At 56.4% G+C, this 53,182-nt stretch carries 52 protein-coding genes and 2 pseudogenes; 33 read left to right on the top strand and 21 right to left on the bottom strand.

Going from position 1 to position 53,182, the window contains the following annotated elements; all coding sequences use genetic code 11:
* Positions 1 to 558 precede the first annotated feature (558 nt).
* A complete protein-coding gene (locus tag ACFOFO_RS01915; protein ID WP_390330687.1) occupies positions 559 to 1,446 on the bottom strand; it encodes a Tim44 domain-containing protein in 888 nt (295 codons plus the stop codon).
* Positions 1,447 to 1,657: 211 nt separating this feature from the next.
* Between ACFOFO_RS01915 and ACFOFO_RS01910 the strand changes: the two genes are divergently transcribed.
* From ACFOFO_RS01910 to ACFOFO_RS01830, 17 genes are all read left to right on the top strand, one after another.
* Positions 1,658 to 2,002 (top strand): hypothetical protein, encoded by a 345-nt coding sequence (locus ACFOFO_RS01910; RefSeq protein WP_390329123.1) that lies wholly within the window; start codon positions 1,658 to 1,660, stop codon positions 2,000 to 2,002.
* An 82-nt stretch (positions 2,003 to 2,084) separates the two neighbouring features.
* Positions 2,085 to 2,423 carry a hypothetical protein gene (locus tag ACFOFO_RS01905; protein ID WP_390329121.1) on the top strand — a complete coding sequence of 113 codons (339 nt, stop codon included), beginning with the start codon at positions 2,085 to 2,087 and terminating at the stop codon, positions 2,421 to 2,423.
* A gap of 108 nt (positions 2,424 to 2,531) precedes the next feature.
* Positions 2,532 to 2,912, top strand: a complete 381-nt coding sequence (locus ACFOFO_RS01900) for a hypothetical protein (RefSeq protein ID WP_390330685.1) — start codon at positions 2,532 to 2,534, stop codon at positions 2,910 to 2,912.
* A gap of 1,065 nt (positions 2,913 to 3,977) precedes the next feature.
* Complete coding sequence (locus ACFOFO_RS01895; RefSeq protein WP_390330683.1) at positions 3,978 to 4,376, top strand: signal protein; 399 nt, start codon at positions 3,978 to 3,980, stop codon at positions 4,374 to 4,376.
* Between the two features lie 288 nt (positions 4,377 to 4,664).
* On the top strand, positions 4,665 to 5,324 hold the full coding sequence (locus ACFOFO_RS01890; protein ID WP_390330689.1) for a DUF2076 domain-containing protein: 660 nt from the start codon (positions 4,665 to 4,667) through the stop codon (positions 5,322 to 5,324).
* A gap of 296 nt (positions 5,325 to 5,620) precedes the next feature.
* A complete protein-coding gene (locus tag ACFOFO_RS01885) occupies positions 5,621 to 5,941 on the top strand; it encodes a high-potential iron-sulfur protein (protein WP_390329115.1) in 321 nt (106 codons plus the stop codon).
* A gap of 351 nt (positions 5,942 to 6,292) precedes the next feature.
* Entirely contained in the window at positions 6,293 to 7,285 is a 993-nt protein-coding gene (locus ACFOFO_RS01880; RefSeq protein ID WP_390330681.1) for a YihY/virulence factor BrkB family protein, read from the top strand.
* Positions 7,286 to 7,962: 677 nt separating this feature from the next.
* Positions 7,963 to 8,250 (top strand): hypothetical protein, encoded by a 288-nt coding sequence (locus tag ACFOFO_RS01875; RefSeq protein ID WP_390329114.1) that lies wholly within the window; start codon positions 7,963 to 7,965, stop codon positions 8,248 to 8,250.
* Between the two features lie 96 nt (positions 8,251 to 8,346).
* Positions 8,347 to 8,748 carry a hypothetical protein gene (locus ACFOFO_RS01870; RefSeq protein ID WP_390329113.1) on the top strand — a complete coding sequence of 134 codons (402 nt, stop codon included), beginning with the start codon at positions 8,347 to 8,349 and terminating at the stop codon, positions 8,746 to 8,748.
* Positions 8,749 to 9,114: 366 nt separating this feature from the next.
* On the top strand, positions 9,115 to 9,957 hold the full coding sequence (locus ACFOFO_RS01865; RefSeq protein ID WP_390330679.1) for a LysR substrate-binding domain-containing protein: 843 nt from the start codon (positions 9,115 to 9,117) through the stop codon (positions 9,955 to 9,957).
* Between the two features lie 459 nt (positions 9,958 to 10,416).
* Positions 10,417 to 10,917, top strand: a complete 501-nt coding sequence (locus ACFOFO_RS01860) for a Spy/CpxP family protein refolding chaperone (protein WP_390329107.1) — start codon at positions 10,417 to 10,419, stop codon at positions 10,915 to 10,917.
* A 32-nt stretch (positions 10,918 to 10,949) separates the two neighbouring features.
* Positions 10,950 to 11,309: a hypothetical protein gene (locus ACFOFO_RS01855; protein WP_390329105.1), complete on the top strand. Its 360-nt coding sequence runs from the start codon at positions 10,950 to 10,952 to the stop codon at positions 11,307 to 11,309.
* A gap of 145 nt (positions 11,310 to 11,454) precedes the next feature.
* Positions 11,455 to 11,853, top strand: coding sequence for a signal protein (locus tag ACFOFO_RS01850; protein WP_390329103.1), 399 nt, complete (start codon positions 11,455 to 11,457; stop codon positions 11,851 to 11,853).
* 237 nt (positions 11,854 to 12,090) lie between these two features.
* Positions 12,091 to 12,474 (top strand): hypothetical protein, encoded by a 384-nt coding sequence (locus tag ACFOFO_RS01845; RefSeq protein ID WP_390330678.1) that lies wholly within the window; start codon positions 12,091 to 12,093, stop codon positions 12,472 to 12,474.
* A gap of 138 nt (positions 12,475 to 12,612) precedes the next feature.
* Positions 12,613 to 13,182 carry a cation diffusion facilitator family transporter gene (locus tag ACFOFO_RS01840; RefSeq protein ID WP_390330676.1) on the top strand — a complete coding sequence of 190 codons (570 nt, stop codon included), beginning with the start codon at positions 12,613 to 12,615 and terminating at the stop codon, positions 13,180 to 13,182.
* 162 nt (positions 13,183 to 13,344) lie between these two features.
* Entirely contained in the window at positions 13,345 to 14,004 is a 660-nt protein-coding gene (locus ACFOFO_RS01835; protein ID WP_390330675.1) for a DUF2076 domain-containing protein, read from the top strand.
* Positions 14,005 to 14,363: 359 nt separating this feature from the next.
* A complete protein-coding gene (locus ACFOFO_RS01830) occupies positions 14,364 to 15,401 on the top strand; it encodes an IS630 family transposase (RefSeq protein WP_390330674.1) in 1,038 nt (345 codons plus the stop codon).
* Between the two features lie 8 nt (positions 15,402 to 15,409).
* Here ACFOFO_RS01830 and ACFOFO_RS01825 read toward each other — a convergent pair.
* From ACFOFO_RS01825 to ACFOFO_RS01800, 6 genes and pseudogenes are all read right to left on the bottom strand, one after another.
* Positions 15,410 to 15,538: pseudogene (locus tag ACFOFO_RS01825) on the bottom strand (helix-turn-helix domain-containing protein); the annotation flags it as partial.
* Positions 15,539 to 15,649: 111 nt separating this feature from the next.
* On the bottom strand, positions 15,650 to 16,204 hold the full coding sequence (locus tag ACFOFO_RS01820; protein WP_390329099.1) for a phasin family protein: 555 nt from the start codon (positions 16,202 to 16,204) through the stop codon (positions 15,650 to 15,652).
* A gap of 453 nt (positions 16,205 to 16,657) precedes the next feature.
* Positions 16,658 to 16,921 carry a hypothetical protein gene (locus ACFOFO_RS01815; RefSeq protein ID WP_390329097.1) on the bottom strand — a complete coding sequence of 88 codons (264 nt, stop codon included), beginning with the start codon at positions 16,919 to 16,921 and terminating at the stop codon, positions 16,658 to 16,660.
* A gap of 176 nt (positions 16,922 to 17,097) precedes the next feature.
* Positions 17,098 to 17,970: a YihY/virulence factor BrkB family protein gene (locus tag ACFOFO_RS01810; protein ID WP_390330672.1), complete on the bottom strand. Its 873-nt coding sequence runs from the start codon at positions 17,968 to 17,970 to the stop codon at positions 17,098 to 17,100.
* Positions 17,971 to 18,287: 317 nt separating this feature from the next.
* Entirely contained in the window at positions 18,288 to 18,536 is a 249-nt protein-coding gene (locus ACFOFO_RS01805) for a glycine zipper 2TM domain-containing protein (RefSeq protein ID WP_390329093.1), read from the bottom strand.
* A gap of 196 nt (positions 18,537 to 18,732) precedes the next feature.
* Positions 18,733 to 19,104: a hypothetical protein gene (locus ACFOFO_RS01800; protein ID WP_390329091.1), complete on the bottom strand. Its 372-nt coding sequence runs from the start codon at positions 19,102 to 19,104 to the stop codon at positions 18,733 to 18,735.
* 336 nt (positions 19,105 to 19,440) lie between these two features.
* On the opposite strand from ACFOFO_RS01800, the gene ACFOFO_RS01795 reads away from it, so the two are divergent.
* Both ACFOFO_RS01795 and ACFOFO_RS01790 read left to right on the top strand, forming a co-directional pair.
* Positions 19,441 to 19,866 carry a PRC-barrel domain-containing protein gene (locus ACFOFO_RS01795; protein WP_390329088.1) on the top strand — a complete coding sequence of 142 codons (426 nt, stop codon included), beginning with the start codon at positions 19,441 to 19,443 and terminating at the stop codon, positions 19,864 to 19,866.
* A 682-nt stretch (positions 19,867 to 20,548) separates the two neighbouring features.
* The gene (locus ACFOFO_RS01790; protein ID WP_390329086.1) at positions 20,549 to 20,710 is read left to right on the top strand and encodes a hypothetical protein; all 162 of its coding nucleotides are present in this window, start codon (positions 20,549 to 20,551) and stop codon (positions 20,708 to 20,710) included.
* 8 nt (positions 20,711 to 20,718) lie between these two features.
* On the opposite strand, the gene ACFOFO_RS01785 is transcribed toward ACFOFO_RS01790, so the two are convergent.
* Positions 20,719 to 21,609 (bottom strand): hypothetical protein, encoded by an 891-nt coding sequence (locus ACFOFO_RS01785; protein WP_390329083.1) that lies wholly within the window; start codon positions 21,607 to 21,609, stop codon positions 20,719 to 20,721.
* Positions 21,610 to 21,834: 225 nt separating this feature from the next.
* Here ACFOFO_RS01785 and ACFOFO_RS01780 point away from each other — a divergent pair, with 225 nt between their 5' ends.
* Both ACFOFO_RS01780 and ACFOFO_RS01775 read left to right on the top strand, forming a co-directional pair.
* Complete coding sequence (locus ACFOFO_RS01780; RefSeq protein WP_390330671.1) at positions 21,835 to 24,771, top strand: Tn3 family transposase; 2,937 nt, start codon at positions 21,835 to 21,837, stop codon at positions 24,769 to 24,771.
* A 283-nt stretch (positions 24,772 to 25,054) separates the two neighbouring features.
* Positions 25,055 to 25,282 (top strand): hypothetical protein, encoded by a 228-nt coding sequence (locus tag ACFOFO_RS01775; RefSeq protein WP_390329081.1) that lies wholly within the window; start codon positions 25,055 to 25,057, stop codon positions 25,280 to 25,282.
* A gap of 562 nt (positions 25,283 to 25,844) precedes the next feature.
* Here the strand turns inward: ACFOFO_RS01775 and ACFOFO_RS01770 are convergent.
* Together ACFOFO_RS01770 and ACFOFO_RS01765 are read right to left on the bottom strand one after the other, a co-directional pair.
* Positions 25,845 to 26,102, bottom strand: coding sequence for an ATP-binding protein (locus ACFOFO_RS01770; RefSeq protein ID WP_390329442.1), 258 nt, complete (start codon positions 26,100 to 26,102; stop codon positions 25,845 to 25,847).
* A 113-nt stretch (positions 26,103 to 26,215) separates the two neighbouring features.
* Positions 26,216 to 29,629, bottom strand: coding sequence for an adenylate/guanylate cyclase domain-containing protein (locus ACFOFO_RS01765; protein WP_390330670.1), 3,414 nt, complete (start codon positions 29,627 to 29,629; stop codon positions 26,216 to 26,218).
* Positions 29,630 to 30,001: 372 nt separating this feature from the next.
* On the opposite strand from ACFOFO_RS01765, the gene ACFOFO_RS01760 reads away from it, so the two are divergent.
* Positions 30,002 to 30,574, top strand: coding sequence for a transposase (locus ACFOFO_RS01760; RefSeq protein ID WP_390330669.1), 573 nt, complete (start codon positions 30,002 to 30,004; stop codon positions 30,572 to 30,574).
* On the opposite strand, the gene ACFOFO_RS01755 is transcribed toward ACFOFO_RS01760, so the two are convergent.
* Positions 30,487 to 31,533 carry an EAL domain-containing protein gene (locus ACFOFO_RS01755; protein ID WP_390330667.1) on the bottom strand — a complete coding sequence of 349 codons (1,047 nt, stop codon included), beginning with the start codon at positions 31,531 to 31,533 and terminating at the stop codon, positions 30,487 to 30,489. The genes ACFOFO_RS01760 and ACFOFO_RS01755 overlap by 88 nt on opposite strands.
* Between ACFOFO_RS01755 and ACFOFO_RS01750 the strand changes: the two genes are divergently transcribed.
* Positions 31,522 to 32,277 carry a transposase gene (locus tag ACFOFO_RS01750; protein ID WP_390330666.1) on the top strand — a complete coding sequence of 252 codons (756 nt, stop codon included), beginning with the start codon at positions 31,522 to 31,524 and terminating at the stop codon, positions 32,275 to 32,277. The two genes, ACFOFO_RS01755 and ACFOFO_RS01750, sit on opposite strands and share 12 nt — an antisense overlap.
* 283 nt (positions 32,278 to 32,560) lie before the next feature.
* Here the strand turns inward: ACFOFO_RS01750 and ACFOFO_RS01745 are convergent, their stop codons facing one another.
* Entirely contained in the window at positions 32,561 to 33,298 is a 738-nt protein-coding gene (locus ACFOFO_RS01745; RefSeq protein WP_390329072.1) for a tyrosine-type recombinase/integrase, read from the bottom strand.
* A gap of 142 nt (positions 33,299 to 33,440) precedes the next feature.
* Here ACFOFO_RS01745 and ACFOFO_RS01740 point away from each other — a divergent pair, with 142 nt between their 5' ends.
* Positions 33,441 to 34,493 carry a DNA-binding protein gene (locus ACFOFO_RS01740; protein ID WP_390330664.1) on the top strand — a complete coding sequence of 351 codons (1,053 nt, stop codon included), beginning with the start codon at positions 33,441 to 33,443 and terminating at the stop codon, positions 34,491 to 34,493.
* A 364-nt stretch (positions 34,494 to 34,857) separates the two neighbouring features.
* Here ACFOFO_RS01740 and ACFOFO_RS01735 read toward each other — a convergent pair whose 3' ends face one another.
* The 3 genes and pseudogenes from ACFOFO_RS01735 to ilvD all read right to left on the bottom strand — a co-directional run bounded on the left by ACFOFO_RS01735 (position 34,858) and on the right by ilvD (position 39,462).
* A complete protein-coding gene (locus ACFOFO_RS01735; RefSeq protein WP_390330662.1) occupies positions 34,858 to 36,297 on the bottom strand; it encodes a DHA2 family efflux MFS transporter permease subunit in 1,440 nt (479 codons plus the stop codon).
* Positions 36,291 to 37,379 (bottom strand): annotated as a pseudogene (locus tag ACFOFO_RS01730) (IS630 family transposase). The gene ACFOFO_RS01735 and the pseudogene ACFOFO_RS01730 overlap by 7 nt, the downstream one beginning before the upstream one ends.
* Positions 37,380 to 37,599: 220 nt before the next feature.
* Positions 37,600 to 39,462 carry a dihydroxy-acid dehydratase gene (gene ilvD / locus ACFOFO_RS01725; protein ID WP_390329066.1) on the bottom strand — a complete coding sequence of 621 codons (1,863 nt, stop codon included), beginning with the start codon at positions 39,460 to 39,462 and terminating at the stop codon, positions 37,600 to 37,602.
* Between the two features lie 190 nt (positions 39,463 to 39,652).
* Here ilvD and ACFOFO_RS01720 point away from each other — a divergent pair, with 190 nt between their 5' ends.
* Positions 39,653 to 39,967 (top strand): hypothetical protein, encoded by a 315-nt coding sequence (locus ACFOFO_RS01720; protein WP_390329064.1) that lies wholly within the window; start codon positions 39,653 to 39,655, stop codon positions 39,965 to 39,967.
* Between the two features lie 319 nt (positions 39,968 to 40,286).
* On the opposite strand, the gene ACFOFO_RS01715 is transcribed toward ACFOFO_RS01720, so the two are convergent.
* Entirely contained in the window at positions 40,287 to 41,216 is a 930-nt protein-coding gene (locus ACFOFO_RS01715) for a LysR family transcriptional regulator (RefSeq protein WP_390329062.1), read from the bottom strand.
* A 114-nt stretch (positions 41,217 to 41,330) separates the two neighbouring features.
* On the opposite strand from ACFOFO_RS01715, the gene ACFOFO_RS01710 reads away from it, so the two are divergent.
* Positions 41,331 to 41,603, top strand: a complete 273-nt coding sequence (locus tag ACFOFO_RS01710) for a 2Fe-2S iron-sulfur cluster-binding protein (RefSeq protein WP_390330660.1) — start codon at positions 41,331 to 41,333, stop codon at positions 41,601 to 41,603.
* Here ACFOFO_RS01710 and ACFOFO_RS01705 read toward each other — a convergent pair.
* The 3 genes from ACFOFO_RS01705 to ACFOFO_RS01695 form a co-directional block, all read right to left on the bottom strand.
* A complete protein-coding gene (locus ACFOFO_RS01705; RefSeq protein WP_390329060.1) occupies positions 41,586 to 42,542 on the bottom strand; it encodes a PDR/VanB family oxidoreductase in 957 nt (318 codons plus the stop codon). The genes ACFOFO_RS01710 and ACFOFO_RS01705 overlap by 18 nt on opposite strands.
* Positions 42,543 to 42,625: 83 nt before the next feature.
* Positions 42,626 to 43,822: an ABC transporter substrate-binding protein gene (locus ACFOFO_RS01700; RefSeq protein WP_390330658.1), complete on the bottom strand. Its 1,197-nt coding sequence runs from the start codon at positions 43,820 to 43,822 to the stop codon at positions 42,626 to 42,628.
* Positions 43,823 to 43,870: 48 nt separating this feature from the next.
* Positions 43,871 to 44,923 carry a Rieske 2Fe-2S domain-containing protein gene (locus tag ACFOFO_RS01695; protein ID WP_390329056.1) on the bottom strand — a complete coding sequence of 351 codons (1,053 nt, stop codon included), beginning with the start codon at positions 44,921 to 44,923 and terminating at the stop codon, positions 43,871 to 43,873.
* Between the two features lie 164 nt (positions 44,924 to 45,087).
* Here ACFOFO_RS01695 and ACFOFO_RS01690 point away from each other — a divergent pair, with 164 nt between their 5' ends.
* On the top strand, positions 45,088 to 45,798 hold the full coding sequence (locus ACFOFO_RS01690; protein ID WP_390329053.1) for a TetR/AcrR family transcriptional regulator: 711 nt from the start codon (positions 45,088 to 45,090) through the stop codon (positions 45,796 to 45,798).
* Positions 45,799 to 46,721: 923 nt separating this feature from the next.
* Positions 46,722 to 47,693, top strand: coding sequence for an NAD(P)-dependent oxidoreductase (locus tag ACFOFO_RS01685; RefSeq protein ID WP_390329051.1), 972 nt, complete (start codon positions 46,722 to 46,724; stop codon positions 47,691 to 47,693).
* Here the strand turns inward: ACFOFO_RS01685 and ACFOFO_RS01680 are convergent.
* Positions 47,673 to 48,356, bottom strand: a complete 684-nt coding sequence (locus ACFOFO_RS01680; RefSeq protein WP_390329439.1) for a CerR family C-terminal domain-containing protein — start codon at positions 48,354 to 48,356, stop codon at positions 47,673 to 47,675. The two genes, ACFOFO_RS01685 and ACFOFO_RS01680, sit on opposite strands and share 21 nt — an antisense overlap.
* A 632-nt stretch (positions 48,357 to 48,988) precedes the next feature.
* Between ACFOFO_RS01680 and ACFOFO_RS01675 the strand changes: the two genes are divergently transcribed.
* Both ACFOFO_RS01675 and ACFOFO_RS01670 read left to right on the top strand, forming a co-directional pair.
* Positions 48,989 to 49,948 (top strand): PDR/VanB family oxidoreductase, encoded by a 960-nt coding sequence (locus ACFOFO_RS01675; RefSeq protein ID WP_390329049.1) that lies wholly within the window; start codon positions 48,989 to 48,991, stop codon positions 49,946 to 49,948.
* Positions 49,949 to 50,136: 188 nt separating this feature from the next.
* A complete protein-coding gene (locus ACFOFO_RS01670; protein ID WP_390329047.1) occupies positions 50,137 to 50,433 on the top strand; it encodes a hypothetical protein in 297 nt (98 codons plus the stop codon).
* Positions 50,434 to 50,574: 141 nt separating this feature from the next.
* On the opposite strand, the gene ACFOFO_RS01665 is transcribed toward ACFOFO_RS01670, so the two are convergent.
* A complete protein-coding gene (locus tag ACFOFO_RS01665; RefSeq protein ID WP_390330657.1) occupies positions 50,575 to 51,480 on the bottom strand; it encodes a LysR family transcriptional regulator in 906 nt (301 codons plus the stop codon).
* Positions 51,481 to 51,607: 127 nt separating this feature from the next.
* Between ACFOFO_RS01665 and ACFOFO_RS01660 the strand changes: the two genes are divergently transcribed.
* From ACFOFO_RS01660 to ACFOFO_RS01650, 3 genes are all read left to right on the top strand, one after another.
* On the top strand, positions 51,608 to 51,778 hold the full coding sequence (locus ACFOFO_RS01660; protein ID WP_390329043.1) for a hypothetical protein: 171 nt from the start codon (positions 51,608 to 51,610) through the stop codon (positions 51,776 to 51,778).
* A gap of 148 nt (positions 51,779 to 51,926) precedes the next feature.
* Positions 51,927 to 52,175 (top strand): hypothetical protein, encoded by a 249-nt coding sequence (locus ACFOFO_RS01655; RefSeq protein ID WP_390329041.1) that lies wholly within the window; start codon positions 51,927 to 51,929, stop codon positions 52,173 to 52,175.
* A gap of 133 nt (positions 52,176 to 52,308) precedes the next feature.
* A complete protein-coding gene (locus ACFOFO_RS01650) occupies positions 52,309 to 52,653 on the top strand; it encodes a hypothetical protein (RefSeq protein WP_390329038.1) in 345 nt (114 codons plus the stop codon).
* Positions 52,654 to 53,182 lie beyond the last annotated feature (529 nt).

Genomic DNA, 53,182 nt, shown 5'->3' with positions numbered 1-53,182 from the left:
GATACTGAATATCACCTCGGTTCACGAGGTGATCGCATGGTCAGGCTATAGCGCCTACACGGCGAGCAAGGCTGCGCTGTCGATGCTCACCAAGAACCCTTGCCCAGGAAGTGGCCCCGCATGGCGTGCGTGTGCTGGCAAAAGGTCTGGGCGCCATCAAAACCGCGATCCTCGTTTTCACGGGTACATTCAGCAAGCACATTGTAGATTTGAAATTGTCCTGGAAAGAGCGCGCGCACAGACAAATGACGGGCAGAATGTTGTGACCGCTGAGCGGGTGTCGATAGTCGGAGATGCGAAGCCCATGGGTACGTCGCCGGAGTTGATTACGCGGCATCTTCAATCCTTCGGATGCCAAATAATATCTTGCGCTCGGCAATTTCGTTCTATCGGCTTGTACCGGAACGAGCCCGTTATGTCGCAGGAGTCGGTCTGATGGGGCGGCTTGAAAAAGGGGCTATTCCGGACGTCAATCGTCGGACTAACGACATCACAACCTCATCCTGCCCGGTGAAAAAGTGGACAAGGAAGCGCGCCAGGATGCTAATTTCATTCGTTTCAGGATAATTGTTGAATCCCTGCCAAGACCCATCCACCTTGTCCAGACATCGGTTTGGACAGATTCCAGACTTCGGTGAATGGTTCAGCCGGTGCATTCTCGGCCTCCTTGATCATGCCGGAGAACTTCACGGTGGCCAGATAATCGCTGCCCAGGGTTTCGACCCCCATCAATTCGGCATTCAAAGTCACCGCATCGGTATTGTTCGGAGATGTGCCACGCTCCTGGATTTGCATCTTCAACTCGGCAAACATTTCCGGCGTCGCGAATTCACGGATATCGTTGATGTCCGCCTTATCCCATGCCGCTTGCAGGCGGATAAAGTAGATCTTTGCATTGCGCAGGAACGCGGGCACATCGAAATCGGCTGGCACGCCAAATGGCGCGACGTTGCTCGCGGCAGCGACCGGTACCGACTGCAACGCGACTGGTTGCGCACCGGTCGTTTCGATGCGGGAACCGATTTCCGGAGTGGAAACAGAAGGATACCCCGCTGCATAGGCAGAGGCATTATTGCCATCGCTCTTGCGGCGGAACATGCGGATGATGAACATCACCGCAATCGCCAACAGCGCGATCATCAGGATGCTACCGAATGCGCCGCCAAGGCCAAAATGCGACATCAGTGCGCCCAGCCCGAGTCCAAGCAAGGCGCCGCCCAAAATGCCGCGCCATGGACTGGCCGGTTTCGGCGGCGTTTGGGGTGCGGCAGCGGGAGGCGCAGCAGGTTTTGCCGGACTCGCGCCCTGGCTCGGCGCTTGGGCCGGAGGACGGTTCAGGCTTTGAGATTGCTTGCCAAACGAACCGCCGCCGCCCAGGCGCTTCGCTTCGGCGGTGATCGACAATGCACTGGCCATCACCAGCAATGCGATAAAGAATTTTTTCATGCGGAACTCCTAGAGTTTGATTCCGGTATGCGAGGGATAGTCGTAGCTTCGGTGCAATTTGGTGCGCTTCCCCAGTGCTAATATCACATGAGCCACCTACCCAGTTAATTTAGAGTACAACGGTAGCATTCAACATGCAGAACAGAAAGCAGGAAATTATTAGCACAGCAGTCATCATAGCGCCAGAAGACGCAACGAAGGGCGACTGGAGATGCGACTTCTGGCGCGTCCGAATCCGGAGGTTGTGGCCCTCATGCACCGCCGCAAGTTCTGTGCGGCTGAGAAGTATCGCATTCTCAACCTGGCCGACAATTGCACCAGCCCCGGCGATATCGGAGCGCCGTTGCGGCGCGAGGGAATTTCCTCTCCGCATTTGGCCCGTTGGCGCAGGCACCGCAAAAACATCCGAACTGGCCATGGTGGCCGAGCAAAAGCGCGGCGGTATCCGGCCAAAAGGGCAGGGCAGACCTACGGCGTTGAATACGGACCCCAAGATTTCTTCACTCGTTGGCAGGGTTGCGGCCTGCTCAGTTGGTCAATGAGTAACAATTTGTAATGCCCGTCATCAACTTTGCGTGGCAGTACGTTTTTGGGGCAATGGCAGACGCCAGAAACCGCCAACGACGAGGGAGAGACGCATGACCACATTTACAAAGGCTGTCGCAGTGACTGTTATCACGATGATTTTTGGCAGCGCAGCTATAAGCGCGTTCGCTGCCGATACACACTGGCAAAAGAAACACCCACGCCGCGAGCAGGTCAACAATCGCCTTCAAAATCAGAACCGGCGCATTCACAATGAAGTAAAAGAAGGGGAGCTGATACGCGGTCAAGCGCAGGCATTGCATAAGAAGGATCGTCAGATTCGCCAGGAAGAGCATGCCATGGCCTCACGAAACGGCGGCCATATCACCAAGCAAGAACAAAAAACACTGAAACAACAGGAAAATGCGGTCAGCAAACAAATTGGTAAATAATTCTTGTCTTCAATCCGATTGAGACAGCGCACGTGTAAAACAGGGGGCCACCTGCCATAGCGGGTGTTCTCCCATGCTCAATTGAATAACAATTAACAGGGATCAACAATGAAACGTATGCTGAACGTGCTCTTTTTAGCTGCCGCCGCGATGGCGATAGTCGGTTGCACGACCGTCGTAAGAGAGCGGACCGTGGTCCGCGAGCAGCCGCAAAAAGTCGTCGTCAAACAGATGCCGGCTCCCATTCAGGAAGTGATCAGCGCGCAGCCCGCTCCAGGTTATGCTTGGGTACCTGGACACTGGGTGTGGCGCAATACTGGCTGGTTATGGCAAGCGGGTCATTGGTATCAGGGCGCAGTGCGTCCGATGCCTACCGTCATTGTCGAGCAAATCACCGTTGCGCCAAGTCCTGCGCATTTCTGGATTCCTGGCCACTGGCAGTGGGAGGGCGGGGACTGGGTCTGGCGCAAAGGGCACTGGGCAGCTTAAGGTTTGGCAATCGCGATTGCACGATATTGTCCGCCAGTGACTTTCTAGCGCGAACAATGGAATGCAACCGCGATCACTAACCGAAATTTCGCAAAAAAATGATCGACGGTGGCTCACACTTGCACAATTCGACTTCCGCCGCTCAGCTAGTGGTCTGCCGTTTCCTGCCTATCCGCGAAACTATGTGGCTTTGGACGACGTCCGCGCGGCCGGCAACCAGGCGGCGGAACGCCACCGTTCGGAGCTGGCCACGCGCCAGGAACCACTCGGAGATCTAAGGCAGAAAACAGGCATGTTGGAGGGTACGGCGTGCGCCTTATGAACTGTACCTCGCAGCCCTTCATGATTATAAAAATAGGGGGTATCAGTTAAAACAGGCAGGTTCTCTCAGGTATTGCTTGCTGTTTTAAAAATACACTGGGAAGTATGTGTGGGAACATGCGGCGTTACGAATTGCGACTCAGGGCCACGGATTGCACCTTACGGCCTTGAAAGAGGGGCGTCCACTCCATTAGAACCCTAAGCATTGGCTCCTCTAGGGATTGGGCCGTTCGTTGCCACTTCACAATAGCCTGAACGACTTAGCAGGTTTTGCCGCCGTCAACCGAATATCTCCCGCGGCGTTTTTAAGCTATGTCGCTACCAATACAGATTGTGAAACCCGACCAGTTGAAGGATTGAAAATGAAAAAGCTACTTGGCATTGCTGCACTCATCCTGGCATTTACGCCGCTCGCACAAGCGCAGAACAGCGGTGCGGGACTACCCTGGTCATCCAGACGCCCGTAACGATCGACAGATGGAATCCTACGACCATGGAACCGTCATGCATCACGATTATGACCGTGCGAAGCATGTGCGTCATGCAAAGCATCTTCATCATTATGTGAAGCACCATCACGATGTCGTACACACAAAGTAGTCTGCCGCAAATGCACCGGCCTAAAATGCTGTCGTAATATACCAGTCGATGCGGTCAAGTAAGCCGTGAGGGTCGTTTGATCGGCGTAGATGTCACGTCGGCTAAAAATGACGCCAAATAACTAAAATCTTGAAAGGAAAGGCCATGAAATTATTCTTGCGATCGCTTGCCCTGAGTGCTGGATTTCTGTTGTCCGCCCATGGCTTCGCTCAAACTTATACTGCAACGCCCCCGACAAAGCCTGCAGCGTCGGTACCGGCGCCCGCAGCAACCACTGGAGCGATGACGGCAAAGCCTGCGGCACCTGCAACGACTGACGCGATGACTGCCCCGGCGAAGAAGGCAACAAACTCCACGAGCAAAATGCCAGCGACAGCAGCGTCAGGCGGCGGTGACGGCAAGGTATGGGTGAATACCGCTTCCAAGACATATCACTGCCCTGGAACCAAGTACTACGGCAAAACCAAGGCCGGTGAGTATATGACCGAAGCCGACGCCAAGGCCAAAGGCAATCATCCGGATCACAAGAAGGTCTGTTCGTAAGTCTAGTGTTATACGTGTTGCGGTCAATAGACCGGTGACCGAGATGCCGAAACTGGACGGCCCAATGCTACCAATTCCAATTCTGGCAACAGTTCACAAGCGTGATGCTTGGGTCATCGAAATCTCGGCACATGGGTGAAAATTGGATCGGCGCCAACATTCGTCCTCAAGTTTGAATCGTGCGTGCGACCAGCAACCATAATCTGGATTGACAGATCAGTTGCGACAGTGAGTCAACTGAAAGTTCTCGACCCCTTCATACGAATTCATCATTCGAGCCAAACAATCATGAGCCCGCAAGAAACCCAATCGCTACAGGATTTTCTGAATCAACTAACCCAGGTGCGAGGCATTGCGAAAGATCCGCAAGCCGATGCACTGATTGCAAGCGCCATTGCGCAACAACCGGACGCAGCCTACCTCCTGGTACAACGTGCACTGCTGATGGAGCAAGCGCTCAATATCGCAAAAACACAAATTGCTGCGCTGCAGAACCAGATACAGGCATCGCAGTCGGTGCCAGCACGCAGCTTCCTCGATCCCAATGCATGGGGTAGCACTCCGGTTGCCGCATCTCGGCCAGCAGCAGTCCCGATGATGCCGAGTGCTCCCGCTCCAATGCAGACACCCGTTATGCAAAGCGCGGCTCCAGCAGCATCTCCCGGGTTCTTCGGAGGTGGCGTTGGGAGCATGCTCGGCACCGTCGCAGCGACCGCTGCTGGCGTGGCTGGCGGTGCGTTCCTATTCCAAGGGATCGAACACCTGATGCATCCCAGCGGTGGCACCGGATTGATGAATCAACCAGGCATGGCGCCGTTAGCGGCACCTGTGGAGAACACCACGGTCAATAATTATTACGGAGCCGATACGGCAACGGATGACAGCACAAGCGTGGATGATGTTGCTACCGACGACTGGAGTGGAGATGATGGATCATCCGTGATTTGAGTAAGCGCTCAGCATGGATGCAATGATGGAGGCGCAAGTCCTCCCATAACCCGACCCGACCACAGAGAGCGTAGTGAAGTGCAACTACGAAATGGCTAGCGATCGCATGGAAGAAGCGGCTTCCGACCGCAATTGCAACGCCAATACGCTGGCGGCGTATGCTTTGTGAGAATTTGACCCATATCATAAAAAATGACATCGACCCGGGTATAAGAAGACTCAGAGGCGGTCGAGCACCTGAAATTTTCAAGATTGATTAATACCGCCTTAATTCTTAATAGCTTTGGAGAGATTTCATGACCAGTCGTCGCGAGTTTATTATTAAATTTGGCCTGGGGAGCGCTGCATTGGTAGCCAGTTACGGCACGGCCCAAGGTGCCATGGCCCAAGGCGCTATGGTCGCCGAGAACGATGCCCAAGCTATAGCGCTAGGCTATAAGGCGGATGCCAACAAGGCGGACAAGGCAAAATTTCCCAAGTATGCAGCTGGCCAGCAATGTAGCAATTGCGCACTGTACCAAGGAAAAGCCGGTGATGCGGCCGGTGGGTGCCCGCTGTTCGCTGGCAAGCAGGTATCGGCTAAAGGCTGGTGCAGTGCTTGGGCCAAGAAGGCCTGATACCAGACCTGCACGTAGCTAGATGCAATGATCGCATCGCATGTTCTCGGTACTGAATTGGTAACAGCTTGCCGGTCGATGCTGGTCAGCAGCGCCCCATAATCAGCGGGGCGGATCATGGCAAGAGACGGTGAGGTCAGGTAGAGCGCGCCAATGGCAGGAACAACAGTGGCAATACGTCATCTCCATGAATATCTCCACGGCTGGCGCGCCGCGCGGGACACGCGATCAGTTGCGCTGAGGCACGCAGATCGCACCAAACTGGAGGGAGAGTGGTAGCAGGCGTAGCGTAAAATGAGACCGGCGAATGTAGGTAAAATCAGAGCTCATCGAGGGTCGCAGAGAGATGTCATGACCTTAAAAAATATCTGGATTCTGATTAAAGCCGCCGCCTCATCTTGGGTCGACGACTATGCGCAAAGCATGGGAGCGGCACTGGCTTATTACACCATGTTCTCGATTGCACCGTTATTGCTGATTGTGATTTCGATTGCCGGACTAATCTTTGGTGTCGAGGCCGCGCGCGGCGAAATTGTCGGGCAATTGCAAGAACTGATGGGGCCGCAAGGCGCGCAGGCCGTGCAAGGTTTGCTCGAAAGCGTAAGCAAGCCGACCGAAAGCGTCACCGCCACGCTGGTCGGGGGAATTCTGCTGTTGATTGGTGCGACAACGGTATTTGGCGAATTGCAGGCTGCGCTGGATCGTATATGGCGTGCGCCAAAAAGAAACAAGGGGGGAATCGGGAGCTTGCTGCGTGCGCGCCTATTGTCTTTCGGCATGATCATGGGTATCGGTTTTTTGTTGATGGTATCGCTGGTGGTCAGTGCGGCGCTGGCCGCACTGGGGAAATTGTGGGGCCCACTGTTCGCAGGATGGGAAATCCTTGCGCACCTAATTAATTTTGTGGTCAGCTTCGCATTTATCACGATCTTGTTTGCAATGATCTACAAATTCATGCCGCGGGTGAAGGTGGACTGGGCGGACGTGTGGATCGGGGCCGCCGTGACCGCTCTGCTCTTTACGATCGGAAAATTCCTAATTGGGGTCTACATCGGCAAGAGCGGTATGACTTCGGGATTTGGTGCCGCGGGTTCGCTGGTCGCCGTGCTGGTGTGGGTGTACTACTCCGCCCAGATATTTCTGATGGGTGCGGAATTTACTTGGGCTTATGCGCTGACATTCGGATCGCGGAAGGAGCATCCTCTCCCTGCCGCTGCGCCCACCGTTCCTAGCCAGACGACAAAAAAGCAGGCTGACAAAAACATGATTGAGGCAAAGCAGGCGGCGATAGAGGAGAACCTCAGTAAAAAGAATGAAAGCGGCACGTCGGAAGCTAAAAACTAAAGTTCGTCGCACGGCTGTTCAGCCCTGTGCTGTAAGCTTAAATACAGCGGGCCTTGCCGAGCGGTTAGCGTTGCGCAGCGGTGAATAGCCGGCATTCGCCGGTAGCCAACTTGCGCCGACATCGTGACCGCGCCACTTCGATAAATCATCCATTCCAATTGCGACTGCATGTGCAGCACTATCTATCCTGGCACACAAAAAAGAATCGCACGCCAAATGACAAAAGATCTATGAACAAACCAAACCGGCCGCAATCTCTCCAGAACTGGCTAAAGCGTATGCCGACGCCGACTACCACGTGGCCGACCCGCGCGCGTACTTCACCATGCGTCCCGGCCAATACTCGCCGGAACTGATGTCGCTGTAAACTTAACTGCGGAAATATCTCAGCCAAAGAAACGAATTCGTGCGGCGCGAAGAGCGCTTCTCAATCCAGGTGACCTCAGGTGCACGGACTTCGTATACCGTTGCAATCATTGCTCTTTGTCAACCGCGCGGTCATGCCGCCATCTGCTTTTTTCCAAAGCAACCATCTTCCCGCTTACAATCTCCATTACCACTGCCCGATGGGCCGGTTCGGCACAACAGGTTTATAAGCCGCTGTTCGACCCCTGGACTGTTGAAATTGCGCTTGAGCGGCGGATAAATGCGGCAGGCTCATTCAAGGAAAAATTTCGATGAACGAAGAGAATGCGAAGTCAATAGCACTTAAAGAAACTGACTATTGTTACGTCCTCGCGTGTGCGTGGGAAGGCAAGGCAAACGACTCCATCTGCCTTGAGCGAATCTTTACCAAAGGTCGCTGCGAGGAAATTCGCTTGGCCTGGTGGAAAGATGGAAAGCAGACTGCGCGCCCCGCTGACATCGATGCTCCAAATTGGATTCCCCTGTTTGCAGAGGCCATAAAAGTCGGCGTATTTACCGAAGCCGAACAACTTGGCATGCTGAAAGCACTGCTGAAGTGACTAGCCATATTGTTTGGCGGACCGTCAAACGCTGGCTTTTATCGACCGCTGAACTCAAAATATTAGACGACTCCACTTTCGCGAAAAGGCTTGTTCATGGCTATCGGTTGGCTTGCGGTATTGCGGGGTGTTCCCTGGGCTGATGTCATCAGCAATGCGCCCATCGTCGCAGATGGGGCGAAGAAGCTGTGGAACGCTGTCGCAAAGAAATCTCCATCGCCGGAGCTACCAGCCGCAACTGCGCAGCCTACACTTTCATCCGAAGCTCAAGCTATCGCGATACTCCAAGCGCAACTCGCTGCGGTAGAGGCCGCTGCGTCTGACTTGCACAATCAGATGCTCGCGTCCTCCGAACTGATCAAGGCCCTCGCCGATCAGAACACTCAACTGATCAAGCGCGTCGAGGCCAATCGGAACCGCGTTCTATGGCTAGCAGGGGCTACCGTCGTTCTAGGTGCCGTCGCTGCGGCCAACTTGATCCTGACGCTCGTCCGCTAATGTCGCCTAAGGTGCGAATACATCGGGATCGTCCCCCCCACCTGCCTTTGATACTCCTGCGGCTCCAGGATGACTGGCATGCGCTTTTCTTCGCCCGGCTTTGTGGAAGCGCTGCATCAGCGGACGATGGTCTGGAGTGATGATGGCTGAGCACCAACGGTTTCGAGATCGCCGCAAGGCCAGCGGAAATCGGCGCCTTTGCATCGAACCCTTCTGCCAGCCAGTTGCCGCTGTTCAACAGTAGAAGATCTGCATAATCAAGACCTGCGCAATCATTTTACGTTTGGCCATTCTTGACTTACAATCCTTTTTCTTTTTTCCGTAGTCCCAATTATTCAAATACCGAATGTAAACACATTTTATTGATTGTTAACAGGCCAGTTATCGGTAAGCACGCTGGTTCACGAGCTGGAAGCCAACCTCGGGTTGCGCCTGTTCGACCGCCATACCCGACTATTGCGCATCACCCAGGCCGGCGCCGAGCTCTTGCCCTTGATGAAGAAGGCAGTGTCCGATATCGACAGCGTGATCCTGAGCTCGAACGAACTGAAAACTCTGGGGCGCGGGCGCGTGTCGATTGCGGCATCCTCGGTGCAAGCAGCCTTATTGTTGCCGCGCTTCATTAAGCAGTTTTATATCGAGTACCCGGACGTCAAGGTAGAGTTGTATGACGTGGCGGAGCACGAGGTGCCGAAGATGGTGTGCTCGGGCGAGGTCGACTTCGGTATCGGTACAGAATCCGGCAATCGGCTTGATCTCGCGGCGCACCTGTTGTCGGCAGACGCCTTTGTTGTCGTAATGCGCGCGGACCACGCACTTGCGCGCAAACGCGAGCTTCGTTGGCAGGGCTTGGTCCATGTTCCGCTGATCGGCCCGCGCCAAGGTAACCCGATTCGCGAGCGGCTCGACAGTGCTCTGGCGACCGAGGGAATCGTTCTCTCGAATATTGGCCTCCCAGGGCTTTTTCAAGCCCCGGTCTATGTGCAACCGCGTCCCGTCTATGTGCAGCCAGAACCGGTTTATGTACAGCCGGAACCGGTCTACGTGGAACCAGAGCCGGTCTATGTGGAAGCACGTCCTGTCTATATTGAACAGGAACGTGAACACGACTGGCGTGAGCAGCATCGGCACGAACGACATCACCATGAAGACCGTCATGACGAACGCCATGGCCATGATAATGGCGAGCACCGTGGGCATGACGATTAAACGCTCGTGCCATGCCTTTGCGTCTGCGCACTGATCCCAACAAATTGGCACACTAGTCGGACTGCAGGTATGAGCGGTTTTCGTGATTTTGTCCGCTGCTAAATGGCAGTTACCCATGTAAAATTGCCGCCTCGCGACTTATACCCAGTTAGGGCTACTTGGAGAGATCTTGAAACAGAAAAGGTGCGCCCATTGTGGTGATTACAAGAGCAAAGGGCACAATTATTGCCGGATGTGCGCGTTTCATCTCACAAAAGGCTTCGTTCAATACCCACGAGTGGCCGTTACATACCTATCAAATGAGAAATTTTGCGGCCACTGTGGTCAAACAAGAGCAAATTGCACGTGTGTTTGATCAGTATTCGTCTGGCAAAAGGATCGTCGTATAGAAGCCTAGCAATGGCGCACAGCGTAGCAAGCAGCGACGTACATTCCGTAATTTAATGAATAGGAAAAGCGATGAAAAAATCAATCACAGCAGCATGTTTGGTATCCGGTTTGTTGATGGCCGGAGTCGGATCTTATACCCTAGCACAGGAATCGCACCCAGCGACCAAGGTTGGTGCGGAGGCATCCCAAAGTCATTCGAAGGATCCGGTCGTCGCGACACAAAAACGCCTTGCTGAACTGAAGCAGAAGCTCAACCTCAAACCAACCCAACTAGCGGCGTGGGAGACGTTCTCGAATGCGTTAATTGCTCAGGCAAAAGCGCACGCGCAATCCAGAGAAAAAATGCAAGGCGCGTTTAGTCGAGACTACGAAAATATGCCGACGCCTGAAAAAATCGAAAAGATGGCTGCCATGATGCGTTCGAATGCCGACAGCCTCAGCAAGACCGCTTCCGACACCAAGATTTTTTATGATGTGCTGAGCGTAGAGCAAAAAACGATTTTCGATCTCTTCTCGAAGAACGCATGGAACAGAAGGATGAGCGAACACATGCATCACGACATGGGTTAAGCATTGGCTCCTCCTGAGATTGAGCCGTTGCGTTGCCACTTCGCAATAGCCTGAACGACTTAGCATATTTTGCCGCCATCAACCGAATATCTCCTGCTGCGTTTTTAAGCTATGTCGCTGCTAATGCAGATTGTGAAACCCGACCAGTTGAAGGATTGAAAATGAAAAATCTGCTTGGCATTGCTACACTCATCCTGGCATTTACGCCGCTCGCACAAGCACAGAACAGCGGTGCGGGACTACCTGGTCATCCAGACGCCCGTAACGATCGACAGATCGAATCCAACGACCGTGGAACCAACGTCCATCACGATCATGAAGGAGCGAAGCATGTACGTCATGCAATGCATCATCATGCGAAGCACCATCACCACGCCGCTCAAGCAAAGTAGTATGCCGCACGTGCACCGGCCGGAAACCCGTTCGCAATTTGCGAGCCGGTGCGTCCAAATAAGCTGTGATAGCCTGTAGACCGACGTAGATTTTTCGTCGGTCACAAATGACGTCAGATAACCAAAAATTTTAAGAGGAAAGACCATGAAATTATTCTTGCAATCGCTTGCCCTGAGTGCCGGATTTCTGTTGTCCGCCCATGGCTTCGCTCAAACTTACACCGCAACGCCCCCTACAAAGCCTGCAGCGTCGGCACCGGCGCCCGCAGCAACCACTGGAGCGATGACGGCAAAGCCTGCGGCACCGGCAACGACTGACGCGATGACTGCCCCGACGAAGAAGGCATCAAATTCAACGAGCAAAATGCCGGCGACAGCAGCGCCAGGCGGCGGTGAGGGCAAAGTATGGGTGAATACCGCGTCCAAGACATATCACTGCGCTGGAACCAAGTACTACGGCAAAACCAAGGCCGGCGAATACATGACCGAAGCCGACGCCAAGGCCAAAGGCAATCATGCGGATCACAAGAAGGCCTGTTCGTAGGTTTCCGGCGTTGTGTGCGTCGCACGATTGCGGCATTGCTACAGATTAGTAAAAATGAAGGAGTGGCCGTCGAGCCACTCTTTTTTTCGCCAAGCTTTCAGGCCTTGGCATGTGCATCCAACAAAAAATGACCTTAATCGGTCCTTTTTGTTTTTGCGCAATACACGTACAAGTTTGCAGCAGCATTGTTGATTATCGTGTCCCTCAAGCAACGTGGTTTCCTTAGAGGCATAGGGCATGTTGGCGACGAAGAGAATCCTGATTCTATCGGCTGTCCTGTTGACGGTGCCGCCCGCCCGTGCCGACAAAAATACGGGTGATGATCCACTCTTTCTCGTTGCTCCGGAGCTGCCACATGACGCGCAGATTCGATTTGAAAACTTGGGCACAGGATGGGTTGGTCCGGTTTACAGACGGAGTCGCTTTGAGTCCTCATTCAAACGCGAAATCCAGGATGTTCAAGGAAAAGATGTGCGCTTTGCGGTGGATCCTCTCGTCGGGTTGCACTGGGACGCTACCGGACACCGCCCGTCGCTTGCATATCAGTTCACCGACAATGGGGTCATGCACTTCCGGGGGGCAAGGCACGGAGCATGGGTAAACGCGATCTGGAGCTTCTAATTTGCTGACGGCCAACCCAATAGACGCCAACTTGAAGAGACCAACTATGCCCAACGCGAATATTGCCGCTCGCTCGATTGCAAACAACTAGCTCCACGTTAAACAAGTAACGGTTCTTTTACACGAAAGAAATTCAAATTGACAAATGATGATGTCGACCGCAAGCGCATGCGCATCGCGTTAATCGCCAACATCGGAATGTTTTTCATCGGTATAGTTGGATGGTACATTGCCGATTCGACTGGCTTGTTGGCCGACGCGTTTGATATGCTTGCCGACGCATCAGGATACGTAGTTGCCATGGTTGCGATTGGACGTTCGTCGCAATTTCAGAATAACGCAGCACGTTGGAACGGCTCAATGTTGATTCTATTGGGCGTCGGGGTGATCGGCGAAGTCATTCATCGCGTCATCAGCGGAAGCAACCCCCAAGGCTTAGTAATTATCGCGTTTGCCCTATTGTCGCTTGCCGTAAATGGCGGCGTACTTGCGATGCTCGCCCCGTATCGAAATACCGAAGAGATGCACCTTAAGGCAACATGGAAAGATACACGTGCTGACGTATTGGTCAACATAAGTGTGCTGTTATCCGGCACGGCGATTGCCATATCTGGCTACCGACACATTGATCTGATAGTTGGATTTGCTATCGGCTTGTATGTCATCAAGGAAGGTATCGAGATTTTCGCCGAAACCAATGGCGACTAATAATCCGATCTAGTCGAGACGAAATCTGACACCGAGTGTACAGGTGACTGTCTATGGCCCCAACCGGATGGATTTCGGTTGAACGTACTTTAATCTCCATGCAGATCACGTGCATAATATTGGACTGACCAATTTTTCTTCGCTGCTATAGGAGCAACAATCATGAGCCCGCAAGAAACCCAATCGCTACAGGATTTTCTGAATCAACTAACCCAGGTTCGAGGCGTTGCGAAAGATCCGCAAGCCGATGCACTGATTGCAAGTGCCATTGCGCAACAACCGGACGCGGCCTACCTCCTGATACAACGCGCACTGCTGATGGAGCAAGCGCTCAATATCGCAAAAACACAAATTGCTGCGCTGCAGAACCAGATACAGGCAACGCAGTCGGTGCCAGCACGCAGCTTCCTCGACCCCAATGCATGGGGTAGCACTCCGGCTGCCGCATCTCGGCCAGCAGCAGTCCCGATGATGCCGAGTGCTCCCGCTCCAATGCAGACACCCGTTATGCAAAGCCCGGCTCCAGCAGCATCTCCCGGGTTCTTCGGAGGTGGCGTTGGGAGCATGCTCGGCACCGTCGCAGCGACCGCTGCTGGCGTGGCTGGCGGCGCGTTCTTATTCCAAGGGATCGAACACCTGATGCATCCCAGCGGTGGCACCGGATTGATGAATCAACCAGGCATGGCGCCGTTAGCGGCACCTGTGGAGAACACCACGGTCAATAATTATTACGGAGCCGATACGGCAACGGATGACAGCACAAGCGTGGATGATGTTGCTACCGACGACTGGAGTGGAGATGATGGATCATCCGTGATTTGAGTCGGTGTTGGCACCGATGCAATCTTGACCGTTGTACCGGGATCTTATTGGCTCAAGAACAGGCCTTCAGAATTTTTGCAGGCCCAGAGATGACTTGGCTTTGTCAAGAGGCAGTCCATTTTCGGCATCTAGTCCTAGTCGGTAGCCGGAGGTCTTTACCCCCCAGCCCAGCACCAACCGGCATGCCGACGCGCACGTTGTTCAGATTGAATCAGAGCGGCGGATAAACCTTGTTCGTTAGAACTTATGTTCAATCTTTTTGCGCCGTCCTCGTTCAAAGCCAAAGCACCACGCTGGGTAGCTATTGATTCGGAACGATTAAGTATTGAATTTATGTTCTGCGTTCCCAAATAGTTTGCATGGATAAAGAAAACGCAAGAATGCAAACATTATTGGAGCTGCACACCAGGCGCAAGCAGGTGGTGCGATTACATCGCAAAGGTTTGGGCGTGATGCAAATTGTGCAGTTGTCGGGATTGAGCTGGCCGGCGGTACGGGCAGCCTTGACGCTATTTGAGCAAGGGGGCTGGAATGCCCTGAAGCCCAAAGCACGTGGCAAGGAATCGGGCACTGGCCGGGCACTGACTCGTGAGCAAGAACACCGCATACGCGGGATTATTTGCGACAAGCGCCCGGAGCAAGTGAAGATGGATTTTGCACTATGGAATCGTGGTGCGGTGACCATTCTGATTGAACGCGAATGCGGCTTGAAACTGACCATTCGTGCCGTAGGCAATTACCTCAAGCGCTGGGGCATGACGCCGCAAAAGCCGATCAAGCGCGCCTATGAACAAAAGCCGGAAGCGGTGAAGGCATGGCTCGATGAGCAATATCCTGCCATTGAGGCGCGTGCCAAACCCGAGAGAGCAGAGATTCACTGGGGTGATGAGACGGCCGTCGTCAACACCGATGTGCGTGGTCGTTGCTATGCGCCGCGTGGTCAAACACCGGTGGCCTACGCGGTTGGCGGAACACGGCAAAAGTTGTCGATGATTTCTACCGTCACCAATCAGGGCAAAGCACGCTGGATGATCATTGACGAGAACTTCAATGCAGACAAGCTGATCGAGTTTCTGGCTGCGCTCATCAAAGATGCAAAGAAAAAAGTATTCCTGATTCTGGATAATTTGCGGGTCCATCACAGCAAGGCGGTAAAGGCGTGGCTGGAAGAACACAAGGCGAAGATCGAGGTGTTTTACCTGCCCAGTTACAGCCCGCAATTGAACCCGGATGAACGACTCAATGCCGATCTCAAATACGCCCTGGGCTCGACTGTTGCGATGCGCACAAAATCCACGCTATGGAACGCCACAGCCGAATACATGACGATGCTTGAAAAATCACCGGAACGCGTTAAATCTTATTTCCAGGATCCGCGCGTTCAATATGCCGCATAGAGACTTCACCGTTCCGGATCAATAGTAATCGTACTTGGGGAACGGGAAAGGCGTTGAGCAATGGATCGGGTGCTGCAAAGGTCATCGCGCATGGTCATGACGACAGCGCGCTCCTGTGTAGATAAATGACAATAAATTTTTTACATCGCAGCACCTTACAGCAGAAGGTGTTGCACTTGGTTTTTGAGGCTGCCTAGTAAGAAAACGGGCCGCAAGCGCGGCCCGTTCAAATACTGGCAATTTATTTTTTATTTCGCCGCTGCTTTTTTTACGACCTGCGTCAACTGGTCCGAGGCTGCGGCGACATGGGCGCCCGTCGCTTCGACGGCTTGTTTTGCGGCGCTGTTCATTTGCTCGTAACCGGCATGTGCGTTCGTGATGGACGATTTCAGCATTGCCATCACGTTTTCAGAACCGGCTGGCGCGCTCTTTGCGATGTCGTCCACCAGGGCGCTTACCTTGCTCTGGACTTCGGCGACTTGCGCGTCGGCGACCTTGGAAAACTCCGCTTTCGTGGCGGACACGATGTCCGTCAACTGACGGCCGTAGGCAGCGACTTTTTCAGTGTTGGGCGTAGTGTATGCAGTTGCCAGAGAGAAGAAGGCTTGCGGGTCTTTCGCTGCCAACAAATCCTTTGTTGCGGCTGCCGTGTCGGCGGCGGATGCTTTGGCAACCGCCATGTTCAATGCAACAAGCTTTTCTGTTCCGTGCATCGCGATGCTCGTCAGCGCGCTCAATGCAGCGAGCTGGGATTCAAAAAAGGCTTTGCTTGCAGACGTATATTGTTCTGTATTCGAAAACATGATTTCTCCTGGGTAGGGATTTGACTACGCTGACACCGGATACATCTTGTGCAGGGCAGCAAATGATAGGGGGTCCATGCGATTGTGTCTAACGGTTTTTTTAGGCCTACTTGTTGTTTTTTAGGCAATCTACGCGTTCGGCGATAGGGGGAATGATGGATCTATTTGCGTCGCAGATCGACCCGCTGGCCCCTTGGCGGGCAGAGCTCGACTCCGGGATTCTGTGCTCGTACCAGCAAGAGGGGAGAATCAGGAATCGCTTTCTCGTTGCCCTGTTCGGCTTCGATATTGCTCAAGGCTGTTGGTGATCGCACGATATTGCGCCAATTTCCGCAAAAATTATCGTCGATGATTGACCCTGCGTCGTCGTAAAGGAACGCAGCAACAGTGTCGTCCCCAAGCGATCGCAGGTGGGTGAATCGAATGTGAAAATACAGGGGCAATTTTCAGCGATCAGCAACACCGTAAGGCCAGCGCCAACTGGTCCAGCCACGCTTCGGTCACCGGCAGATAAAACAGCGCGCCCGCATCCTTGGCGGCGAGCGCGTTATCAAGCGCTTCTACTACCATCTGCTTCTGCCGGTAGATAAATTGCCGACTGACTCCCTCCCGGTCGGCCAGATGAGCGATCGGTTCAGATTTCGACAGCGACAAAATGGCAAGGCTCTTGCGAGCCTCGTTGGACAGGTTGGCCGCGACCGAAGGGGATGAATTCATGCTGATACTCGCTCCGAAAAAAATAGGGAAAAACGAGTATCGCCGATCGATTCATTTCATGAAAGTGTTACCCTCGTTTGAACCACGCCCACCATCGCTATCCAGGCGTCCTCTCTGTCGAAATACCGACCTTCGTCGTGCGCCAATATCCAAATCGTGCGTATCTGTGCGGCATTTCATTTCAGTTTCCTGTCGCCTATGTCTTTGCCTGTTGCGGCATGATGCTCAACCACTGCATTGATTTCCGCGCCAAACAGCAAGACGAGGGAAGATATAAAGAAGTACAAAAGCAGCACGATGATAGTTCCCACACTCCCGTACAGCACGTTATAGTCCACCACGGTCCGCACATAGTAGTTAAAGGCGAGCGAGGTCGCAATCCAGACTACGACCGCCAGGAATGCGCCAGGGCTAACGAAACGGAAACGCTGTTCGACGTCAGGTGCGAGGCCATAAACAGCGGCCACGGTCAATGTGAGCAGCACCACGACGGCCGGCCAGCGCAGCCACCAGGCCCACAAGGTAGCAAAGGCTTGTGATATGCCGACTTGGCGCGCAACTTGCATCGCGTGTGGAGAGCCTAGCACTAGCGTGATGGCAATGGCCAGCAAGACGCCGATACCCAGGGTGTACAGCAGAGAAAGTGGATAACGTTTCCACATTGGGCGGCTTTCTTTAACACCATACACTACGTTCAAGGCGTTTACGACGGCGCGCATGCCGGACGATGCGGCCCAAAGTGCAACAATTGCTCCAACAGATAGAATTCCCATTCGCCGTTGCTGTAGCTGGTCGAATATTTGGTTAATCTGATGCATCGTCTGCTGCAGAAAGAAGGCCTGGGCTTGCTGCCGCAGCCAATCAAAGAAATTTGGCAAGTGAAGAAAGCCAAGCAGTGCTATAAAAAAGATGATGAACGGGAACAGCGAAAAACTAACATGGTATGTGACCGCCGCCGCATAGGTTGCCATGTCGTGCTCGCGAAACCGCAGGACAGCATATTTTATAAGCCGGACCGGACTAAGCCATCGAAGGCCGGGAATCCGCATTGGAAATCCCCTGAAATAAGCATCGACAAAACCGAATAGAAAACAACTACAACAGGAACGATAGCAATCGCATTATGTCGATGGCGTCCCGACACCGCCGTTCTCACAGGCTGGGCCAACAAGAAGGGTTGGGCGCTTGTTCGCGAGCACGACCTGTCCTGCTCAGCGCAAAGCCTGGAAATATCACCAGTGAGCGGCTCGACGAGGCGATCTATCGCAAGGATTCATCACGAAGGTGAGAGAAATCCCGCGCTATTGAGCGCCGATATCGATGCCGCTTGAGGCTCTTCTTGTCAATTGTAAAGTACGAGAATAGGCTACCTTCGTGCGGCCAATGCACCGTTGATAATCTTCACATGCTCGCCCGAATGCCGCCGGCTGTTTCCGGATTCGGTGAAGGCGCGAACCGAACCGTTGTTCATCCGAACGCGCACTTGTGTCACCGTGGTCGCACGTGCGCGCTTTTCTACCACGTTGCCGGCATAGCCGCCGCCAACCGCTCCAGCCACCGTTGCCAAGGTGCGGCCATTACCGCCACCCACCTGGTTGCCCAGTAGCCCGCCCACGACGGCGCCTGTAGCGATACCCAGACCGCTACCGTGTGCCCAGGTCTCTGATATGTGTGAGTCGATATAACCGTCCCACAATTGTGGCATCCCGACGCGCGCAGAATGATGCGATGGCGCTGCCTGCGTAGCAAGAGGCACCACGGTGGTTCAGGTACGCCTGTCGATAGAGGTCCGGACCGTTAGTAATCACCCGTTACACAATTTTACACGGCACGTTGACTTCCTGGTCTGCCGCGAAGAGGGCGCACATTCGGTGAAAACCATCTGCAATGAGAAGGTGCTGGCCGTTATCTTGCCGAACAATCAAAATCGGTGAGAGCGGGTTGCCCTGGTCAATTTCTTTCTTCTGTTTTGACCAATCGAACGCATTGACCTCGGACATCGGCGTTGCTGATGCCCGAAGAATATCTTTTGCTGCATACTCCGAAATCTTCGCGCGCCTGAGCCTTTTTGACCAGCGACGGCAGTCTTTCGGCTTGTAGAGTAGTTTCAAGAACGTTTCAGCGGCGTCGTAATCGCTATCGGCTGGCTCAGGCAGCCATTTGATTTCCGGTGTCTTTTTCATTGCCGTCTCCTTGTTTTGTTGATTAGTGCGTATTCCCCTTGTGTCAAATATAGACGAGAGCTTAGAGCAGGCAGGACAGCGTTTGGTGGCTGCACTTACAAGCATGGTAAAAGCAGATCGGCGGTGACGCAGAGAAGGAGCTTAAACGGGCAGACATAGAGCCGTTCAGTTGCAACGAGCGAACTGTGGCACTGCCTCACATCGGAATAAACCGTTTAGTCCGGCACTGCTTGGTTGACCTGCATCAAAATATGTCGTCGAGACGGATAAATTCCGTCAGTTTAGTTTATGGTTTTATGGTCTAACTTTATCCAGAGATTACAGTAGGAGGCGATCATGAGTTATACCGATGCAAGCCACGACACGTATGGCATGTACAAGAAAATTGGCAAAGGACCCGGCCCTTATTTAATGGGCGCAGGCACGCTGCGTGGTGAAGACGTCTACAATAGCAAAGACGAAAAGCTAGGTGACATCAAGGAGATCATGCTTGAGGTGGATAGCGGTAGGGTAGCGTACGCAGTGCTGTCCTTCGGGGGTTTTCTTGGCGTAGGCGAAAAGCTCTTCGCGGTGCCATGGAGCGCCCTAAAGCTCGATTCTGTAAACAAGCGCTTTGTGCTTAACATGGAGAAAGACGAGCTCAAAAATGCACCTGGATTCGATAAGGATGACTGGCCGGATATGACGGACCAGACATGGGCTAGCGGAATTGAGTCTTATTATGGCACCGGGTCTGGCTCGAGAGATACGAGCATCCACTAGGTAGTCGCAGGGCAAAATCCTGTCCCCCAAAGCTACTTACATAACGTACTCAGCCCGACTCTTTCAGTCGGGCTTTTTCTTGTGCGCCCAGCATGGGCGCAATCTTGGAGGTGCAAGTCCTCCCGTAAGCTGGCCACAGCGAACGAAGTGAAGCGCAACTGCGAAAGGGCGACCGATCGTGGGAAGGAAGCGTGGATCGAAGCTGCGAGCCGATGGACAAGAACCGGATAGAAGGCGACGCCGATCAGGGCGGGCGGGCATAAAACCGCGAAGCTCTTGTGGTCAAGGATCAGGCGGCGTAAATCCGGCGGTTGTGCGGTGAAGGATTGCGTTCTTACCTGGGGAGATCTCGCCTCGTGCCTGAAAGGGCGACGGCGCAAGTCGGAGCGAGAAGTCAGCAGAGGCCGTAGTAACCGCAGTCAGGGTGAAGGGCCGAACGAGAAGGAGCGTTTTACCACCATGTCGATGGGGAAAGCACGGCATCAGATGCCCGCATCAGCGGGGCGGGCCACGGTAAGGGATGGTGAAGCCATCTCTGGCATGGTCAGTGATGAAGCTCGCCTCACGCGACATGACACGGGGAATGGGCAAGCCATGCTGGAGCAAGCGCTTGCGAGAGAGAACATGCAGCGCGCGTGGAAACGCGTGAAGGCGAACAAAGGCGCAGCAGGGGTGGACGGGCATGGACATCGTCCAGACCGGCCGTTATCTGACGACAACATGGCCGACCATCAGGAAACAATTGATGGCAGGCACGTACCGGCCCAATCCGGTACGGCGCGTCGGCATCCCCAATCCTGATGGTAGCGAACGCGAGCTGGGCATACCGACGGTGATTTCATAATGCACCTCTCACAGTTGAATGTTGGCATGTTGCGGTTGAAGATGACCTGAGTTTCGCACCCAGTCCGAAAGTTCCTGCTCCTTGGCGGCGGTGAGCGTGATCCACCAAGAGCCTCTACCATCGAGCTTGCGCGCTTGAACAATGCTGCGTCCAATCCAATAGTAGACGACGTGGACGCTGACCTCCATGCGATTCGCGACCTGCCTTACGCTAAATTCGTCGGGCCGCGTGAGGCAAATTTGCGGAATCGCGTATTTGTAGCGGACCCATTTGATCATGGCGAGCGTGAAAGGGATGCCGTGAGGGCTGCGCTGCCCCTCCTGATTCAGGTGCGCGACAATTTGCGGGTCGGACAAACGCCGGGAGAGTTCACGAACGCGCTCCACGACGGCCGCCGGATAGCGTATCGCCTCGGCGACCGGCTTAGGCAAATTCACGGTGGTGTCGGTACAGGCGCCGCCCTGCCAACGGACATGCAGAACGAGCTGTTGCCGGTCCGGCAATTTCTCCACCGTGATGTCGAGGATGATGAGTCGCAACATCCGCTTGCGATCCTTCGCCTGGGTCGTTGAAGCCCGCCAGAGGCGCGGAAGGTCGCGTGCCAGAGCGAGCACCTTTGCCTTCTGTTCTTGCGTGGCTACGCGCGCTTTCTGGCTCTCAAACTGGGCGGATTCGGTCTTAATCTGTTCGATGCGAAGCAACGCCTCGTTCCAGCGGCGCTCGAGGGATCCTGCCACCAGCCGATTGGCAGGATCGCACTCCTGATAGCGTCTTTCCGCGAGCGCGGCCTCGTAGTCAGCGCGTTCGATGCGCATCTGCCACTGGCGCATGATGGCCTGGTCGCGTTGCTCAAGTTCCTTGAGGGCCGTCAAGGCAAGTCTGAGTTCGGCCGGCTGCAAGGCCTTGGTCGCCGCACACGACGCGACATGGTGATTGTTTGTACATAGGGGTAATCGTCCTTTTCGTGAAAATTGGTGCGGTTTGCGCGGAGACCCTTATTTTATAAGGCTTCCGAGAGATAGCCCCGGTAAAGCTGTAATGGCTCCCAACCTCTTGATATTGCCATTTTTCAATCTTTTAAATCGCAGGTAAAATCGCATTCAACTCGATTGCGAAAGCCAGCTATGACAAGTTATGAATTCAGGTACGTCGGCGCCAGCACGCTGCCCAGCCGGTTGTCAGACTTCGATTTAGCGCAGTATTTTCAATTGACCCAGGCCGATGTCGCCGCACTCAAGAATGAGTTTCGTGCTGATCGGCGTGCTGGTGCCGCTGTCTTATTACTTTTTCTACGTGCTGCGGGCCGCCCTCTTGATCAACTTGCAACCATTCCCAGGGTATTGTTGCGCTATGTGGGCCAGGCACTTAGCGTAACGACACCAACAATTGCATCGCTGCGGGCGATTTATAAACGTAGCCAAACGTTCTACGCGCATCAACTCTGGACTAAAGAGTATCTGGAACTGAAAGATGTCGATCAAGCCACAAGCGATCAACTTGCCGCTTATCTGCAGGCACAGGCTAACGAAGTCGTCTCGGTCGACGAATTGGTCACTTCTGCGCAACAATGGCTCTTCGAGCGTCAGCTATTGATTCCCAGCGACCGTCAGATTCGCGACTTGGCTCGTAAATGCTACGAGTCTGTCGAAAAAAATATTTACGCAACGATCGTCTCGGCCATATCCGCTACTGCGCTGTCTCACTGTCGTAACATTGTCTATCAGACCCGGCAAGGCGACACCATCACAGCCCTGGAATGGTTGAAGGCTCCACCAAAACGCCACAGCCCTGGCACTTTCAGCGAAACTCTCGATAAAATCGCGTTTCTGAAACAACTCAGCGTACATGAATGGCCGTTAGACGAAATTCCGCTGGAAAAACAGCGTGGCTATGCACAGCAAATCCACGCGCGCCGGCCAGCCAAATCCAAGGAACTCAAGGACTCCACCGTCATCATCGAATTGGTGTTCTTCCTGAGGGTGACCCTGTTCGAGCTGTCCGACAGCGCCGTCTATCAGTCCGGCCGACGTGCCTCAGACCTAGTGCGGCACGCGTACAACAAAACGCAGGCCAAGCAGGCAAGGTCATCGGTGACCTATCGTGAGCGCCTGTTATCGATCAAATCGTTAGTGCAAGATACCAGCGTACCCGCCGAAGATCGTCTGGCTCAAATCGGAGAATTGCTAGCAGATATTGGGGACAAACCAACCAGTAGCCACGCCGCACATGTGCGTGAGACCTTGACCGAAGACGCCACTCGGGTACGCAACCTTCTGCACTCTTTAGAAAATCTGAATCTGCAAGGCCGTGCCAATGAAGACAGTTTGGCGAACCTTGCCAAGTTACAGGAATTTTATGTCGGCAAGGTTACGGAGCTGCCGATGGACCAGGCGTTTGCGACCGATAAGTCATGGAGCGATCTGGTCAACGACCCTGACCGAAAGCGTGCTTTTCAGGCCTTGGAAGCGTCCACCATGATGGGCCTGCGTAAAGGCTTGCGGCGAGGCTCAGTGTGGGTCGCACACAGCTTGTCTTATCGCGAGCGCGACCAGATGTTGATTCCACCTAAAATATGGGAGCTTGAGCGCGACAGGCATTTGTCCATTTTAGGTCTGCCCAAAGATCCTGATCAGTTCCTGGAGCCACTGCTTCGCAATATTGAGGCGGGTCTGGCCGCTGTGGCTGAGGCCAAAGAAAAAGGCGTGGTCAGTATCGACGCCGACGGCACGATACACCTGCCAAAACTGGAGGCTTTACCGGACGACGTTGTTCCGAAACGTACGCTCGATCTCATGTTCAAGGAGATCGGCGACGTTCAATTGCCGGATTTGATGCTGGAAGTCGACGCGCATACTAATTTTAGCGAAACTCTTCTGGGGCGCCGCGCCAAGGATGAGCACGAGCTTGTCGCTCTGTATGCCGCACTCATCGCACATGGGACCGAGATTGACGCCAAGAGCGTCGCTGCAATGACCCCGCAGCTTGATCCGGCACATGTATCAACTGCGATGCGCGCTCTGGAAGCGCCCAGCCGATTGCGACGCGCTAACGAGCAAGTGGTCGAGTTTCAGATGAAACAGGCCATTGTAGGACTTTGGGGTGGCGGCAAAACAGCATCGAGCGACATGATGAGCATCGATGTTTCCAAACACCTGTGGAATGCGCGCGTCGATCCGCGTCGACGATCGCATGCGGTGGGGATATATACGCATGTGCTGGACCAGTACGGCATCATTTACGATCAACCTATCGTTCTCAACGAACGCCAGGCGGGTCCGGCAATTGCCGGTACGGTGCATTACAACAACAGCGAAGAGCGCGTTCGCGTTTCGTTACTGGCCGTCGACACGCATGGCTATACCAATCCGGGTATGGCAATCGCCAAGTTATCGGGATTTGATTTGTGCCCGCAGCTACGCAACCTAGCCGAACGAAAATTATTCTTGCCTCGTAAGCTTGTTGCTCCGGATGCCTTGGATCTTGTGGTAGTGCGAGAAGTGTCGCTGACGGCGATTCGCAAAGGTTGGGACGAGTTACTGCGTGTCGTCGCATCGATTCGCAGCGGCCGGGTTAGTGCGAACGTCGCGTTGCAACGTTTTGGCAGTGCTGCACAAGGCGATCCGATACACCAGGCGGCCGATTATCTTGGTCGTCTGCTACGCACGCTTTTCCTGTGCGATTACTTTAGCAACATCGAATTTCGGCGCGAGATTCACACCATTCTGAATCGGGGGGAATCGGTACATCTACTGCAGCGTGCTGTCTATTACGGCAAAGTACCGCCGGAGCGAGGCCGTCGCCCCGATGAAATGATCGCGATTTCAGGTTCGCATACTTTACTGACGAACCTAGTGTTAGCCTGGAATACCCACAAGATGCAGGAAACTGTGGATCGGTGGAGAAAAACCGGGCGCGTGATCGACGATGGCTGGCTGCGTCGCATGGGACCGGGTCATTTTGCGCATGTGAATTTCAGGGGAACGTTCCGTTTTGGCGTCGCGCGATATGCGGACATGTTGTTGCAACGACCAACGACGTCAAAGCCGGCGAAATTTGCTTGATGTAGGCGTGATATTTCCAACGTCAGAAATGGCGTCGGAAGCCCGGAAAAGCAGAACGGCCGCCGCCAGGAAATCATCCTGTCGCTTGGCGGCTCGTCCTGTGTCTCATTGTTGCGGTCAATCAGAGAATCAGTGCGTCATGAGAGTTGAATAAAGCCCTTACGTGCTGTAACGCCAGCCTGCCAGAAAGCGCGCGACCAGACTACCGGCAATCCGTCAAGGAACAGCGCGCGACCAGAATCAGCGCGGCCATGAACAGCAGAGCCAGCAGTTGCAGGCCGAAATGAGCAAGCTACAGCAAAGCCTGATCGTCAAGCAGGATGAGGTGACCCGGCTGAATCAGGAAGGCGCGCGCCTGGTGGGCGAACTGTCGCATGCGCAAAAAGCCCTGTACGACCAGCAATCCCATAGCCGGCATATCGAGCAAAAGCTTGAAGCGTTGCAGGCTGTCGAACAGCACAGGAAAACGTGGAACAAAGAGATTTCTGACGTTGGAAATTGCCGCAAGTGAAAGACAAAGCTGTGGGCCTTGGAAAAGCAAAGCGCACTAATTTGCACGAAAAGGACAATGACTGGAAAAAGTAGTGATTTCTAAGCCTTTGTTTTAAAAGATAAATATTTTACAAACCGCACCAATTTGCACGAAAAGGACGATTACCCCATAGTGGGCGAAGAGCGGGTCGAAAGACCCGGAAACCGCCCGAGCGGGTAAGTAAAAACCGGTTGAACACCACGATTTCCGAAATCAAGCCGCCAACTTTGCTTCTTGATTCAGAAATCGGTTGTTGTTCAGCGTAGCCCTAGACTGCCCCACCCCCAGTCGGTGCAAATCCAATGCTGATAGCGGTTTGCGAGTCATGCGGCTAGGTCAGCGAATTCCCGTAGATGGATCAATTTGGCGTCAGCGCCAACATCCTGGGTTGCGTATCGGTACCGGGTGCTGCATGCAGCAGCGCACGTACCCTCTCGAGGTTGTTCTTGCGCTCAACATGCGCGAAGAGTCCAAAGTGACAGATCCGGTGAAAGTCGCCGCCCCGGTCAGCCGCTCGGAACCTAGAGCGCTGGTCCACTCGTCAAACGGCAAGTTTCGATGTCACCAGCGTGGTGCCCTGTTCATAACGGCGGCTAAAGACCTCAAATAGTAATTCCGCGCCCACCGCCGTGAATGGGACATAGCCCAGTTCGTCCACATTTAGCAGCCTCACGTTGGTCAGTTGCTTTTGCAAGGCACGTATCCGCTGCTGATGCAGGCGGCGCTCGAGGGGCAGGGCATTGCGCTGGGCTGGGGCGAGCTGATCGGCGAACGTGTGAGCGGCCCACATCACGAGCACGCCCAACCGTGCACGTCTCAGCGATGATGCCGAACCAGGTCGTCAGCAACCAAGGACGCATTCCTCGAAGATATAGGTCATGCACTGAACATGGTGCTGCCATGACGCGCGATTCAGTGGAGCTCGGCGAGTAGAGCCCTGGCCTCCTGCAGGTCCGCGGTGTCGAAGCCTTCAGTGAACCAGCGGTAGGTCTCGGCCAACATCTGGTGGGCGTCTCCCGGCTTGCCCTGCCGCCACCACAGCCGGCTCAGGCCCATCACCGTGCGCAGCTCGAAAGATCTGGCGCTCTGCCGGCGAGCGATCGCGATCGCCTGCAGGAAGCAGGCTTCGGCTTCGTCCTGGCAGCCGGCCTCGTCCCCCTCGCGGCTCGGCTGCAGCAGCGTCAGCTCCCCCTTGAGCCGATACAGCTCCGCCTCGTACACGCGCTCTTCCGTTCGGTCCGCCACGGCCAGCGCCTCGGCCAGCGTCTTCAGCCCTGCCTCAGGTTGCCCCGCTCTTCCGTAGGCTTCGGCCAGCAGCGCCAGGAAATGCGTCCGCCAAAGCTCCGCCCCGGTGGCCAGGTAGGCGCTCAAGCCCTGTTGCATTTTTTCGATGCCTTCTGCTGCGCGTCCCTGCTCGGCAAGCGCCCAGCCGGAGAGGATGGTTCCGTAAGTCAACCAGAACGGGAAGCCGTGCTCGGTCGCGAGGGCGAGGGTTGCCTCCGCCAGCTCGCGCGTCGCCTGGGTCTCGCGGCGCTGCAGATGAAGTTCGGCGGCGAAGATCAAGGCAGTGGCCGAGTCAGGAGGGTGGGATAGGGTCTGAGCCAGAGCGAGCGCCGCCTGGCTGCGTGCGAGGGCTTGATCCGGATAGCCGAGAAGCCACAGGTCCAAGGCTACGAAGGCCAGCCCCAGCACGCCAGGCTCCGATCCATAGAAGAAGGCAGGCGAGTAGTGCTGCCCAGGGTCATAGAGGGCCAAGGCCTGCTCCAGCTGTGCGCGGGCAGGCTCCAGCTCGCCGAGAATGAGCAAGTTGGTCCCCAACGTCCGATGGGCTTGTACGAGCAGCGCCGGATCCTGCGCCTCTTGAGCCAAGGCAAGGAGTTGCTCCCCCAGCTCGCGTGCGGTCGTCAGTTCCCCGCGGACTTGATAAAACGTGCGCAGCCCCAGCATAGTGGGGAAGAGCTGGCTCGTTTCCCCGAGCTGTCGACACAGCATCAACGCCCGGGTATAGGTCGCCTCCACTTCCGGGGCAGCGGGCCCCTTGGTGGCCATCCAGGCCGGACCGAGCGTGATCTGGAGCGCGAGTTCCTGTCGTGCGCGCTCCGGGGCATCGGGCAGGGTCTCGAGCAAGGCCAGGGCCGTGGTGAGGTGGGCGACCGCTTCGGCATCGGCGGAGCGCTGCACCGCCTGGCGCCCGGCGCAGTGGAGGTATTCCACCGCCTTCGTCGCGTTGCCGCTGCGGCTGAAATGATGTGCCAACTCGCTGCAGTGCTCCTCGATCTGGGCACCGAACAGGGCCTCGATCGCCTGGGCCGTGCGCTCATGCAATGCACAGCGCCGCTCGCTCAGCAGCGCGCCGTAGATCACCTCCTGGGTCAGCGCATGCTTGAAGCTGTACTCCACCTCCGGAAACGCCGGCTGCTCGTAGATGAACTCCCGGGCCTGCAGCCGCGTCAGCAGGCTCTTCAGCGTGTCTTCGGGCTGCCCGACGACGCGCGCGAGCAGGCTCCAGGGAAATGTCTTGCCGATCACCGCCAAGGTCTGTAGCAGCGCCTTCTCGGCCGTCCCCAGCCGGTCGATGCGGGCGGCGAGCACCCCCTGCACGGTGGTCGGGATGTGCAGGGCGGTCGGGATCTGCTCGATACGGTAATGCCCGCACTCGCCGCGCAGCACCTGCTCCTCGATCAGCGTCTGCACGACTTCTTCGATGAAGAAGGGGTTGCCTTCGGTCTGCGCCAGGATCAAGTGCTCGAGCGGGGTGAGCCCGGCGGCGTCGCCCAGCAGGTCTCGCAGCAGTTCCCGGGCTTCGGCTTCACCCAGCGGATCCAGCCGCAGCTCTGTGTAGTAGCTCTTGTGACTCCAGTCGTGCCGGTATTCGGGCCTGTAATTGACCAGCAGCAGGATGCGGGCGTTGGCCACGCTCTCGCCGAGAAAGCTGAGGAAGGCCTCGGTTTCGCTGTCGAGCCACTGCAGATCCTCGACGATCAGCTCAAGCGGCTGGGCCAGGCTCTCGCGCACCAGGAGCCGCTTGATCGCCTCGAAAGTGCGCTGTCGGCGGATCTGGGGGTCCATCTGCGCTAGCGCCGAGCCCGGATCGGCGACCTCCAGCAGATAGAACAGATAGGGCAGGCTGTCTTCCAGCGCGCGGTCGAGGGTCAGCACCTTGCCGGTGAGCTTTTCCCGCCGACGGCGCTCGTCGTCCTGCGCGGTGATCTGGCAGTAGCTTTTCAGCAGCTCGATCAGCGGCAGATACGGATAGGCCTTGCCGTGTGAGACCGAGAAGGTCTCCAGCACCAGGCAATCGCGCGGCGCGCGCAGCTTGAACTCGTGGCACAGCCGCGACTTGCCGACTCCTGGCTCGCCGACCACGCCCACGATCTGCCCGTATTGGGCTTGTGCTTGCGCGCGCGCTGCGCGCAGCTGCTCAAGCTCGCGGGCACGGCCGACGAAGCGCGCCAGCCCGCGGCTGGCCGCCACCTGCAGCCGAGTGCGCAGCGGGCCGAGACCGAGCACTTCGAAGACGGCGAGCGGCTCGGGCAGCCCCTTGATCGGCGTCGCGCCGAGCGCCTTGAACGCGAAATAGCCCTCGGTCAGCTTGTGGGTGTGTTCGCTCACGACAATCGAGCCGGGCACCGCGATGCCTTCCATGCGCGAGGCAATGTGGATTGAGTGCCCCACCGGGTCGTAGTCGGTGTGTAAGTCCTCGGTGCTGATCGCGCGCACCACCACTTCGCCGGAGTTGATGCCGACGCGGATCTGCAGTGCGATCCCCTCTGCGAGACGCACATGGTCGGCATAGCGGCGCATGGCGTCTTGCATCCGCAGCGCGGCATACAGGGCTCGCTGCGCATGGTCTTCGTGCGCGATCGGTGCGCCGAACAGTGCCAGGATGCCATCGCCCATCGACTTGGCCACATAGCCTTCGTAGTGATGCACGGCCTCCATCATCAGCGCCAGTACCGGGTCGATCAGGCGGCGGGCGTCTTCGGGATCGAGATCGTGGATCAGCGCCGTCGAGCCGGCCATGTCGGCGAACAGCGCGGTGACCGTCTTGCGCTCGCCGTCCGCCGCGCCGCGGGCTTCCATGGCCGCCTGTGTAGCCCGGATGCGTTCGGCCAGATAGGGAGGGGTGTATTCTATGGGGGGGCTGGCCGCAGGCGCCGCGCTCGGGGGCGATCCGCTCAACGGCGCGCCGCATTCGCTGCAGAACTTGGCGCTCGCGCTCACCTCGTGCCCACAGGCCGGGCAGGCGTGCGCCAACCTGCCGCCACATTCCTCGCAAAATTTGGCGCGAGTCGGATTCTCGAACCCGCAGCTTGCGCAGCGCATAGGGCTTACCCCCGCCTCCGGGGTTTTTCAAGGTTTAACAGCTCCTCTAAATCTTAGCACTTAGACAGGATGGATGTTTTTGATTAAAACCGCGAAATGTCAATTGGCAACCTAAAGACGGCTTCTTGGCTATTATTACGGTTCTTCAGACTTCTCTGTGGGTTAAAGGTGCGCTATCGCGCAGGTTTGTCCAGGGAGGAGCGCGATGGAAAGCAAAGAGTTGTACCGGCATTTGCTGGGGTTGAACGAACCATGGACGGTGGAACGAGTTGATCTGGACATGGCCAAGCAGCATGTCGATGTGTATGTTGAGCACCCGAGCGGCACACGCTTTGCCTGCCCGGAGTGCGGGCGAGAATGCGCGGTGTACATTTGGCCAAGCGGGTATGGCGGCATTTGGACAGTTGCCAGTTTCTGACCTACCTGCATGCGAGCGCGCCGCGAATTTCCTGTCCGGAGCATGGCGTGCGGCAGGCGCGGCTGCCGTGGGCGGAAGAAGGAAGCCGGTTCACGCATCTGTTCGAGGTGTTGGCGATTGATCTGCTGCAGGCAGCCAACGTCAAGCGCGCGGCGCAAATCCTGCGCATCAGCTGGGACCAGGCGTGGCGTTTGATGGAGCGGGCGGTCTTGCGCGGGCGTGCCGCCAAGGGAGCGGCCCTGCCAAGGCAAATCGGCATCGACGAGAAGGCGATTGCGAAAGGGCATCGGTACATGACGCTGGTGTGCGATCTGGGCGCGGCGACGGTGGAATACATTGGCGAGGAGCGCACCGAGGACAGCCTGACGGCGTACTTTATGGCTTTTACCGAGGACCAACGCGCCGGAATCGAGGCGATCAGCCTGGACATGTGGCCGGCCTACATCAACGCCTGCCACGCCCAGGTGCCGCAGGCATCTTCCGTTACATTCATCACTTCGAAGCCCCTCGCAGGAGAACCCAGATAAAATCCTTGACCAACGTTACAACCTAACTTTCGAATGAAATCCAGTTGCGCTTTTGTTTCAATGCCTTCGGCTACGGTGTTCAGGTTCAGTTTTTCGGCCAGATGCACGATGGACTCGAGAATGCTGGTTAGCTTCTTGTTCTCAGAAATACCCGCTACAAACATCCGATCAATCTTTAATTCGGTAAATGGCATCTTGCTCAACAGTTTCAGTGACGAATATCCGGTTCCAAAATCATCGATGGAAATCTTGAATCCTTGCGAACGAAGCGTAGTAAGGGACTTGATCACCGAAGATAAATTTTCGGGAGTGGCACTTTCCGTGACTTCAATTGTGATCTGATCAAAAGGAAATCCATATTCATTTAAGAGTGAACATATGCGGCGCGGTGCCTGCGGATCTTGTAACGTCAGCGAAGAGAAGTTGATTGCAATACCAATGTCCTTTCCGGTCATCGCGTTGTTAGCGGCGCTGACTAACGATTGCCGAAACAGGTTGTCTGTGAATTCGTCAATTAATCCTGCGCTTTCTATCAGCTTGATAAACTGGCTCGGCGGCAGAATCCCCAATTCAGTGTGGTCCCAGCGCGCAAGCATTTCCACGCACGACGAAATTCCGGTAGCAAGGTCAATTTTTGGCTGGAAGAAGGGGACAAATTCATTGCGGCGTATAGCCGTCCTAACATCGTCTTTAGTCCATTGGTGCTTCTGGTGAGATTCCATACTACTGGTTGCGGGTTTTCCCAAAGTCCTGAATTTGGCTGAAAGTGTTTGCCTGCCTACGTTTTCGGCCATTGGCGTGAAACGCGCTACAATCCGGTCGCTTTGGCGGTCGAAATGGCGGAAAGCCCGCAGTGGCAACGGATTCCAACTCAATTGGGTATCGCGCAGTTCGAGCAATTTGTCTTGCCCCACCTGATCGTGGGGAGCCGGGGTCCGGCGCCGAAATTGGGCCTGCATGCGATCTTCAACTACATTTTGCGATTGCTATATCTGGGATGCCAGTGGAAAGAGTTGCCGATAGAAAAAGGGCAAGACGGTCGCCCGGAAATTCACTACTCGCGCATTTACAGGATGTTTCGGTTCTGGCAAGCAGGTGGTTGTTTTGACGCTATCTTCACCGGTTCAGTGTCGGCGCTTCACGCAGTGAATCTGCTCGACACCGGCGTCATCCACGGCGATGGCACGACCACTGCGGCGAAGAAAGGCGGAGACAACCTCGGTTTCAGCGGACACAAAAAGGTGAAAGGCGACAAGGTCGTCGCCTTCTGCGAACGGCGCTGCAATGTGATCGCGCCATTCGTCGCGGCCCCGGGCAATCAGAATGAATCGCCGCTTTTGCGGGAAGCCTTGCCACAGGTGATGCGCATCGCCCGTGCGGTCGGTTTCTCTTTACGCGGCGCGATCGTCAGTCTGGATGGCGCCTATGATTGCCGCCGCAACCGCAAAGCGATTTTCAATCGCGGCATGACCCCCAACATCAACGCCAACCCACGCGGCCGAAAAAAATCAAAGCGCGGGCGCAAGCCGTTCTTTGATCCCGCCATTTTTGAAGAACGGTTCAACACCATCGAACGCGTGTTCGCCTGGGAAGATAAGTTTCGGCGCTTGCTGCATCGCTTCGAGCGCCTCAGTCAATTGCACTACGCCTTTAAAACCTTGGCCTATACGCTGATCAACCTGCGGCACTTCAGCAAGAATTAGTCAATCGTCGTCGCCTTTTCATGATCGGCACATCGCGCCGGGATGTCGCTCGTCCGCTCCACCGCATAACCGACCGCGTATCGCGACAACGTCGTCGTATCAACGGTCGAAACGTCCCGCTCTCCCGATTTCGCGCTCTCGCCCAACTCGTTCACGCCGCTTGAACTAAAAACTCGCAACCAGTAGAGGTCAACATCACTTCCAGCGGATAATGCATTCGCTTGATCACCTTGCGCAGCGCTTCTATCATTGCCTTGACCACCAATTTTTCCAGGCCCGTAGTCTAGCAGACTGGGCTTATCGCGACAAAACCGAAAAAACCGCCCATAGAGTTACCGACGACTTCCGAGATGCGCAAGCCGCACAGGTACAGCAGCGAAAACAGCCAGCGCATCCGGAAGTAATGTTCGCGCTCGCGATCGGTGTCTTTCGGCATCAGATCGATCGTGCGCTTCACTTCAAGCCACAAATCTTCGTCGAGATAACGGGTGATACGCGGTTTTGCCTTGCGTGCACGCTGACGCGATAGGGACAAGGGATTGCCGGCCAGGTAACCGGCATTCACCAGCCACGAGAACATGGTGTTGAGAATGATGATCGCCTGCCGTTGGCTCGGTGGCGCTAACGGGCCCGCAAACGGCCGCCAATCCGGATGAGCGCGCGCAACCTTGCGCCCGCGCGGCATGACCCAGCGCGATGCCGGCTGGGGATCGGCAAGGAAGCGCTGATAGACCAGCAGGTCTTCATGCGTGAGTGACGAGATTGGCTTTTGCAGCGCCACGGTTGACCACAGCAACAGCCGGTCTGCTTCCTTGCGATAGTTGTCGAACGTAGTCTTGGTATCGAGGAAGCGTGCGAGCCAGGCTTTGATCGCGTCGACATCGGTATTGGCGGCCACCTGAGGGCGGTTGCCATACGCGCGATTGCTACCGTGGCGACCATCCAGACCTGGCGCAAATTGTATGCTTTCAATCGACTCGATGACGAGCAAAGGGAGGGAATGCTGGTTCTCGGTTGGCATCGCGGTCTCGGCGTGTTTTATTTAAATGCCATTCTATAATAATTGACATTATAACGCTAATGTCATATTTACAGGAATGGTAGTTGTATATTTAACGTAATACGTAGTATTATTTATCAATACAACTTGCCGAAAACACGCCATGGATATTGCCGCCGCCAATGAAAAACAGCTTCTCGCCGACATCGACCGCTTGCGCGAGGAGTTTACGCAGACGCAGGATCTATATCGCGAGGTCTGTGTGTTGCTGTTCTTCCGCTATGGGATGACGCCGACCGCAAACAAGCTGTATCAACTCGTGCGCAAGGGCAGCATGACCGCGCCGGCAGAGGCACTCAACAAATTCTGGGAAGACTTGCGCGAAAAAAGCCGCGTGCGGATCGAGCATCCGGATCTGCCGGAGGTGCTGAAAACCGCCGCCGGCGACTTGGTTGCGACATTGTGGTCGGCGGCACAGGCACAGGCTCATGAAACCTTGGCGTCCTTCCAGGGCGAGGCACAGGTTGCGGTGATAGAGGCGAAAGCGGCGCTTGCGGCTGCTGAGGCCGATCTCGATAAGGCCCACCAGACGCGCCAAAAGGTACAACAGGCGCTCGGCCAGGCGAATGAGCGAATTGCAGCCCTTGGTCAGCAACTGGCGACTGGCGGCGCCACCAATGCTGCGCTCGAATCGCAATTGGTGCAGGCGAAAGAGGAAAATACCTCACACCAGCAGCTCCTTGAAGATGCACGCAGGGACTTCGCGGCCGAACTGGATAAGCTACGCGCTGCAGCTCAACTCGCCGAGGAGCGTTTCCGGGCAGCAGAAACCAGGGCGCTCCTGGAGATTGACCGGGAACGGCGCGCCGCAGTAAAACTACAGAAAGAACTGGATGCGGCACGGAACGCCGGCAATCTGGCCGCTGAGCGCCATCGAGCGGAGGTTGCGGCGCTACAGGACCAACTTGGCGATTTCAGGCAGAAAGCTGGTATGTTGGAAGGCAATCTGCAGGCGGTGATCACAGCGCGCGATGTGGCTGTGACGGAACTGAAGGGTATTCAAACACAGTTGGCAAACGCGACCGCGCAAATGTCCTTGCTGCGTACCGATGCGGAAAACTGGCAGCGCCAAGCGGAAGAGGCTAAACGCACGGTCGCAGAAATGCGGGATGCACAAAAGCCGACGCGATCACCACGCAAACCGAAGGCAGAATAGGTAATTAGCAAATTAGCGTCTTTATATGAATACGCACATAAAGTGTTCGTTCTATATATCCACAAAGCTTAACCGCAGTTTCGGTTCCGTTGCTCCCCAAACCCCACCTTCCGCGAAAGGCCTTGACGGCTCGTAGCGATCCAACGCTGCGGGTAGGGGTGCAGGGGTGGGTTTCCCCCTGCACCCCTGCCCAACGGCGAGTGCGGGTGTGGGCAGAGCCCACGGTCTTGGTGGTGCATCGAATCAAGCTACAAATAGTACGGTTACTATTCCAAGAATGGCTTTACCTCTCACTCACGCGGTAAAAGTAGCGCTTTTATGCCACATAATATTACTTATAGGCTATCTAAATTAGCGTCCACCGCTAACCTATGGCTGTAGGCGCGGTGACCGGCTTCATACCCTTGCTAACACTATCCCCATCGTCCTTGCGCAAGCTCCAGAACGCCAGCGACGACAGAATCGTCAGACCGGCCAGGGTCAAAAATGTATGATGCAAGGCATTGCTCACGGCAAATCGATCGGTTTGAGGCAAGCCGCCCAGATACCAGCTCGTGATCAGCGAGCCGCCAGCCAGGCCGAAACTCATCGACAGCTGCTGCAGCGAGCTGGTAATCGTGCTGGCCATGCTGGAGTCAGCGCTATCGACGTCAGCGTAAGCCATGCTGGTCATGTTGGAAAACTGCAGCGAATTAAAAAGGCCAAGCGACAAGCCGAGCATGACGATTGCGGTCAACGGTGTGCCTGGCTCCACCCACGAAAACAGGCCGATCGTGACACCGATCAGTACAGTGTTAATTATAAATACCTGACGGAAACCAAAGCGGGCCAGCAAGCGCGCGGAAACCAATTTCATCCCCATCGCTGCCGCAGCCAAGGGCATCATCAACAAGCCGGATTGCCAGGCGGGCAGACCCAATCCAAGCTGATACAGCAGCGGCAAAAGGAACGGCATTCCGCCGACGCTGAGGCGGGTGACGAAACCGCCTGCAACCGCGACTCGAAATGTGCGTATCCGGAACAGGGTCAGGTTCATTAGCGGATAGTGCGCCTTGCCGGCATGCCATGCGAACGCGACCAGCAAGCCGATGGCAAGCAGCACCAACACCAAGGACGTGGTCGGATCGAGCCCATGTTCGCCGAATATTTCGAGCACCCAGGATAGCAGCGCCGCCCCGGAACCAAACAGCACCAGTCCAACCAGGTCGAACGGTCGGGATTGGTCGCCATAATAGTCGGGCATGTAACGATGGGCCAGATAGAGCGCCACAAGTCCCACCGGCACATTGATGTAGAAAATCTCGCGCCACGACAGCCAGTACACGATCAACCCGCCTACCGTCGGTCCCAACAGGGGGCCGATCAAGGCAGGCAAGACAACAAAATTTATTGCTCCCATCAATTCGTTTTTAGGGAACGCGCGGATGATGCATATGCGGCCAACCGGTATCATCATCGCCGCGCCGATGCCTTGCAGGATGCGCGCCGCCACCAGCATGGTCGCATTTATGGACAGGCCGCATAGAATCGATGACAAGGTGAACATCGCTACGGCGATGGCAAATACGCGCCGGGTGCCGAAACGGTCGGCCATCCAACCGCTCACCGGGATGCAGACAGCCAGGCTGAGGATATAACTGGTCACCACAGCCTTCAGACTGAGTGGTGTTACGTGCAGGCTGGCCGCCATGGTGGGAATGGCCGTATTGACGATGGTGGAGTCAAGTTGCTCCATGAACAGCGTGGTGGCGACGACCCAGGGAAGGTAGCTTTTGATGGTCAAACTAGTGTAGTGCGTCACCATACGGATTGCATCTTATTTAGCTTGGCGCGGGCGCGTGTGACTTTTGTCAAAATATCGGTTGCCCTCGCCGTCCAGATAAATGGTTTCGGCGAACAATTGTGCTTCGCTATGAATTGCTTAATCGTGCTCATCAAGTCTGGGACGCAAGTGAAGACGCCACGTCGTAATTTGTACTCAGACAAGTCCCGAAAGAACCGTTCGACCATGTTTAGCCAGGATGCACTGGTAGGGGTGAAATGCATGTGAAAGCGCGGATGCTTGGCAAGCCAAGCTTGAACATTCGCATGCTTGTGGGTGGCATAGTTGTCAGCGATCAAGTGAAGCTCCTTGCCCTTGGGTGTACCGCGATCAATCTGCCGCAGGAAACGCAACCATTCCTGATGGCGATGTTTTGTCATGCACTGTCCGATGACACTCCAATCGAGCGTGCTCATGGCCGCGAACAATGTCGTCACACCGTTGCGCTTGTAATCGTGCGTCATCGTTTGACCGCGACCTCGTTTCAACGGCAAGCCTGGCTGCGTCCGGTCGAGCGCCTGGATTTGGGACTTCTCGTCACAACAGAAGACCAATGCCTGTTCTGGCGGGTCTATATACAGTCCCACGATATCTTCCAGTTTTTCCTTGAAATGCTTGTCGTTCGATACCTTGAAGGTCGCTATCCGATGGGGTTTGAGCCCGTGTGCCTGCCAGATGCGCCGCACGCTCGCCGCACTGACGCCAGCCACAGCTGCCATCCTTCGTGTGCTCCAATGGGTCGCGTTATCCGGTTGTTGCTGCGTCGTGCGCGCCACAATTGCCTTGACCTTGCGCGCGGAAATCTTCGGCTTGCGCCCCGGTCGTGTCTCGTCGTGTTCAATGCCCGACAGTCCGATATCGACATACCGACCTCGCCAGCGAGCTACCGTGCCTCGTCAGACACCCAACTCGGCGCCAATTTCCTTGTCCGTCTTTCCTTGCGCGGCAAGCAGGATCATCTTGGCCCGCTCGGCGACTCGCACTGATATTTTTCTACCAGTTGCATAAGCATCCAGCTGCTCACACTGTGCCTTGGACAACTCAACTTTTATCGCGATTCGCATCCAAATACAGGGGATAGACACAAACCACGAATAAGTTGCATTATTTATGACGTACGCCACTAGACGACCGAAGCATTGGCCAGCGAACGCGAGCCAGAATGGCGCCGACCTGCGTGAAGAAAAACTTCGGTGGCCCGAAGCGAAATAGCAGCGGCTCAGCCCGTGTCCGTGTCCGGGTGCGACCTCCAGTTGAACACGAACTCGGCTTTAGTTGCGGTACTCAGCGCTTCAATTGCGACAGGTCGCGTACTGCGCCGCGGTCGGCGGACGTCGTCAGCGCGGCGTAGGCTTGCAGCGCCTGCGACACGTAGCGCACGCGGTTCACAGGCAGCCATGCAGCGTCGCCGCGCGCTTCCATCGCGACGCGGCGCTGCGCCAAGACTTCGGTGGTGACGCGCAGGTTGATCGTGCGGGACGGGATGTCGATGTCGATCATGTCTCCCTCTTCCACCAGGCCGATCGCGCCGCCTTCGGCCGCTTCCGGCGAGGCATGGCCGATCACCAGGCCCGACGATCCGCCCGAGAAGCGGCCGTCCGTCAACAGCGCGCAGGCTTTGCCCAGGCCCTTCGACTTGATGTAGGAAGTCGGGTACAGCATCTCCTGCATGCCCGGGCCGCCCTTCGGTCCTTCATAGCGGATGATGACGACGTCGCCTTCGTGCACGCTGTCGCCCAGGATGGCTTCGACCGCATCGTCCTGGCTTTCAAACACGCGCGCCTTGCCGCTGAATTTCAAGATGCTTTCGTCCACGCCCGCCGTCTTGACGATGCAGCCGTTCTGCGCCAGATTGCCGTACAACACGGCCAGGCCGCCATCTTGCGAGTAGGCGTGCGCCTTGTCGCGGATGCAGCCGGTGGCGCGGTTGGTGTCCAGGCTGGCGAAGCGCTCCGACTGCGAGAATGCGGTCTGGGTCGGCACGCCGCCCGGCGCCGCGCGGAACAGCGAGTGCACGGCGGGGTCAATGCTGCGGGTGATATCGTTGCGTTCGATCGCATCAAACATGCTTGGCGCGTGGATGGTCGGCAGCGTCGTGTCGAGCAGGCCGGCGCGCGCCAGCTCGCCCAGGATGGAGAAGATGCCGCCGGCGCGGTGCACGTCTTCAATGTGGTATTTGTCGGTCATCGGCGCGACCTTGCACAGGCAGGGCACCTTGCGCGAGATGCGGTCGATGTCGCTCATGTTGAAGTCGACCTCGGCCTCGTGCGCGGCCGCCAGCAGGTGCAGCACGGTATTGGTCGAGCCGCCCATCGAGACGTCCAGCGCCATTGCGTTTTCGAATGCGGCCTTGGTGGCGATCGAGCGCGGCAGCACCGAGTAGTCGTCCTGCTCGTAGTGGCGCTTGGCCAGCTCGACGATCAGGCGGCCGGCGCGCAGGAACAGTTCCTTGCGGTCCGAGTGGGTCGCCAGCACGGTGCCGTTGCCCGGCAGCGCCAAGCCCAGCGCCTCGGTCAGGCAGTTCATCGAATTTGCCGTGAACATGCCGGAGCAGGAACCGCAGGTCGGACAAGCCGCTCGTTCGATCTCGGCCACGTCGGCGTCGCTGACCGATTGGTCGCCGGCCTTGATCATCGCATCGATCAGGTCGAGCTTGATGATCTTGCGGGCGCCGTCGACCACCTTGACGACCTTGCCCGCTTCCATCGGGCCGCCGGAAATGAACACCACCGGAATGTTCAGGCGCATCGCTGCCATCAGCATGCCCGGCGTGATCTTGTCGCAGTTGGAGATGCACACCATGGCGTCGGCGCAGTGGGCGTTGACCATGTATTCGACCGAGTCGGCGATCAGGTCGCGCGAGGGCAGCGAGTACAGCATGCCGCCGTGGCCCATCGCGATGCCATCGTCGACGGCGATGGTGTTGAATTCCTTGGCGACGCCGCCGGCCGCTTCGATCTCGCGCGCCACCAGCTGGCCCAGGTCCTTCAGGTGCACGTGGCCCGGCACGAACTGCGTGAACGAATTGACGACGGCGATGATCGGCTTGTCGAAATCGCCATCCTTCATGCCGGTGGCGCGCCACAGCGCGCGCGCTCCCGCCATGTTGCGGCCCTGGGTGGTGGTATGTGAACGGTAAGTCGGCATGGGATCTCTTCAAGGTAGCGAACGAATGGGAGCATCAGGATGCCGCATCCGCCTCTAATTGTCTAATATATGATTTAACGGACTGTAATTCACTTTGCATATGACAAGAAATGTTCGTCAACATCGAGTTGCGTTACTTCGTCACCGTCGCCGAGGAGCTGCGCTTTGGCCGCGCGGCGAAGCGACGCACATGACTGACGCAGCCGCCGCGGCGCGGTTCAATCGAGGGTCACAGGCGCCGCGTGGATTGTTGCGATTGAGCGATACTGTTGCCTCTTCACCTGAACCATGGTCACACATGAATCCATCCGCTTGCTCGGAAGCCAGGCTGCCCGAAGCCGACCGAATTAATCTGGCCATTCTGGCGTTGGCGGGAACGGCAACGAGCACCGGCCTGGCCGCTGAACACGACGTCAGCCGCAAGTTCGTCTACCAGCAAGCGAACAAAGCTGGGGCCGCTTTGGCCGAGGACGCGCGATCTGCACGAAGCCAGTCCCCTGATTGAAAATCTGCAGGGCGGCTTCCTCGCGCGACCGCATGGCGGCAGGGGCCTGCCGGAGGAGCCAGTGCATGTCAGGGCTACCGCGTGTGGGAATGTGGGGTTTGAGGGGCAGTGGCACGTTTATGCTCTGCTGAACATAACTGTTCCACTGCCCCTCAGACCCCAATGTCGCCATTTCCACATTCAAATTTGGAGGCCCTTGGACATCGTATCGAAGGGGCTCGCTGACATGATTTTTTCGCAGAAGCCGGTGGCCGCGACGTACTACCTTCACGCGCGAGCATTGCTTACAAGAGTCGGGCAAACACTTGACGCAGGTAGCTTAAATACCTGACCCGCCGTCCGAGAACCGCTCGAAGATGAGCCGCCGTAACCATTGATTCGCCGGTTCCTTGTTGAATCGCGCATGCCAAAAAATGTTGATGTTTACTTCCGGCAGCGATATTGGATGCGTCGCATACCTCAGCCCGAACGGCTTCACGCAGGCCATCGCATACCGCTCCGGCACCGTCGCAATCATCGAACTTGCCGACAGAATGTGGCCTACCGCGACAAAGTGTGGAACGGTCAGACCAACCTTGCGATGTATCCCCAGCCGCTCGATGGTCTGGTCGACAATCGCATGCCCGGTCCCGCCGGACACCACCACGACATGCTCGGCGCGCTCGAATTCTTCGACCGTGATGCTGGCCTTGTCGCTGGTCTTGTCCAGTGCGTGCCCCTGGCGAAACATGCACACGTAGCGCTGGTGAAACAGCTTGCGCTGGAAGTAGCCTGACTTCAGCTGGGGCAGCAAGCCGATCGCCAGATCGATGTGCCCCGCTTCCATTTCGTCCTGCAGATTGGACGCGGTGTTGCGTACGGTGCTGATGCTGACATCGGGCGCCTGCTCGCGCAGTGCGGCCATCAGCGCGGGCAGAAAATAGACTTCGCCGATGTCGGTCATGCCGATCTTGAATTTCCGGTCGCTGGTGACCGGATCGAAGCGCACGCCCTCGTTGAGCGAATCGGAAATGGTCGATAGCGCGTAGCCGATCGGCTCGCCCAATTGCGCGGCATAGGGCGTCGGCTCCATGCCCCGTGCCGTACGCACAAAGAGATCATCCCCGAGCGCCACTCTGAGTCGCTTGAGCGCATTGCTCACGCCAGGCTGGGTCATTCCCAGCGTTTCGGCGACCTTCGACACTCTGCGCTCGGCAAGAAGCTGATGGAAGACCAGCAAAAGATTGAGATCGATGTTTTTCAGGTCCATGGGATAAAAGCTATATTGCTGTCAGTGATGTTGACTATTATCGGAATGCCATTTACTTATATTACCTGACTTTTTATACTTGAAACACTTTCTCTTCTCGCCGCGGACATCACCATGGAACTCGTTGTACAACCTCTGGGCCGCAAGCTTAATGTGGAGCCGGGTACCAATCTCCTGGCCACGCTGCGCGAGCACCTGATTCCGATTTCATACAGCTGCACTGCAGGGCGCTGCGGGACCTGCCGCTGCAAGGTGACCAAGGGCGAGGTAAAGGAAATGGGCCGCGAATCGAAGATTACGCACCCGGACGACGAAGGCTACGTACTTGCCTGCATGAGCATCCTAACCGGCGATTGCGCGGCAAAAAACCTACAGATCCAGCACTAGCATCGGGGTCAGGGACCTCGAACAACACGGCGTGAACCAGTCGTTGGCTGCGTGCTCCTCGTCGGTGAGATACTGGTCGCGATGCTCGGGCCGGCCCTCGCAGACACGGGTCAGGCAGGTGCCGCAGATGCCCTGTTCGCAGGAAACCGGAATCGTGACGCCTTGCGCAGCAAGCGCCTCGACCACAGTCTGTGCCGGGCCCACGTGCACGGTCAGCCCGGTACTGCGCAGAGTGACATCGAACGCGGCCCCCGCAGCCATGGGAGCGGCGCTGAACGCTTCAATGTGTAACTGCGCGGCAGGCAGCCCGGTCTGCTCAAAGCTGCGGGCAACGTGATCGAGAAATCCCGCAGGCCCACATGCGTAGACGTGTGTACCCGGCGCTGCCTGTGCCAGCAGGTCTGGAATCGACGGACGTGCTGAATCCTCATCATCGAACCACAGCGCGGCAGATGCGGAGAACGGCGCGTTTTTGATCTCGTCATGGAAGGCGGTGCGCGAGCGACTGCGGGTGAAGTAATGCATCTGGAACGGCACACCTTGCGCATGGAGGCGCCACGCCATCGCCAGCATCGGCGTGACGCCGATCCCGCCGGCGAGCAGCAGGCTGTCGTGCGATCCTGGCGCCAGCGCGAACAGGTTGCGTGGCTGGCCAATGAGCAGTTCGTCACCGGTGTCGACCAGGTCGTGCATGGCGGCCGATCCGCCGCGGTTGGCGGGATCGCGCAGCACGCAGATTTGGTAGTGGCCACGATCGCGCGGGTCGTTGCACAGCGAATACTGGCGCACCATCCCATTGGGCAAATGCACATCGATATGGGAACCCGCCTCGAAGGCGGGCAGGTCTTCCCCGCCGGGCGCTTGCAGGTCGAAGGCGACGATGTCTTGCGCCGCTACCTGCTTGCGCACGACGTTAACCTTGAAGCTTGAGTCAGTCATGATTGATCCGGGCAAAAGGGGCCCCCCGGCCATCTCGTCGAGCGAGGCCGTTCTAATGTGTGGGGGCTGGGAGTACCTTGCTGCTACATCGGGCACTTGTCGTGATACGCGTCCTGGTGGTTCTTGAACGGCGTCGAGATCGTCTTGAGGCTCATCCGCCCCTTGGCGTCCTTCGCCACTTCCAGCACATGCATGTCCTGGATCGGAAAGTGATTGTTATTGAACTTGAACGCGCCGCGCACCGACTGGAAGTTGGCCGCCTTGAGCGCCGCCATGAAGGCTTGCTTGTCGCTCACCTTGCCGCCAACTTTCGCGATGGCTGAATCAAGAAGCTGGGCAGCATCGTAGCTCTGCGCTGCATAATTGGACGGGATGCGGTTGTACTTCTGCTCGAAATCGGCAACGAATTTGGAGTTGGCTGCGTTATTGAAGTCAGGGGCCCAGAAGCCGCCGCTGATCAGGCCCTGTGCGCCCGGTCCCAGCGAGGGCAGGGAAACGGCGTCCGCCACGAAGGTGGACAGAAGCGGCGTCGACTTCATCAGGCCTGCCTGGGCATACTGCTTGGCGAAGTTCACGCCCAGGCCGCCGGGGAAGAACGCGAACACCGCGTCCGGCTTGGCAGCGCTGACTTGCGAGAGCTCGGCCGAGAAATCCTGCTGCCTCAGAGAAGAGTAGATTTCATCGACGACTTCGCCCTTGAAGTGGCGCTTGAAGCCGGCCAGCGTGTCCTTGCCAGCCTGGTAGTTCGGCGCCAGCAGGAAAACCTTCTTGTATCCCTTGTCAGTGGCGTACTTGCCCACCGCTTCCGATGTCTGGTCGCCCTGCCAGGAGGTGATGAACTGATATGGCGAGCACTGGCTGCCGGCGATCTGGGACGGACCGGCGTTCGACCCCACAAGGAATACCTTATTGTCGGTGACGTACTTGTGCACCGCCATCATGATGTTCGAGAACGAGACGCCGGTTATGATGTCCACCTTGTCGCGTTCGACCAGCTTGCGCACTAACTGGTTGGCCACGTCGGGTTTCAGTTGGCTGTCTTCCTTGATGACCTGGACCGGATAACCGCCCAGCTTGCCGCCGTTGCGCTCGATCAGCAGCATCAGCCCGTCGTACTGCTCCTTGCCGATGGCCGCTTGTGGTCCGGACAACTCTCCCAGGAAACCGATCTTGATCGGCGCCTGGGCCATGGCCGGTGCGCTGGCTGCCAGCGCCATCGCCAGCGCGGCCAGCATCGGCCGCAGTGAAGTGTGACGCGGTGAAGTATAAATTACTCGCATGTCTGTCTCCTTGATTATTATGATTGCGGTGGGTGCTGCAAACGGGCGTTACTTGGTGGCGTCTTCCTTCTGTTTCTGTTCGGCGAGCAGCATGCGTTCGAGTGAACGGCGCATGCGTACCGGACCAGCGTCAATGCTCAGTAAAACCGGTTTCATGTCCCAGAAATTGTTGTTGCCGATGGCGGCCTGCTGGGCGTCGAGGATCGGCTTGTCCTGCTCCTGGAAGGCGTAACGGCGCATCTCGGCGAACTTGGCGGCTTCCTCCGGCGTCAGTGAGGTGCCCAAGGGGAGCGCAGCGGCGAAATGGTAGTGGGTGGTCAGCGGACCCTCTGGCGTCAGGATGTGGACGCCGTAATACCAGCCGTGGTCTTCGCGTTCTGCCAGCCCCGCTTTGCGTACGCCCGAATCGAGCACGAAGCAACTCGGCGGTAGCCAGCGCATGTTGGTCCACATGTCGACCTTCTTGCCGTCGCGCTTGTAGAGCATGTCGAACACGCCCGGCACCGAGATGTCCGGCATCCAGCGATTGCAGTGGATTTCGGTGCCGTGGTCCTTGACTACCTGGTCGGCGCCCGCCTGTTCCGGGCTGCCGAGCAGGCCGTCGTGCAAGTAGGTGATATGCGAGAGGTCGAGCAGGTTCTCGGCCATCAGTTCGTAATTGGCCTTGATGTGGATGTAGCCGCCGGTGCTGGTCAGGTAACCGGAGTCGGGCTCGATCATGCTGTAGTCGGGGATCTGTGTGGTGCTGCCGTCGCCGTCGCCCATCCAGATCCATAACATGCCGTGCTTGTCCTGTAGCGGATAGGAGCGCACCTTGGCTGCGGCAGGGATCTTGCCATCGCCATGGGGATTTTTCACGCAGCTGCCGCTGCAGTCGAACTGCAGCCCGTGGTAGCCGCACTCGATGCGGTCGCCCCGAATGGTGCCGAGGTGCAGAGGAATGAAGCGATGAGGGCAGCGATCTTGCAGTGCGACCGCAGCACCGTCCTGCTTGCGAAAAAATACGATCGGCTCGTCGAGCAGGCGGCGGTTGAACATGGCGCCGACCTTGACTTCAGCGCTCCAGCACGCGACGTACCAGGCGTTTCGGATGAAATTCATGCTTGTTTCCAGGTGGTGGTAAAGATTTTTTTCACAGTCTACTCTTTTTTAAAAACCGAGCAATCGGTTTGTAAGTTTTATTGTGGTTTTTGGAGTACAATCATCGCGACGCTTGGCCGTACCGGTGCGGCCATGATTTCCGTCCACATCACCAGCAAAGCAGCATGATCACTTTCCCATCCGGCTCATCGAAAGAAGCCAGCACGCCCGACCTGTATCGCGAGGCATTGATTGCGAACGAAGCCGTTGCGCCGCCGCGCGAGCCGGCGGTCCAGGGCCAGCGCCGCAGCCAGGTGGACCGTTCGCGCGAAGCCCGCGACCGGCTGCTGGCGGCAGCCATCGATGTCCTTATCCGCAAGGGCTACAATGGCCTGACAACAAAGGAAGTGGCCAGCGGCGCGCATATGTCGAACGGCGCGCTGATGCATCACTTTGTGTCGAAGGAAGAGCTGGTAGTGGCGGCGACAGCGTCCGTCTACCAGGCGGCGATCAGCCGCGGGCAGCAGGTGGCCAATACTGCGGAGGCGGCCACGCGGCCGATTGAAGGCTTCATCACCGACTGCTTGAGCATCTACTTCGACTGGCCGTTCATCGCGGCACTGGAAGTGATCATGGTGGCGCGCACGGATACGGCGTTGATGGAGCGGATTCTGCCAGTGATGGAAGAGTATCGCGACACCGTCAACGTCATCTGGCTGAAGGTGTTCGAGGAATCGGGCATGGCACCGGAAAAGGCGCGCACGGTGCTGAATTTCACTCTAAACCTCGTTCGCGGTATGGCTGTCAACAGCCTGTGGCGCAAGAACGAGAAGCTATACAAGGAGCAGTTGCAAGAGTGGGTAATGCTGATGCACTCGACCATTTCGCATGCATAGCTGGTCGGGTAGCAGCAGCGCATCACTGCGCCACCGCCCCCTAAAAACCGGACATGCGACTTTCACCGCATCCGGCTTGAATCACGCTAGGCCGGGATTTCACGCGCTTCGCTGAAATTGAAAAAAGCCTGCTCACGGCCTTGCCCGATGTGCCGCTTGTCGGCGCTGATTGAAAATTGACCCACCCTGCTGATTGAAATTTGACCCAGGGGCCAGGGGCCAGGGGCGGACGCTGCGTTTGATGCTGGCAGCTGTGGATAAGTATACCGAATAGCAAGGGGAATTGGCGCAGGGCGTAGCCCGTAGCGAATTCCCCTTGCTGCCGAATATTCAAAATAAACGATATAAACGATTTAAATTATATTTTGCATCGTCTACGGGTGCGATTTTAGAATGGTTCCTCCGTCGATTCGGTCTCACCTTCCTTTCGATTCTGTTCGCGCGCCTTGATTCGCTTCTTCGCGGCCATCGAGCTTAGCCGGGCAACAAACCGCACAAATCTCTGACCGGGAAGCAATGTTGACGCAAGCGCCTGAGCGCCGGCCCAAACTTGGGATTGCCAAGACCATCCCCACTTGCTCACGCTTCTCGGCCTGGGGTCGCTTCAGCTGCTGCGAGCCTGAGGAGGCATGTCGCCTCCCCGAGTCAATCCTGGAACACTGAAATCCCATTGCTCAGGTGGAAGTAATCCGCTTGCCCGTGTTACCCAAAAATGGCCCTTTTGCCACTTTTCATGTCACTTTACGGTATTGGTAGAAAGTGTTGTAAGTCATGAAAAATTTTAATAAACCAATCGAGTAAATCGATCGATTGATTTACTTGTAATTTCGTGCTGTAATACGCTCCAAGCGCCGCGACTGGCGAGCCTTACAAGCGCGACCAAGGTGGTCGTACATAGAGGCTATTTGAATATGGATTTGACTATGACCAAACAGTTTGATACGGCAGACGCAACTCGGAAGTGGAATAGTGGGTACCCTGGCTCCATTGGCTTCATCGGTTTGGGCAACATGGGCATCCCGATGGTTCTTAGGCTCCTTCAGCATGGACACTCCGTCAATGTGTGGAGCAGGACGCCGGAGCGTAGCGCCTCTGTTGTCGCAGCTGGTGCAACGCTGGTCTCAAGTCCACAAGCACTTGCCGAACGCTCGGAGATTGTCGGCCTCTGTCTCAGCGATGGCAACGCAGTGGAGGAGGTTGCATTCGGATCAGAAGGACTTTTCTGCGCGACGCGCTTGCCACGCGTCGTTGTTGACTTCTCAACGATTTCGCCCCAGCAGGCACGCGATTTTGCGGCGAGGGCTCAGCGGCAGGGCTGCGATTGGATCGACGCGCCCGTATCCGGAGGTGTTCCTGCTGCCGAACAAGGAACACTTATCTGCTTTGCCGGCGGGACGAGTGCCGCTGTTCAGTCTGCGGAAGATCTATTGCGCTCTGTTGTGTCGCGGGTCACTCATATGGGACCGATCGGCGCGGGGCTGGTGACGAAAATCTGCAATCAGATGATCGTAGCTGTGAATATCCTCATGATTGCCGAGGCAGTGAGCTTCGGAGGCAAACAGGGCATCGATGTCCACAGATTGGCCCCTGCTTTGGCTGGCGGTTTTGCCGACTCCACCCCGCTTCAGATATTTGCGCCGAAGATGGCAAGCCAAAACTTCGAGCCTCGCCAGACTGCGACCAGGCTCATGGCAAAGGACTTAGCTATCGCCAAGTCAATGGCAGCGGAAAACGCGATTGAAGTCCCCATGGTGCAGTTCGCCGAGCAGCTATACCGCAATGCATTCGTGCGGGATCCAGGGCTCATGGAGGCAGACGTTTCCGCTCTTATCAGCATCTATCAAAACACTGAGCTGGAAATGCCGATTCCACACTCACAAAGCAGGACTGCCTAGGGACGCTGGCTTTTGCGCATGTCGGTAGCTGTTGCGAAGACCGTTCAGGATCAGGGCAGTGTATTCAAGGACCACTTCCTTGATTTCGGCTTCTTGGCTAACGCCAATGTCGACCCAGCCAGCAGCACGAATCGCAGTAGAGCGCGCAACGCGAAACGCCAGGCCTTGCCCCAATAGCGCATGAAATCGAACACTAAAACCCGAAGTCTTGGGATTACCAGTCACGTATGCGGCCATCAACTCCTCGCCGACACAGTGAAGGCGCCCTAGGATTCCGTCGTACAGAACGTCGAATGCGTCGGTTGGCCGTGCTTGCTCTCGCATGATGATATTTGAGAGTGACATCAACTCTTTGTCGCTAGAATGCAGCATCGCGCTGCTCTCAATCAGCCTGGACAAATGTCGCAGACAGTCGTTGGGTAATTGGTGTTCTCCAGCGAGAAACTCACTTGCACTGTCCAAAAGCGGGATCACACGCAGCGCGATGGTTTGCACGACATACTGCATGACGGCCATGTAGAGGCCTTGCTTTCCTCCAAAATAGTACGAGACCGACGCGCTGTTCATGCCCGCGGCTCGCGCGATCTCACGCGTACTCGCAGTCTCGAGGCTGTTGGCACCGAATATTTGTAGTCCCGCTCGAACCAAGGCCACCCGCGCCATAGCACCTCGATCAGCGTCTGCCTCGACTTTAATCTGTCGATTTAATCTATCGATTGGCTTTTTTGAGTTCATATCCAAAAATAGTTGAAGTGAAGTTGCGATGATACCAGACTGCTTAGGGACGCTGACTTTTGGGTCCCGTCGCACTAACGGGTGTCCAGTAAATTCCGGCCGAGCGATTTCACTGGCCCCTGAAACTGGGCGGACTTATGCTGCCAGCGCGTAGAGTTGCTTTGCAAAAGATATCGGATTTTCGGCGTGGTTGTGCGTCCAGCGAAGGCTGGCAGAGCTCGACATAATGCAGTCCTGCTCGAACCAAGGCCACCTGCGCCTTAGCACCTAGATCACCATATTACTCTGATTTAATCATTTGTTTTACACTATCGATTGACTTTTTTTAGTTCATATCCAATAATGGTTGAAGTGCAGTTGAGATGATAGCCCCGGATTCTCAGCGATGTGCAACGCCCTCCAAACAGGTGCAAAAAAAAGGTACGTAGCGATGAGAAAATCCCTTGTTGAAGTGAAAATTAAGGATGCGATCCGCAGCAGCCCACAATCGGATCTTCGGCTAGCCAGTGTCACATATTACACAGGCGGTTGTTCGACCGCTGGCTGCACGGTGCAGGCATATGAGTGAACTTCAGGTAATCGTTGCTCGCAAAGAGGCTGAGACCTATGAGATATGCAGTTTTGAGCTGCGTCCTCTGGGTGCCCATCCTCTCCCGTCATTCTCTGCAGGGGCGCACATAGATGTGCATGTCAATACACACATGGTGCGGCAATACTCCCTGTGCAATGATCCTTCAGAAACTCATCGATATTTGATAGGTGTTCTGAGGGACCCCAAATCGAGAGGTGGCTCTGCAGCGATGCATGAAGACATTTTAGTGGGGGACATACTGACTATAAGCAGCCCGAAGAACCACTTCCAACTTGCAGGAACCGTCAGCCACTCGGTTTTGCTGGCTGGCGGCATTGGGATTACGCCTCTTCTATGCATGGCCGAACGACTGTCCATGACCAGGGACAGCTTTGAGTTGCACTACTGCACCCGCTCTGAGGAGCGAACCGCCTTCAAATCTAGAATAGCCGCTTCCAGCTTCGCCTCCCAGGTACTGTTTCACTTTGATGATAGGCCCAAATCTCAGCAGTTCAGTATTGAACAAGTTCTGGCAACGTACCGACCAGGAACGCATCTATATTGTTGCGGCCCAAAAGGGTTCATGGATGCGGTTTTGGGTTTCGCGCGTACACACGCCTGGCCTGAGAACGCTGTTCATTACGAGTTCTTTGCGGCTGAAGTGGTTGAGCGGGACTCCGATGAACCCTTTGAGATCACTCTTGCAAGTACTGGTAGAACAGTACGTGTCGAAAAGGGGCAGACGGTGGTTGAGTGCCTGAGGTCGGTTGGAGTCGACATTGAAACCTCATGTGAGCAGGGTGTCTGCGGAACGTGCATCACGCGTGTGCTGGGCGGCGTACCTGATCATAGGGATCTATTTTTGGACAGACAAGAACAGCAGGCAAACAACGTGTTCATTCCGTGTTGTTCGCGTTCGAAAACGCCTAGTTTGGTGCTAGACCTTTAAGTGAAAAGACTACGCGAGGCCGCTGTACCAGGTGCTTTCCCTGGGCGATCCCTTGCCACCGGCGACGACGACCCGGCACGCCGGAGCGGAAAGTGAGGCCTCGTTGGCGCCGGCCTCGTCCGCGCCAGAGCGCACTGTGTGGTGGGCGAGCACCTCAAGGCACTGCATGCCGCTCTCGGGAAACGTCCATGATTTCCTATGAACTCTGGTGCCAGATCCGGGATTGCCGGGATCGCCAGCATATGACGCTGGGACAGATCGCAACAGCGCTGCATCTGCATCACCAGACGGTGGCGACCTGGGCCAGTGTGCTGCACTACGAGGCGCGGAAAAAGGTAGTACGTTCCAGCCTGCTTGACCCATTCAAGGGACAAGTGACGCGCCTGCTCGACACCCACCGTTCAGTGCCCAGCAAGTCCTCCAGCGGCTGCGTGAGGCCGGCTATGGTGGCGGTTACACGACCCTCAAGGACTATGTGCGCCTGATACGGCCAAAGCATCGCCCGGCCTTCCTCACGCTGGTGTTCGCGCCAGGCGAGTAATGGCAAGCTTGCCATTACTCGCCTGACCAGAACTTTACCCAGCCGCTCTCAATTTTTAAGTTTACGTCATTACATCTCGTTACATTTATATGGGTTTTGCGTAAGTCCTAAGTAATTCTAAAAAAGCTTGCAACACCGGCGAGGGATTGTCTTTGCGCCAGGCCAGGCCGGTTTCGACCAGCGACGTGGCATCTTTCAGCTCCCGGTAGTCGACTCCTGGGCGTTTTAAATTCACCACCGATTGTGGCACAAGCGCGCATCCCATGCCAGCCGATACCAGACCGACGATGGTTTGCATCTGGATGGCTTCCTGTCCAATATACGGCGTCAGGCCGGCATTGCGGAAGCAGGCAAGTATGGTGTCATGGAAGCCGGGCGAAATACGGCGGGGGAAGATGATGAGCGGCAAGTCGCTCAGGGAGCTCAGACCGATCTTTCCTTTCGCACACAATGCCTTGTGTCCCGCCGGGGCGGCCAGAATCAGTGGTTCCGATAATACCGGGAGATAGTCCAATACCCGTTTTGCTTTGTCCGACAGCGGCGGTATCAACAAGCCCGCGTCAATCTGGCCTTGCGCTAATTGTTCCAGCTGGAGGTCGCTGGTGGCTTCTCTTAAATCGATCTGAACATGTGGATAGGCCTCACGAAACTCGCGGAGCAACGGTGGCAGAATACTATAATCCGCAGTCGATACAAAGGCTAGCGTCAACAAGCCTGACTCTCCGGATGCGGCGCGACGCACCAGATCGGGCAGCGTACTGGCTTGTTGCAGAATACGAAGTGCCTCTGGCAGCAAGGCCAGACCCGCCGGTGTCAGCGCCACGCTACGTTTGGTGCGAGCAAACAACACCGCGCCGATGTCGGCTTCCAGCGCCTGTATCGCCTGCGACAGCGGCGGCTGCGTCATATGCAGCCGTATTGCGGCGCGACCGAAGTGCTTCTCCTCGGCAACCGCAACAAAATAGCGGAGTTGTCGCAGCTCTATGTTCATATGCTATCCATATAGGAATTACGCAAAAAGCTAAAAAGTGGGCGTGGTTCAATCGAGGTTCACAGGCGCCGCGCGGATTGTTGCGGTTGAGCGATGCTGTTGGTGCACTCTTAAAGCGTGGTCACACATGAATCCATCCGCTTGCACCCCAGTCAAGCTGCTCGAAGTCGCCCGAATTGACCCGGCCGTTCTGGCGTTGGCTGGAACGGCAACGATCACCGACCTGGCCGCTGAACACGACGTCAGCGGCAAGTTCGTCTACCAGCGAGCGAACAAAGCCAGCGCCGCTTTGGCCTAGGTCTTCGCGTCAAGCGCACCGCACAACGAGGTGCTGTTCGAGCTGCCGTTACCAAGATGTGGCTGCGGCAGTTGACGCTGGGCTTTACCCATTTCGGCCACGGTTCATGCCGCAGCGTGGTGGAATTGAGGTGCGACTTGCTGGGTGTGTGATCATCAGCGAGGCCACCAACCACAACGTTCATCAAGCAGCGGCGCGGCAGGGCGGCGAAATCAACCGCGGCATCGACCTGGCGCCAATTCGCGTCGGTTTGCACGACGAAATCTTCCAGGGTTCCCGGCCCGTGTTTGCCGGTGTCGACGCCAGGGCGGCCTACTGCTATCTGCTTGCCGCCGCCGAACATCGCGACGCCGACACCTGGGTATTCATCTGCTCGATGCTTCCCAGCAGGGTTTGAATCCCGACTACACGATTGCCGATGCGGGCCAGGAACTGCGCGCCGGCCAAAAGGCGGCCTGGGGTGACAAACCCTGTCACGGCGACGTATTCCACATCCAGCATCAGTGCGAAGTCCTGGCCAATACAGTACCTTGGCCGGCATCGCCAAGGGAGCCCGGTCGCGACGTAAAAAGCTGCAAGCCATGTCCGGGAAAGCACGTCAGGATCCGAACCTTGCCGATCGGATCGCGCTCGCCGGCCAGACCGAAGCGGGAGCGCATGCTCTGGCCGGCGACATCCGAACGCTCACCGCCGAGCTCGGCCACGACGTCCTGGCGTTGGCCGGTCCGAGTCTGAACATCCGGAAAGAGATGTTTGATTTCATCGTCGCCGAGATGAAGCGGCGCGAGGCGGACGATCGCCCTCGTACTGGCATGGCTGGAACCGGTTGCGCGCCAGGATGGGCGGAAAATTCCATGCCGTCTTCGACGCTGTAGCGCAAGCCATGGCCCAGACACCCCCGATGCAGCACCCTGGTCGAAAACCTGAACTCAAGGCTGCGCAACTATTTCACACTGCGCCGCCAACTCGGGAAACGTACCTAGACCTGTTGCAGTTTTTTCTGAACCATCGCTGCTTCCTGCGCAGCCGGGTCCCGGAGCGATTCGGTAAAAGTCCGACCGAACGCATGACCGGCCAAGACCATCCCCACTGGCTCCCGCTTCTCGGCCTGGGGCCGCTGCGAGCCTGAGTAACCGGAGGAATGTCGGCTCCCCGAGTCAATCCCTGGAACACTGAAATCCCATTGCTCAGGTGGAAGTAATCCGCTCGCCTGTGTTACCCAAAACTGGCCTTTTTTGAACCACGCCGATTATCCACCCATTGAGGCGTCCGGAAAAATTAGACCACAGCACTAACCCAGTCAGTGCTTCTACCTGTTACGGTGAGAGTCGCCTTTCCCTCGGACTTACCCCTTAACCGTGCTTGATAGGCGGTGCGGCCTTGCGCGACATCGGGAGCCCCTTT

The organism is Pseudundibacterium arcticum (genome assembly GCF_042646465.1).
Lineage (GTDB): Bacteria > Pseudomonadota > Gammaproteobacteria > Burkholderiales > Burkholderiaceae_D > Undibacterium_A > Undibacterium_A arcticum.
The sequence above is the reverse complement of the archived record's forward strand: the minus strand, read 5'-3'. Positions and strand labels throughout refer to the sequence as shown.

What these genes read in the sequence shown, in the direction of transcription:
- ilvD (WP_390329066.1), bottom strand. Translation starts at nt 39,462, where the DNA reads ATGCCGACTTACCGTTCACATACCACCACCCAGGGCCGCAACATGGCG.
- ACFOFO_RS01870 (WP_390329113.1), top strand. Translation starts at nt 8,347, where the DNA reads ATGGCTATCGGTTGGCTTGCGGTATTGCGGGGTGTTCCCTGGGCTGAT.
- ACFOFO_RS01780 (WP_390330671.1), top strand. Translation starts at nt 21,835, where the DNA reads ATGACAAGTTATGAATTCAGGTACGTCGGCGCCAGCACGCTGCCCAGC.
- ACFOFO_RS01820 (WP_390329099.1), bottom strand. Translation starts at nt 16,204, where the DNA reads ATGTTTTCGAATACAGAACAATATACGTCTGCAAGCAAAGCCTTTTTT.
- ACFOFO_RS01910 (WP_390329123.1), top strand. Translation starts at nt 1,658, where the DNA reads ATGCGACTTCTGGCGCGTCCGAATCCGGAGGTTGTGGCCCTCATGCAC.
- ACFOFO_RS01670 (WP_390329047.1), top strand. Translation starts at nt 50,137, where the DNA reads ATGATTTCCTATGAACTCTGGTGCCAGATCCGGGATTGCCGGGATCGC.
- ACFOFO_RS01685 (WP_390329051.1), top strand. Translation starts at nt 46,722, where the DNA reads ATGACCAAACAGTTTGATACGGCAGACGCAACTCGGAAGTGGAATAGT.
- ACFOFO_RS01895 (WP_390330683.1), top strand. Translation starts at nt 3,978, where the DNA reads ATGAAATTATTCTTGCGATCGCTTGCCCTGAGTGCTGGATTTCTGTTG.
- ACFOFO_RS01835 (WP_390330675.1), top strand. Translation starts at nt 13,345, where the DNA reads ATGAGCCCGCAAGAAACCCAATCGCTACAGGATTTTCTGAATCAACTA.
- ACFOFO_RS01765 (WP_390330670.1), bottom strand. Translation starts at nt 29,629, where the DNA reads ATGCGCTGCGCAAGCTGCGGGTTCGAGAATCCGACTCGCGCCAAATTT.
- ACFOFO_RS01700 (WP_390330658.1), bottom strand. Translation starts at nt 43,822, where the DNA reads ATGCGAGTAATTTATACTTCACCGCGTCACACTTCACTGCGGCCGATG.
- ACFOFO_RS01815 (WP_390329097.1), bottom strand. Translation starts at nt 16,921, where the DNA reads ATGAATTCATCCCCTTCGGTCGCGGCCAACCTGTCCAACGAGGCTCGC.
- ACFOFO_RS01875 (WP_390329114.1), top strand. Translation starts at nt 7,963, where the DNA reads ATGAACGAAGAGAATGCGAAGTCAATAGCACTTAAAGAAACTGACTAT.
- ACFOFO_RS01720 (WP_390329064.1), top strand. Translation starts at nt 39,653, where the DNA reads ATGACTGACGCAGCCGCCGCGGCGCGGTTCAATCGAGGGTCACAGGCG.
- ACFOFO_RS01715 (WP_390329062.1), bottom strand. Translation starts at nt 41,216, where the DNA reads ATGGACCTGAAAAACATCGATCTCAATCTTTTGCTGGTCTTCCATCAG.
- ACFOFO_RS01695 (WP_390329056.1), bottom strand. Translation starts at nt 44,923, where the DNA reads ATGAATTTCATCCGAAACGCCTGGTACGTCGCGTGCTGGAGCGCTGAA.
- ACFOFO_RS01890 (WP_390330689.1), top strand. Translation starts at nt 4,665, where the DNA reads ATGAGCCCGCAAGAAACCCAATCGCTACAGGATTTTCTGAATCAACTA.
- ACFOFO_RS01660 (WP_390329043.1), top strand. Translation starts at nt 51,608, where the DNA reads ATGAATCCATCCGCTTGCACCCCAGTCAAGCTGCTCGAAGTCGCCCGA.
- ACFOFO_RS01800 (WP_390329091.1), bottom strand. Translation starts at nt 19,104, where the DNA reads ATGAAAAAGACACCGGAAATCAAATGGCTGCCTGAGCCAGCCGATAGC.
- ACFOFO_RS01900 (WP_390330685.1), top strand. Translation starts at nt 2,532, where the DNA reads ATGAAACGTATGCTGAACGTGCTCTTTTTAGCTGCCGCCGCGATGGCG.
- ACFOFO_RS01850 (WP_390329103.1), top strand. Translation starts at nt 11,455, where the DNA reads ATGAAATTATTCTTGCAATCGCTTGCCCTGAGTGCCGGATTTCTGTTG.
- ACFOFO_RS01775 (WP_390329081.1), top strand. Translation starts at nt 25,055, where the DNA reads ATGAGCAAGCTACAGCAAAGCCTGATCGTCAAGCAGGATGAGGTGACC.
- ACFOFO_RS01905 (WP_390329121.1), top strand. Translation starts at nt 2,085, where the DNA reads ATGACCACATTTACAAAGGCTGTCGCAGTGACTGTTATCACGATGATT.
- ACFOFO_RS01795 (WP_390329088.1), top strand. Translation starts at nt 19,441, where the DNA reads ATGAGTTATACCGATGCAAGCCACGACACGTATGGCATGTACAAGAAA.
- ACFOFO_RS01690 (WP_390329053.1), top strand. Translation starts at nt 45,088, where the DNA reads ATGATCACTTTCCCATCCGGCTCATCGAAAGAAGCCAGCACGCCCGAC.
- ACFOFO_RS01680 (WP_390329439.1), bottom strand. Translation starts at nt 48,356, where the DNA reads ATGGCGCGGGTGGCCTTGGTTCGAGCGGGACTACAAATATTCGGTGCC.
- ACFOFO_RS01845 (WP_390330678.1), top strand. Translation starts at nt 12,091, where the DNA reads ATGTTGGCGACGAAGAGAATCCTGATTCTATCGGCTGTCCTGTTGACG.
- ACFOFO_RS01705 (WP_390329060.1), bottom strand. Translation starts at nt 42,542, where the DNA reads ATGACTGACTCAAGCTTCAAGGTTAACGTCGTGCGCAAGCAGGTAGCG.
- ACFOFO_RS01810 (WP_390330672.1), bottom strand. Translation starts at nt 17,970, where the DNA reads ATGCGGATTCCCGGCCTTCGATGGCTTAGTCCGGTCCGGCTTATAAAA.
- ACFOFO_RS01745 (WP_390329072.1), bottom strand. Translation starts at nt 33,298, where the DNA reads ATGCCAACCGAGAACCAGCATTCCCTCCCTTTGCTCGTCATCGAGTCG.
- ACFOFO_RS01915 (WP_390330687.1), bottom strand. Translation starts at nt 1,446, where the DNA reads ATGAAAAAATTCTTTATCGCATTGCTGGTGATGGCCAGTGCATTGTCG.
- ACFOFO_RS01885 (WP_390329115.1), top strand. Translation starts at nt 5,621, where the DNA reads ATGACCAGTCGTCGCGAGTTTATTATTAAATTTGGCCTGGGGAGCGCT.
- ACFOFO_RS01830 (WP_390330674.1), top strand. Translation starts at nt 14,364, where the DNA reads ATGGATAAAGAAAACGCAAGAATGCAAACATTATTGGAGCTGCACACC.
- ACFOFO_RS01860 (WP_390329107.1), top strand. Translation starts at nt 10,417, where the DNA reads ATGAAAAAATCAATCACAGCAGCATGTTTGGTATCCGGTTTGTTGATG.
- ACFOFO_RS01735 (WP_390330662.1), bottom strand. Translation starts at nt 36,297, where the DNA reads ATGGTGACGCACTACACTAGTTTGACCATCAAAAGCTACCTTCCCTGG.
- ACFOFO_RS01710 (WP_390330660.1), top strand. Translation starts at nt 41,331, where the DNA reads ATGGAACTCGTTGTACAACCTCTGGGCCGCAAGCTTAATGTGGAGCCG.
- ACFOFO_RS01880 (WP_390330681.1), top strand. Translation starts at nt 6,293, where the DNA reads ATGACCTTAAAAAATATCTGGATTCTGATTAAAGCCGCCGCCTCATCT.
- ACFOFO_RS01675 (WP_390329049.1), top strand. Translation starts at nt 48,989, where the DNA reads ATGAGTGAACTTCAGGTAATCGTTGCTCGCAAAGAGGCTGAGACCTAT.
- ACFOFO_RS01740 (WP_390330664.1), top strand. Translation starts at nt 33,441, where the DNA reads ATGGATATTGCCGCCGCCAATGAAAAACAGCTTCTCGCCGACATCGAC.
- ACFOFO_RS01755 (WP_390330667.1), bottom strand. Translation starts at nt 31,533, where the DNA reads ATGCAGGCCCAATTTCGGCGCCGGACCCCGGCTCCCCACGATCAGGTG.
- ACFOFO_RS01665 (WP_390330657.1), bottom strand. Translation starts at nt 51,480, where the DNA reads ATGAACATAGAGCTGCGACAACTCCGCTATTTTGTTGCGGTTGCCGAG.
- ACFOFO_RS01790 (WP_390329086.1), top strand. Translation starts at nt 20,549, where the DNA reads ATGGACATCGTCCAGACCGGCCGTTATCTGACGACAACATGGCCGACC.